We start from the raw sequence: 56,624 nt of genomic DNA on the forward strand, positions 1-56,624 counted from the left end.
AACACCTAGGTAGCGATCGGGCCCGGGCCCGCGGGTCGCTCCGCCAACCCGCCGTCGCCGCGCGCCGGAGCCCTCCGCCCCCCCCCCCCCCCCCCCCCCCCCCCCCGGGTCCGCGTACCGCTGTGAACCAGTGGGTCAGTGGGTCAGTGGTCGTGGACCGTGTTCGTCGCCGCGATCTTCTTCCAGGACTTGGGCTCCGCGGCCGGCTTGGCCGGGGACTGGAGGGTGCGGGCGCCGGACTTGGCGGCCGGCGGGGCGAAGGCGGGCTTGCCCGGGGTGTAGAGCCAGGTCTCGAAGAGCTGGGCGAGGGGCTTGTTCGAGATCTTCTCGGCGTACCGGACGAAGTCGCCGACCTTGGCGTTGCCGTAGGCCCGCTCGGTCGGCCAGCCCTTGAGGATCTTGAAGAACTTCTCGTCGCCGATCTCGTTGCGCAGCGCCTGGATCGCGATCGCGCCGCGGTCGTACACGGCGCCGTGGAACTGGTTGTCCGGGCCCGGGTCGCCGGGCTTGACCTGCCAGAACGGGTCCTCGGCCGGGCGGGAGGAGTACGCCCAGTCGGCGAGCTCCTGGGCGGTGCCCTCGCCCTCCTTCTCCGACCAGAGCCACTGGCTGTAGCGGGCGAAGCCCTCGTTGACCCAGATGTCCTTCCAGTTGTCGACGGACACGCTGTCCCCGTACCACTGGTGGGCCAGTTCGTGGACGACGACGGAGACGTTGGCGCCGTTCGCGAACTGGCGCGGGCTGTAGAACGGGCGGGTCTGCGTCTCCAGCGCGAAGCCGCTGGGCACGTTCGGGACGTAGCCGCCGAGCGCGTTGAAGGGGTACGGGCCGAAGACCCCCTCCAGCCACTCCGCGACCTCACCGGTCCGCTCGACGCTCGCGCGCGCCGCGCCGGCGTTGTCGCCGAGGTCCTTGCTGTACGCGTTCAGGATCGGCAGGCCGCCCGCCGTCTTGTCGGTGGTGATGTCGAACTTGCCGACCGCGAGGGTCGCCAGGTAGGTGGCCTGCGGCTTGTTGGAGCGCCAGTTGTAGCGGGTCCAGCCGAGCTTCGAACTCTGCGACTGGAGTACGCCGTTGCTGATGGCCTGGGTGCCGTCCGGGACGTTGACGGACACGTCGAAGGTGGCCTTGTCGAGGGGGTGGTCGTTGCTGGGGAACCACCAGGCCGCCGCGTCCGGCTCCTGCGCCGCCACGCCGCCGTCCGGGGTGCGCTGCCAGGCCGACCAGCCGTCGACCTTGAACTCGGAGGGCTTGCCCGCGTACTTGACGACGACCGTGGCCTGACGGTCCTTCTGGAGCGGCTGGGCCGGGGTCACTTCGAGCTCGTGCGCGCCCGAGGTCGCGAACTTCGCCTTGGCCCCGTTGACCCGGACCTCGCTGACCTTGAGGCCGAAGTCGAGGTTGAAGCGGGACAGGTCCTGCTTGGCGGTGGCCAGCAGGGTGGCCGTGCCCTCCAGCAGGTCCGTCTTCGGCTGGTACTGGAGGCGCAGGTCGTAGTGGGAGACGTCATAGCCGCCGTTCCCGCTGGCCGGGTAGTAGGTGTCGCCGATACCAGGGGCGCCGGGACCCGCGCTGGCCGCCGACGCCGGGATCACCAGCAGGAGGGAGGCGGCCAGGACGCTCGGGGCGATGACTTTGCGGTGCACGAAGAGCTCCAAGGGGTAGGGGAGACAGATCGGTCAAGGTCTCGTCGTTCGACCGTATTCACCCGTGGCGCCTCAGGTCATGTCCATGGCTCCTGCTGTCACACGATCGCCATTCGGCCGTCATGATCCGGTGGTGGGGCGCGGGCCGGGAGGGTATGGCTGACCTGCGGATTCGCCCCCGGACGGGGCGCGGGGTGAAGCGGATCCCCGGTTCGGCCGGGTGGGAGTGCGTGTTGACCATGCGTCAGATGAGCGGCGATATTCGGACACGCGTACGCCGCCCGCTCCCGTGGGACGGGCGGTCCGCGCACCGCGGCAGGGCGATTTCCGGCCGCTCCGGCGCTGCCGGGACGCCGGAGGAGCGCAGGACGCAGAGTGGCCCGATCGGCGCTCTTGCGCCGTGCCGCTAAGGGCCCGACCCCTCGTCGGCGGAACGGGCCTTGTCCAGGAGTCCTTGGTAGGGGGTCTGGTCCATGGAGCCGCGCACCTTGGAGAGGCCGTACCGCTCGATGACCGGTTTGTTGTAGAGGGGGTTGTCGGGATCGAAGACGATGGTGTCCCCGGGCGGCGACACGGCCACGTCTGCGTACCCGGCTTCCCGGCTTCGTCGCCGCCCTGGTCCTGGCCGCGCTCGGGGTCGCGGCCCCCGCCGCGCAGGCCGCCGTACCCGCTGTCGACGGGCCGACGTGCGTGGCCCACGGCGGAACGGTGGAGTACGACTCCGTCTCCGGCCTGTGGATCTGCGTGGACGGCCGCTACGACGGGGAGTCCATCAACTGACGGCCGCGCCGGCACCCCGCATACCGGGCGGCCGGCCATCCCGCGGCGCGACCTCGTCGGAAAGGGCCCAGGGGCTCCCGCGGTCCACCGGCGGCACCTGCCACAATTGACAGCCTTCCACGCAAACGCACGAAGGCAGGCGGGACCGCACAGTGACCATGTCCATCGAAGGCAGGATCGCCGAGGAGCTCGGCGTACGGGAACGGCAGGTCAAGGCCGCCGTCGAGCTGCTCGACGGCGGCTCCACCGTGCCGTTCATCGCGCGCTACCGCAAGGAAGCGACCGAGATGCTCGACGACGCCCAGCTGCGCACCCTGGAGGAGCGGCTGCGGTACCTGCGCGAGCTGGAGGACCGCCGCTCCGCGATCCTCGACTCCGTACGCGAGCAGGGCAAGCTCGACGCGGAGCTGGAGGCCCGGATCGCCGCGGCCGACACCAAGGCCCGGCTGGAGGACATCTACCTCCCCTTCAAGCCCAAGCGCCGCACCAAGGCCCAGATCGCCCGCGAGGCCGGCCTGGAGCCCCTCGCCGAAGGCCTGCTCGCCGACCCCTCCGTCGAACCCGCGGCCGCCGCGGCCGCGTTCGTCGACGCCGGCAAGGGCGTCGCCGACCCGGCCGGGGCCCTGGAGGGCGCCCGCGCCATCCTCACCGAGAAGTTCGCCGAGGACGCCGACCTGATCGGCGACCTCCGCGAGCGCATGTGGGGCCGCGGCCGGCTCGCCGCGAAGGTCCGCGAGGGCAAGGAGGAGGCGGGCGCCAAGTTCTCCGACTACTTCGACTTCGCCGAGCCCTTCACGGCCCTCCCCTCGCACCGCGTCCTCGCCATGCTGCGCGGCGAGAAGGAGGAGGTCCTCTCCCTGGACCTGGAGCCCGAGGAGCCTTCGGACACCCCCGGCCCCTCCACGTACGAGGGCGTCATCGCCCGCCGCTTCGGCATCGCCGACCGCGGCCGCCCCGGCGACAAGTGGCTCGCCGACACCGTCCGCTGGGCCTGGCGCACCAAGGTCCAGGTCCACCTCGGCATCGACCTGCGGAGCCGGCTGCGCGCCGCCGCCGAGGACGAGGCCGTACGGGTCTTCGCCGCCAACCTGCGCGACCTGCTGCTCGCCGCCCCCGCCGGCACCCGTGCCACGCTCGGCCTGGACCCGGGCTTCCGCACCGGCGTCAAGGTGGCCGTCGTCGACGCGACCGGCAAGGTCGTCGCCACCGACGTGATCCACCCGCACGTCCCGGCCAACAAGTGGGACGAGTCCATCGCCAAGCTGGCCCGTCTCGCCGGGCAGCACTCCGTCGAGCTGGTCGCCATCGGCAACGGCACCGCCTCCCGCGAGACCGACAAGCTCGCCGGGGACCTCATCGCCCGCCACCCCGAGCTGAAGCTCACCAAGGTGATGGTCTCGGAGGCCGGCGCCTCCGTGTACTCCGCCTCGGCCTTCGCCTCGCAGGAACTCCCGGACATGGACGTGTCCCTGCGCGGCGCGGTCTCCATCGCCCGCCGCCTCCAGGACCCCCTCGCCGAACTGGTGAAGATCGACCCGAAGTCCATCGGCGTCGGCCAGTACCAGCACGACCTGTCCGAGGTGAAGCTGTCCCGCTCGCTCGACGCGGTCGTCGAGGACTGTGTGAACGGCGTCGGCGTGGACGTCAACACCGCTTCCGCCCCGCTGCTCTCCCGGGTGTCGGGCATCAGCGGCACCCTCGCCGAGAACATCGTCGCCCACCGCGACGCCAACGGCCCCTTCCGCAGCCGCAAGGGCCTCAAGGACGTGGCCCGCCTGGGCCCCAAGGCGTACGAGCAGTGCGCGGGCTTCCTGCGGATCCGCGGCGGGGACGACCCGCTGGACTTCTCCAGCGTGCACCCCGAGGCCTATCCCGTGGTCCGGGCCATGGGCAAGGCGGCGGGCACCGAGGTGGCCGCGCTGATCGGCAACACCTCCGTGCTCTCCTCGCTGCGGCCCGACCAGTTCGTCACCGAGGCCTTCGGCCTGCCCACCGTCACCGACATCCTGCGCGAGCTGGAGAAGCCGGGCCGCGACCCGCGCCCCGCCTTCAAGACGGCCACCTTCAAGGAAGGCGTCGAGAAGATCGGCGACCTGGCGCCCGGCATGATCCTGGAAGGCGTGGTCACCAACGTCGCCGCCTTCGGCGCCTTCATCGACATCGGCGTCCACCAGGACGGACTCGCGCACGTGTCGGCCCTGTCGAAGACCTTCGTCAAGGACCCCCGCGACGTGGTGAAGCCGGGCGACATCGTCCGGGTCAAGGTCATGGACGTGGACATCCCGCGCAAGCGGATCTCCCTCACCCTGCGCCTGGAGGACGAGGCGGGCGCCGAGCGCGGCGCCGGCGCCCCCCGGCAGCGGGACGAGCGGCAGGGCGACCGCCGGGGCGGCGGCGGGCGGCCCCCGCAGCAGCGCGGCGGCCAGGGCCAGGGCCAAGGCCAGGGCCAGGGCCAGGGGCAGGGGCAGGGCCAAGGCCGGCGCGGCGGCGACGGTCGGCGTCAGGGCGCGGGCGGCCAGGGCGGCGGAGGGCAGCGCTCCGGCGCCCCGGCTCCCGCCAACAGCGCCATGGCCGACGCCCTGCGCCGGGCCGGCCTGACCGGCCCCGAGGAGGGCCGGGGCCGCCGTTAGCGGCACCCCGGGCCGCGGCCCGGAAGGGCCTCCGGCAGGAGTGGCCGAATAGCCACCCCGCCAGGGGAAATTCCTTGCCAACTCCCCGGGAAGATCGGTAGGGATGGTGGAACGCCCGTTCGCACGCGCGGACGGGCGTTCCCCTTTTCCCCCGGGTCCGCACCCCGGGGCCGCCCAAGGCACAGGACGCCATGCCGATGCCCACCCCCCACGCCTACCGACGCTGCCCGAGAAAGGGTCCGAAGAGGGAACGCATGCCCTACCGGGACCTCAGCCTGCGCAAACGCTGCGAGACGATTCTCGGTCACCTGGACCTGGCCACCCCGTTCTCCCTGGCGGGCCTCTGCGCACACATGGCAGACCGGCGCGGCCGCCCCATCCGGCTCCACCCGCTGCCCCCGGAAGCCGCCGAAACCGGCGTCTGCGGGCTGTGGGTCGGCACCGACACCGTGGACTACGTGTTCTACGAGGCCCACACCACCCCCCTGCACCGGGAGCACATCGTGCTCCACGAGCTCGGGCACATCCTCTTCGGCCACCACTCCCTGGAGGGCGAGGAGACCGACGGCCGGGCCCCCGTCGTCCGCGGCCGCACCGACTACACCACCCGCCAGGAGCAGGAGGCGGAGATGCTCGCGAGCATGATCCGCATCAGCACCTCCACCGCCGGCCACCCCCGCCGCGGCGCGACCCCCCGGGGAGCCCTGGCCCGGCTGGAGTCCGCCATGGGCTGCGCACGGGGCCACCGCGATGGCAGCTGAACTCGCCGCCGCCGGAGACTGGCTCGCCGTCCCCGGCGTGGTCTGCCTGTGGATAGCCGTCCTGATCCGCGCCCCCGCCGCCCTGCGCTCCCCGGAACAACGCGGACTGTGGCTGGCCGTCGCCACCGCGGCCGCCGCGATGACCCTCAACCTGCCCGCCGTCGTCACGTACGCCATGAGCCGCGAGCCCTCGTACGCCCACACGGTCGGCCTCGTCCGCAACCTCATCGGTGTCCTGTCGGCCGGCGCCGTGCTCTACTTCGTCGCCGCCGCCACCCGCGGACGCAGGCTCCAACTCGCCTCCTGGGCGGGCACGGTGCTCTGGTTCGCCGTCCTCATCACCCTGGACTCCACCGCCCCCGAGCACGGCACCCACACCATCCCGCCCGCCGGGGGGCCCGTGCCCTCCCTCGCGTACTGGCTCGTGCTCATCTCCGCCCACCTGATCGCCAACACCGTCTGCGTCTTCGTCTGCTGGCGCTACGGCCGCCGCTCGGAAAGCCGCGCACTCGCCCTGGGCCTGCGGCTGTTCGGCCTGGGCACGGCGCTGGCCTGGGCGTTCTGGTTCGCCTACCTGCTCAAGGCCCTCTTCGGCAGCACCTGGGCCCTGCCCGCCCTGCCGCTGCTGATGAACCTGCACGGCCTGCTGCGCGCCGCCGCGATCCTCGTGCCCACCGTCTTCGCGCTGCGCCGCACCCTCGCCGACGCCGCCACCGCCTGGCGGCTGTGGCCGCTGTGGCGGGACCTGGTCCAGGCGGTCCCGTACGTGGTCCTCACCGAACCCCGCACCGGGCGGCTGCTGGAACTGCTCTGGCCGCCCGTGCCGCGCAACCTGCTCGTCTACCGCAAGGTCATCGAGACCCGCGACGCGATCCTGATCCTGGGGGAGTACGTCACCCCGGGCGTCCCGGAACTCGCCCGCGGCCATGTCGCCGGTACGGGCGTCCCCGAGCAGCGGCGCACCGCCGCCGCGCTGGCCTGCGTACTGAAGGAGGCCCGGCGGACGAAGCTCGCCGGGCTGCCCGGACAGCCGCCGCGGGGCCCCGGGCTGGACCTCCCGGCCGTGATGCGGGCCTCGGCCGAGGACGGGGACCTGGAGGACGAGGCCAGGTTCCTGGTGGACGTCGCCCAGGCCTACGCCTCGCCCACGGCCGCCGCCTTCGCCCCCGCCACCCGAACCGCCTGAACCGCCTGAACGACCGAGAGCGAGTCCACGTGCCCACCACCGTACTGATCACCGGGGCCAGCGCCGGCCTCGGCGCCGCCTTCGCACGGGCCTTCGCGGCCAAGGGCTGCGACCTGGTCCTCGTGGCCCGGGACAAGGCCCGCCTGGAGGCCCTGGCCGCCGAACTCGCCCGGGAGAACGGCAGCACCTGCGAGGTGCTGCCCGCCGACCTGCTCGACCCCGCGGCCCTCGCCACCGTCGCCGACCGGCTCGCCGACACCGCGCGGCCCGTCGACGTCCTCGTCAACAACGCCGGATTCGGCCTGCCCGCGCCCTACCCGTACAACCCGGTGGAGGACGAGGAGCGGATGCTCGACCTCCTCGTGAAGGTCCCGCTCCGGCTCACCCACGCGCTCCTGCCGGGACTGCGCGAACGCCGCCGGGGCGCCGTCCTCAACGTCTCCTCCGTCGCCGGCCTGCTCCCCACCGGCACGTACGGGGCGGCGAAGGCCTGGATCACCGCCTTCAGCGAATCCCTCCGGGTCGACATGGAGCCCTACGGCGTCCGCGTGCTCGCGGTCGTGCCCGGCTTCACCCGCACCGAGTTCCAGGAACGCGCCGGCATGGACGTCAGCGCCCTGCGCGACGCGGTGTGGCTGGAGCCCGAGGCCGTGGTGGCCAAGGCCCTGCGCGACCTCGCCCGCCGCCGCCCCATCAGCGTCACGGGCCGCCACTACCAGGCGTACGCCCTCGCCGTCCGGCACCTGCCGCGTGCCTTCGTGGCCCGCAGGATGGCCCGCGACCGGCGCCCCCCGGCCGGCCGGACCGCCTGAGCAGGCCGGTTTGCGGGACGGCGGTCCGGGCAGCAGCCTGGCGAGGGGGACGTCGAACCCGGGGGCGAGGAGGATCCGTCATGGACGAGCAAGGCGGCGCCGGAGGCGTCCCGCTCCACCACGGGGACGCAGGACGGCAGCACCGCAAGCCACGCGCCGAGCGGCACCGCTCCGCACCGGGAACCGGGCCGGAGCCGGAACTCGCGCCCGTCCGGCGCGAGGACACGGACGAGGCGAGCCGCCTCGACCGACCCGGAGCCCAGGACCAGGACCCGGCCGAGCCCCGCAAGCACCGCACCCACGGCAAGGGCCCGGACGAGTTCTAGACGCCGGGCCGGGCCGGGCCGGGCTCCGGCTCCGCGCGGAACGCGCAGGCCGGAGCCCCCGTGGTGCCCGGAGCCGTCAGAGCTCGGTGACCTTGCCGCCGGCGACCTCCAGGCGCCGCGTCACGCGCACCGCGTCCAGCATCCGCCGGTCGTGCGTGACCAGCAGCAGCGTGCCCTCGTAGGCCTCCAGGGCCGACTCCAGCTGCTCGATCGCCGGCAGGTCCAGGTGGTTCGTCGGCTCGTCCAGCACCAGCAGGTTCACCCCGCGCCCCTGGAGCAGCGCAAGGGCCGCCCGGGTGCGCTCGCCGGGGGACAGGGTCGCCGCCGGGCGCAGCACGTGCGCCGCCTTCAGGCCGAACTTGGCCAGCAGCGTGCGCACCTCCGCCGGCTCGGTGTCCGGGACGGCCGCGCAGAACGCCTCCAGCAGGGACTCCTCCCCGAGGAACAGGCCGCGCGCCTGGTCGACCTCCCCGACCAGTACGCCCGAGCCGAGGACGGCCGAGCCGGAGTCCGGGGCCAGCCGGCCCAGCAGGACCGCGAGCAGGGTGGACTTGCCCGCGCCGTTCGCCCCGGTGATCGCCACCCGGTCCGCCCAGTCGATCTGGAGGCTGGCCGGGCCGAAGGAGAAGTCGCCGCGCTTGACCGCCGCCTCGCGCAGGGTGGCGACCACCGAGCCGGAGCGCGGGGCCGCCGCGATCTCCATGCGCAGCTCCCACTCCTTGCGGGGCTCCTCCACGACCTCCAGGCGCTCGATCGCCCGCTGCGTCTGGCGGGCCTTCGCGGCCTGCTTCTCGCTGGACTCGCCGCGCAGCGCCTTGCCGATCTTGTCGTTGTCGGTGGACTTGCGGCGGGCGTTGCGCACGCCCTTGTCCATCCAGTTGCGCTGCATCTGCGCCCGGCCTTCGAGCGCGGCCTTCTTGTCCGCGTACTCCTCGAACTCCTCGCGGGCGTGGGAGCGGGCCCGCGCGCGCTCCTCCAGGTACGACTCGTAGCCGCCGCCGTAGAGGTTGATCTGCTGCTGGGCCAGGTCCAGTTCGAGGACCTTGGTGACGGTCCGGGTCAGGAACTCGCGGTCGTGGCTGATGACCACCGTGCCGGCGCGCAGCCCCGTCACGAAGCGCTCCAGCCGCTCCAGACCCGCCAGGTCCAGGTCGTTGGTGGGCTCGTCGAGGAGGAACACGTCGTAGCGGGACAGGAGCAGCGACGCCAGGCCGGCGCGGGCGGCCTGCCCGCCGGACAGGGCCGACATCGGCAGGTCCAGGCCCACCGCCAGACCCAGCTCGTCCGCGACCTCCTGGGCGCGTTCGTCGAGGTCGGCGCCGCCGAGGTTCAGCCAGCGGTCGAGGGTGTCCGCGTACGCGTCGTCGGCGCCCGGGGTGCCGTCCACCAGCCCCTGCGTGGCCTCGTCCAGCGCCGCCTGCGCGGCGGCCACGCCGGTCCGGCGGGCCAGGAACTCGCGCACCGACTCGCCCTCGCGGCGCTCCGGCTCCTGTGGGAGGTGGCCGACGGCAGCCCCGGGCGGGGAGAGCCGCAGCTCCCCGGTCTCGGGGGTGTCCAGCCCGGCGAGCAGGCGCAGCAGGGTCGACTTCCCGGCGCCGTTGACGCCGACGAGTCCGATGACGTCGCCGGGCGCGACGACGAGGTCGAGACCGGCGAAGAGCGTGCGCTCACCGTGCGCGGCGGTGAGGTTCTTGGCGACGAGGGTTGCAGTCATGATGCCCCGATCCTATCGGCGCGCCGCCGCCCTACCCGCCGATCAGCCGCAGGCCCGCCCACAGGGCCGTCACCGCCGCCGCGAGGGACACCGGCGTGGTCAGCAGCCCGAGCCGGGTGAAGTCGCCCAGCCGGACGTCCTCGCCGTGCGCGTGCAGGAGCCGCCGCCACAGCAGGGTGGCCAGGGAGCCGACGTAGGTGAGGTTCGGCCCGATGTTCACGCCGATCAGCACGGCCAGCACCACCCCCGGCCCGCCGGGGGCGGCCAGCGGCAGCAGCGCGAGCACCGCGGGCAGGTTGTTGATCAGGTTGGCGAGTACGGCGGCCACCCCGGCCACCGCCAGCAGCGCGGGCAGCGCGTCCCCGTCGGGCAGCAGCCACTCCAGCCCGTCGCCGAGCCCGTGGCCCACCACGGCCCGTACGACCACCCCCAGCGCCAGCACGAACAGGCAGAACGCCGGCGCGGTGGAGGCCGCCAGCCGCCGCGGGGTGGTCTCGCGGCGCCGCAGCGCCCGTACGCCCAGCACCACCGCGCCGGCCAGCGCGGCCCAGGCGGGACTGGCCTCCGCGAAGGAGGCCACGGCGAAGCCCGCCAGGGTCAGCACCAGTACGACGAGGGCGAACCGCGGCACGGGCGCCGGCTCCGCCGCCCCGGGCACGTGCTCGGGCGGGGCGGCCAGGTCCGCCCGGAAGAAGCGGCGGAACACCGCGTACTCCACGGCGACGGCGACCGCCCAGGGCGCCGCCATCAGCGCCGCGAACCGGGTGAAGGTGAGCCCGCTCGCGGCGAAGGCCAGCAGGTTCGTCAGGTTGGACACCGGCAGCAGCAGCGAGGCCGAGTTCGCCAGGTGCGCCGTGGCGAACACGTGCGGGCGGGGCCGGGCGCCCAGCCGGGCCGACGTCGCCAGCACCACCGGCGTCAGCAGCACCACCGTGGCGTCCAGGCTCAGCGCGGCGGTGATCGCAGAGGCCACCAGGAACACCCCGCCGAGCAGCCCCGCCGCCCCCCGCCCGGCCGCGCGCCGGGCCACGGCCGCCCCGGCGGCCCGGAACAGCCCCTCGTCGGCGCACAGCTGGGCGAGGGCCAGGATCACGGCCAGGAACCCCACCACCGGCAGCAACTCGCGCGTCTGCGCCCAGGAGTCGGCCGGAGACACCACCCCCAGGGCGACGAGCAGCCCGGCGGCCGGCACGGCGGCCGCCGCCTCGGGGAGCCCGCGCGGCCGCAGCACGGCGAAGGCCAGCACGGCGAGCAGCAGGACGACGGAGAGGGACTCGGCGAGGACGGTGTTCAGGACGGCACTCCGGACGGCGCGGCGGGGGACCGGCCAAGGATCGCACCCTCGCCCTCCGCGTGTCCGAATAGGTGGGACACCCGTCATTGCGGCCATCCGTCGGCGGTCACAGGATGGAGGCATGTCACCGCGAAACGTGCTCGTCGTCCTCTACGACGGGGTGCAGAGCCTGGACGTCACCGGCCCCGTCGAGGTCTTCGACGGAGCCGGCCGCATCCCGGCGGAGGAGGGGTACGAGATCCGTACCGTCTCCCCCGGGGGCGCGCCGGTGCGCACCAGCAGCGGGCTGACCCTGGTGCCGGACGGCGACCTGGAAGGCGCCCGCCCCGGCCCGGGGACCACCCTCCTGGTGCCGGGCGGCCGCTACACGGCGGACTTCGAACCGAGGCTCACCGACTGGCTGCGCGCGTACGGGGGTCGCGCGGGCCGGCTGGTGTCGGTCTGCACCGGGGGACTGCTGCTGGCCGAGGCCGGGCTGCTGGACGGGCGGCGGGCCACTTCGCACTGGTCGGTGTGCGAACGGATGGCCCGGGACTACCCGCGGGTGTCGGTGGAACCGGACCCCATCTACGTCCGCGACGGCCCGGTCGCCACCTCGGCCGGGGTCACCGCCGGGATCGACCTCGCGCTGGCGCTGGTGGAGGAGGACCTGGGGCGGGACGCGGCGCTGGTGATCGCCCGGCACCTGGTGGTGTTCCTGCGCCGCCCCGGGAACCAGGCGCAGTTCAGCGCGCAGCTGGCGGCGCAGACGGCCCGGCGGGAGCCGCTGCGGGACGTCCAGCAGTGGATCGCGGAGCACCCGGACGGTGACCTGAGCGTGGAGGCCCTGGCGGGCCGGGCGGCGCTGTCGCCGCGGCACTTCGCGCGGGCCTTCCAGGCGGAGACGGGGGTGACGCCGGGGCGGTACGTGGAGCGGGTGCGGGTGGAACACGCGCGGCGGCTGCTGGAGGAGGGCGGTGAGGGGGTCGCGCAGATCGCCCGCTCGTGCGGCTACGGCACCCCGGAGGCCCTCCGCCGGGCCTTCGTCAGAACCCTGGGCCAGCCCCCGGCCGAATACCGCCGCCGCTTCGGCCGCCGGGCCACTCCTTCTTGACGCGCCGCTCGCGCGGCTCGGCGCCGGGGCGCCTCCCCGGCTTCGCGCCGCTGCGCCGGCCTCCGGCCGTCGGACCCGGGGCGGCGCCACGGGCCCGGGCGGGGGCCGGTGGCTCGTCTGCGGGTGGGTGGGCCGCTGCGCGGGGCGAGGTCCCCTACCCGCCCTTCCACCGTTCCCTGGGGGCTCCGCCCCCAGACCCCCGCGCCTCAAACGCCGGCGAGGCTGGAATCTGCCGGCCGGAGCCCGAGGCCGCCTGGCGGGCTCCTCCCAGCCTCGCCGGCGTTTGAGGCGCGGGCGCGGTGGCGCCGTGGGGTGACCCGCACCCCCAGCCTCGCCGGCGCTTGAGGTGAGAACGGGTGAAGGGCGGGTAGGGGACCCAGCCCCGCGCAGCGGCCCACCCGCCCGCAGACAAGCCACCGGCCCCAGCCAAGGGCACCGGCCCCGCCCCGGACCCGACGGCCGGAGGCCGGCGCAGCGGGCCGAAGCACGGGAGGCCGCTTGCGGCCGAGCGGTGCGAGGACCGCGTCAAGAAGGAGAAGGCGGGCGTGCCGCCGGGCACGTTGCGGGCGTTGTACCGGCGCCCGGCACACACACATGCTTCCGCCCCCGCAAGCAGGGGCGGCTTACCGCTCCGGAGGAGCCATGCAGATCGCCGTACTGCTCTATGACCGCTTCACCGCGCTCGACGCCGTCGGGCCCTACGAGACCCTCAGCCGCATCCCCGACGCCGAGACCGTGTTCGTCGCGGAGCGCCCCGGTCCGGTCCGGACGGACAACGGGGTGCTGGGGCTCGTCGCCGACAAGGGGCTCGACGAGGTGACCCGGCCGGACATCGTCATCGTGCCCGGCGGGCCGCACCCCGAGGTGGAGATGAAGAACCCCGCCGTGCTCGACTGGCTGCGGGCCGTGGACGCCACGACCACCTGGACCACCTCCGTCTGCACCGGCTCGCTGCTCCTCGCCGCCGCCGGCCTGCTCGACGGGCGGCGGGCCACCAGCCACTGGCTCTACCTCGACAGGCTGGTCCCCTTCGGCGCCGAGCCGACCGGCGAGCGGGTGGTCTTCGACGGCAAGTACGTCACCGCCGCCGGGGTGTCCTCCGGCATCGACATGGGGCTCGGCCTGCTCGGGCGGATCTCCGGGGACGAGTACGCCCAGGCCGTGCAGCTGCTGTGCGAGTACGACCCCCAGCCGCCTTACGACGCCGGCTCCCCGGAGAAGGCCCCGGCCGAGCTCGTCGCCCGGATGCGCGCCGCCAACCCGCTCAGCTAGGACGCCAGCCGAAGGCGGGAGCCCGCCGTTCCAGGAACGCGGCGACACCCTCCGCGGTGTCGCCGCTCGCGGCGGCCTGGGCCGCCCAGTACGCGTCCCGGTCGGTGCGGCCGTCCGCGAACTCCTTGGCGGCGGCCTGCGTGAGGCGGGAGCGGGTGGTCAGGGTCCGGGCGAAGTCGGCCACCCGCTCCTCCAGTCCGCCCGCCGGCAGCAGCTCGTTCAGGAACCCGGCCCGCAGGGCCGCCTCCGCCCCGATCAACTCGGCGGAGAACAGCAGGTACTTGGCCCACGCGGGGCCGACCACCGAGGCCAGCCGGCGGGTGGAGGACGCCGGGTAGACGATGCCCAGCTTCGCCGGGGTCACCCCGAACGACGCGCCCTCCTCCGCGAAGCGCAGGTCGCACGCCGCCGCCAGCTGGCTGCCGCCGCCGACGCAGAACCCGCGGATCGCGGCCAGCGTCGGCTTCGGGAAGGCCGCGAGGGCCTCCTCCGCCGCCACGGACAGGGCCTGCGGGTCGTCCTTGCCGGTGAGCGAGGAGATGTCGGCCCCCGCGCAGAAGGTCGGACCGGCCCCGGTCAGCACCAGCACCCGTACGGCGTCGTCCTCGGCGAGCAGTTCCAGCAGCTCCGGCAGCGCCCGCCACATCGAGGCGGTCATGGCGTTCCGCTTGGCGGGGTGCGAGATGACGACGGTGGCGACCCCGTCGGCAAGCGTGTGGTGGAGGGCTGCGTCCATGCGCCGGATGCTATCCCGGGCAGCCGATCCTATGATCAAGGGGAGTCCGACCCCCGGGGGGTGCCGAGGAGGTGGCACGTCCATGGGCGCCGACCGCAGTGACCCGGACCCGCGGCAGCGGGAGAAGCAGCAGCAGCAGAAGCAGCTGAAGCGCGGCTTCGGGCTGCTGGCCCTGCTCGGGGTGATCCTCGTCCTGGCCGGGCTGGTGGGCCTGGTCTACACGGGCGTGGCCACCCTGACCTCGATGTTCCTCTTCGGCTGGCTGCTGCTCGTCGGCGGCGTCGTCGGTCTCGCGCAGGCCGTGCAGTCGCGGGGGACCAACTACTTCTGGCTCGCCGTCATCGTCGCGGCGATCAACCTCGCCGCGGGCTTCGTGATCCTGCGCCGCCCGGAGGCGAGCGCAGAGGCCCTCACCATGTTCGCGGCCCTGCTCTTCCTCACCGGCGGGGTGTTCCGCCTCGTCGGCGCCCTGGTGGTGCGCGGTGCGAACTTCGGGATCTCCCTGGTCCAGGGCGCCTTCGGGCTGCTGCTGGGCATCCTGATCCTGTCCAGCTGGCCCGGCAACAGCCTGTACGTGATCGGAACGTTCTTCTCGCTCGCCCTGCTGTTCGACGGACTGAGCCTGGTGGGGCTCGGCATGGGCGCCCGCCGGATCCTCGGTCTGGTCAGGGACGATGACGCGGCGGCCGCGCCGGGCGCGGCGGGCGGGACCCGGGAGGCGGCCGGGAACCGGCCCGCACCGGATCAGGAACAGCCCAACAACTGACTCCGTCATAAACCAGTGGTCAGAAAGCGTCCGATTGACGCTGACTTCTGGTCAGCGGCGCGGTCCGGACCAGGGTCTTCCCCACTCTTGACACGTGGAGACGATCGAGCGCGAAGACGGGGGCCGGAAGATGGACGACAGCGGGAGCATCCCGCCGGCCCGGGGAGGTGAGGTGTCGGCTCCGGCCGACCCCCTCGCTTACGAGGGAGTGTGGCGCTTCACCGCGCCCGCGGTTGAAGAATCCGTTCCGCAGGCCCGCCGTGCGGTCCGCGACCTGCTCGGGCGTCAGGGGGTGCCGGCCCAGCAGGACCTCGTGTACTCCCTGCTGCTGATCGTCTCCGAACTGGTGACGAACTCGGTCCGGCACGCGGCCCTGCTCTCCCCGGAGGTCGCCGTCGAGGTGGCGGTGGGCCGGGAGTGGGTACGGGTGGCCGTCGAGGACAACCACCCGTACCGGCCCAAGGCACTGGAGGCCGACTTCGGCCAGACCGGCGGCCGGGGCCTGCTGCTGGTCCGGGAGATCACCCTGGAGGCCGGCGGGGTGTGCGACGTCGAGCACACCGCGACGGGCGGCAAGGTGATCTGGGCGGCACTGCCGCTCGCGGCCCCGGCCCCGGTCCCGGCCCCCGGGATCTGACCCCCGGGACGGCCGTCCCGGACGTCCGCACCTGAACGGCGTAGCGGCTACCAGCCGGCCGCGTCGCCGGTCAGCTCGCGGATTGCGGGGCGCGCCGCGTCCAGCACGGTCATGAACCAGGCGGAGAACGGCTGCTCCGCGTGCCGCTTCGCCAGCTCGTCGGCCGTGACGAAGGCGGTGTCGCCGACCTCCTCCGGATCCGGGTTCAGCACCGGACGGGCCAGTCCCACGAACAGGTGGTTGTACTCCTGCTCCACCAGCCCGGAATCCGGGTCCGGGTGGTTGTAGCGGACTGTACCCGCCTCCGCGAGCAGCGAGGGCGAGAGCCCGAGCTCCTCGTGGGTGCGCCGGGCCGCGGCCGCGAACGGCGACTCCCCGGGGTAGGGGTGGCCGCAGCAGGTGTTCGACCAGACGCCGGGGGAGTGGTACTTCCCGAGGGCGCGCTGCTGGAGCAGCAGCCGGCCCTGCTGGTCGAAGAGGAACACGGAGAACGCCCGGTGCAACAGGCCCGGTGCCTGGTGCGCGGAGAGCTTCTCCGCCGTGCCGATGGTGTTGCCGGACTCGTCGACCAGTTCGAGCATGATCGGTTCTTGAGCTCCGGTGCCGGCGGACGCGCTGCTGGTGGCGTCGGTGGCTGGTGTGGTCGGCATACCCATCCTTCGCTTCGGACTTCGGCCTTCAGTCTGCCGTACAAAAGAGGCTTGTCCCCACTTCGGCGATCCGCGCATGTCCGCCCCCCGCCGCGTGGTAAGCGGCGGGGGGCGGACATGCGGCTGCGGATCAGACCCCGAAGGGGGCCGGATAGGAGATCGTGCCCGCCGGCACCGGAACGGAATCGTCCAGGACCAGGGCCATCATCGCCCCGTCGGGCACCTCGAAGGGCGCCCTGATCCCGAACCGCGAGGCCGGCGTGAAACCGAACCGCGGATAGTACGAGGGGTGCCCGAGGACCAGCACCAGCGCCTCCCCGGCCTCCCGCGCGGCCGCGAGCAGCGCCCGTACGACGGCGCTCCCGGCGCCCGAGCCCTGGACGGCGGGATCGGCGGCCACCGGCGCGAGGGCCAGCGCGGGCACCCCGTCCACCCGGCAGCGGGTCAGCAGCGCGTGCGCGGCCACCTCGCCGTCCGGGCCCTCGGCCACGTACGAGAGCCCCGGCAGCCAGGCCCCGGCGTCGGCGCGCAGCGCGTCCACGAGATCAGCCTCCAGCGGGGTCCCGAAGGCGGCCAGGTTGACGGCCCGTACGGCAGCCGCGTCGGCCGGCGCCTCCGGGCGGGTCCGCCAGCGGCCCCCGTCCCCGGCGGTCACCGGGGCCAGCACGAAGCCCGTGTACCCGTACTCGTGCCCGTGCCGTTCCCGTACGGCGAGCTCCTCGCGCACGTATCCCAGCGCGGCCTCCTCCGCGGGGGAGGCGGGCACGGCCGCCCGGACCCGCTCGCCGAGAGGGCCGTAGTACTCGGCCCAGTCGGAGTCGGGCTGGAGCCGGGTGCCGAGCACCCGGTACCCGGCGGCCTGGACGGCCGCGGTGTTGCGGGCGGTGGAGCGCAGCGGGTACTGCGGGTCCCAGAAGGCCCGGGCCCCGGCCGAAGGCTCCTCGACGGTCCACTCGCACTCGGTGAGCACGAGCCGCCCGCCCGGTGCCAGCAGGCGCTTCCACTCGGCGAGCGCCCGGTCGAAGCCGAGGATGTAGGCGGAGCCTTCCGCCCAGACGAGGTCGAAGGAGCCGTCCTCGAAGTCCTCGGGGGCGAGCGCGCCCATGTCGGCGCGCACCGTGCGGACGCGCCCGTCCAGGCCCCGCGCGGCCGCGGCCGCGCGGAGCTCGTCGAGGAAGGGCCCGTGGAGGTCGACGGCCGTCACCTCGGCGAGGCCCGCCCCGCCCGCCTCGGCGGCGAGCAGCAGGGCGCTGCGGCCCGGACCGCAGCCCAGGTCGAGGACGCGGGGCCGCTCGGGCAGCGGTCCGCACAGGGAGAGCAGGTGCCGGGTGGAGCCGTCGGAACCGGGGGACTGCCGGGGCAGCCCGCGGTGCAGCTCCATGAAGGCGGCGAAGACGCCGTCGTCGGAGCCGGAGGCATCAGAAGCAGCAGAAGAGGAAGAAGCGGTGTTGTCGGTCAACGTGAACCCTTGAACGGGGGCTCCGGCCGACGAGGTCTTACCGGTGTGGGATCAGACCCGGCCGGACGCCCGGAAGGAAACGGGGATGTACCGGAGTTCGCTGCGCACGGCAGCGACCACTGCGACGGTCATCAACCCACCTCGTTTCCCGTTCGAGCCGCTTGGACACCCCTTCGGCCCGCCTTCGCGCACCACGTGACCCGTGTGCGCCGCCGTCCACCCTAACATCCGGGTCCGAACGGCCCCGTTTCGGGCTGAACAGCTGATGAATGAGGCCTTCCATTCATCCGATAGCCTCTGCCGACAGCCCTGCCGACGTGCTGCCACCGCCCCCACCCGGGCGCCCGGCCGTCGGGAATGTCCGTCGCAAGGAGTGAGTTCGTCTGCCGACCGTCATCCTCACCGGCCCGCCGGTACCCGGATCACCGCTCCAGGACGAGCTCCGGTCGCTCGGGTTCGACGTCCGCCCGGCCGCCGGTCCCGAAGACACCGCCACCGCCCTCGCCGGGGTCCCGGCCCAGGAGCGGGTGGCCGTCGTCGACAGCGCCTTCGTCGGGCACCCGCACGCGCTGCGCCTCGCCCTGACCGACCCGCGCTTCGACGCCTGTGCCGTGACCGGCGCCTTCGCCGTCCAGGCGGGGGCCCGCGCGGCCCTGGACGAGGCCGCCGCGCTGGCGCCGGCGGGCACCGGACCGTACGCGGACCGGCTCGCCGCCGCGGTGGAGGCCGCCGGGACCACCGTCCAGCGGCCCGACCTGGGCAGCCTGGTCGCGGCCGTGCCGGACGGGGAGGCCGAGCGTTCCGAGGCCCTCGCGGCCGTGGCCGCCGTGGACGACGAGGCCGTACGCCTGCGCACCGCGGTGAAGTCCCGCGACGGCTTCTTCACCACCTTCTTCATCAGCCCGTACTCGCGCTACATCGCCCGCTGGTGCGCGCGCCGCGGCCTGACCCCGAACCAGGTCACCACCGCCTCGCTCATCACCGCGCTGGTCGCGGCGGGCTGCGCGGCCACGGGGGAGCGCTGGGGCTACGTCACCGCCGGCGTGCTGCTGCTCGTCTCCTTCGTACTGGACTGCACCGACGGGCAGCTCGCCCGCTACTCGCTCCAGTACTCGACGATGGGCGCCTGGCTCGACGCGACCTTCGACCGTGCGAAGGAGTACTCCTTCTACGCGGGCCTCGCGCTCGGCGCGGCCAGGAACGGCGACGACGTCTGGGCCCTCGCCCTCGGCTCGATGATCCTCATGACCTGCCGGCACGTGGTCGACTTCTCGTTCAACGAGGCCAACCACGACGCCACCGCCAACACGAGTCCGACGGCGGCCCTGTCGGGCCGGCTCGACAGCGTCGGCTGGACCGTGTGGGTCCGGCGGATGATCATCCTGCCGATCGGCGAGCGCTGGGCCATGATCGCGGTCCTGACCGCCGTCACCAGCCCCCGGGTCGTCTTCTACGCCCTGCTCGCCGGCTGTGCCTTCGGCGCGCTGTACACCACCGCCGGCCGCGTCCTGCGTTCGGTGACCCGCAAGGCGAAGAGGACGGATCGGGCCGCCCGGGCCCTCGCGGACCTCGCCGACTCGGGGGTCCTGGCCTGGACCGGCTACCCCCGGCCCACGAAGCGGCCCGACCGGGCCGCGCCCTGGCTGGCCCTGGGCGCCGCACTGCTGATGACCGGGGCGGCGGTCACCCGGGACTTCGGGACCCCCTGGCTGATCGGGACCGCCGCCGCGTACGTGTTCTTCGCCGGTGCGGCGGTGTCCGCCCCGCTCAAGGGCCCCCTCGACTGGCTGATCCCGCCGTTCTTCCGGTTCGGCGAGTACGTGACGGTCCTCGTGCTCGCGGCCAAGGCCGACGTCCCCGGGGCCCTTCCGGCCGCATTCGGACTGGTCGCGGCGGTCGCCTACCATCACTACGACACCGTCTACCGCATCCGCGGTGGCTCGGGCGCTCCCCCGCACTGGCTGGTGCGGACGACCGGCGGTCACGAGGGCAGGGTCCTGCTGACCGTGGTCCTCGCCACCGTCCTCGCCCGTGACGCGTTCCCCGTCGCGCTCACGGCCATGGCCGTGTTCGTGGCAATCGTGGTGCTCGCGGAGAGCATCCGCTTCTGGGTCTCCTCCGGGGCACCCGCCGTACATGACGAAGGAGAACCAGCATGATCGGCCTTGTCCTCGCTGCCGGTGCCGGACGCCGCCTGCGTCCCTACACCGACACCCTGCCCAAGGCCCTCGTGCCCGTCGGCCCCGAGGGGCAGGAGGACAGCCTCACCGTCCTCGACCTGACCCTGGGCAACTTCGCCGAGGTCGGCCTGACCGAGGTCGCGATCGTCGTCGGCTACCGCAAGGAGGCCGTCTACGAGCGCCGGGAGGCCCTGGAGGCCAAGTACGGCGTCAAGATCACGCTGATCGACAACGACAAGGCCGAGGAGTGGAACAACGCCTACTCCCTGTGGTGCGCGCGTGACGTCCTCAAGCGGGGCGTGATCCTCGCCAACGGCGACACCGTCCACCCCGTCTCCGTCGAGAAGACCCTGCTCGCCGCCCGCGGCAACGGGCAGAAGATCATCCTCGCCCTCGACACGGTCAAGAACCTGGCCGACGAGGAGATGAAGGTCGTCGTGGACGGCGACAAGGGTGTGCGGAAGATCACCAAGCTGATGGAGCCCGCCGACGCGACCGGCGAGTACATCGGCGTCACCCTCATCGAGCCCGAGGCCGCCGAGCAGCTCGCCGAGGCCCTGAAGACCACCTTCGAGCGCGACCCCGACCTCTACTACGAGGACGGCTACCAGCAGCTCGTCAACGACGGCTTCACCGTCGACGTCGCCCCCATCGGTGACGTCAAGTGGGTCGAGATCGACAACCACGACGACCTCGCCAAGGGCCGGACGATCGCATGCCAGTACTGACGCGGCTGATCCCCTCGCCGGTCGTCGTCGACATCAGCTGCGGGGCGATGGACAAGCTGGACGGCATCCTCGCCGATCAGCGGATCTCCGCGTCCGGCCGGCTCGCGATCGCGATCAGCGGGGGCTCCGGACAGGCGCTGCGCGCCCGTCTGGAGCCGGCCCTGCCGCTCGCCGACTGGTACCCGGTCGTCGACGGCACCATCGACTCGGCGGTCAAGCTCGCCGACGACATAAAGGGCCGCCGCTACGACGCCGTCGTGGGCCTGGGCGGCGGGAAGATCATCGACGTGGCGAAGTACGCCGCGGCGCGGGTCGGCCTGCCCATGGTGGCCATCGCCACCAACCTCTCCCACGACGGCATCTGCTCCCCGGTGTCCATCCTGGACAACGACAACGGCCGGGGCTCCTACGGCGTGCCCACGCCGATCGCCATGGTGATCGACCTCGACGTGATCCGCGAGGCCCCCACCCGCTTCATCCGGGCGGGCGTCGGCGACGCGATCTCCAACATCTCGGCCATCGCCGACTGGGAGCTCTCGCACAAGATCACCGGCGAGGCCGTGGACGGCCTGGCCGCCGCCATGGCCCGTACCGCCGGCGAGTCGGTGCTGCGCCACCCCGGCGGATGCGGCGACGACGAGTTCCTCACCGTGCTCTCCGAGGCCCTCGTGCTCTCCGGCATCGCCATGTCGATCAGCGGGGACAGCCGCCCCTCCTCCGGGGCCTGCCACGAGATCAGCCACGCCTTCGACCTGCTCTACCCCGGACGCTCCGCGCTCCACGGCGAGCAGGTCGGCATCGGTGCCGCCTTCGCCATGCACCTGCGGGGGGCCGCCGACCAGGCCGGCCTGTTCACGGAGGTGCTGCGCCGCCACGCCCTGCCCGTGCTGCCCGAGGAGATCGGGTTCAGCGTGGACGAGTTCGTCGCGGCCGTCGAGTACGCCCCCCAGACCCGCCCGGGACGCTTCACGATCCTGGAGCACCTCAACCTGTCCGCAGCCGACATCAGGGACGCGTACGCCGACTATGCCCAGACCATCCGTAGCTGAACTCCGGCCCGTCGTTCACCCGCCGGGCGTCAAGGACCGGCGCAGTGGCGAGCACTGGGGCGGTCGCCTGTACATGCGCGAGGTCTCCCTGCGCATCACCCGGCTGCTGGTCACCACCAAGGTCACGCCCAACCAGCTGACGTACGTGATGACCCTCGCCGGTGTCCTCGCCGCCCCGGCCCTGCTGGTGCCGGGCGTGCTCGGCGCCGCCCTCGGCGTGGTCGCGGTCCAGCTGTACCTGCTGCTCGACTGCGTCGACGGCGAGGTCGCCCGCTGGAAGAAGCAGTACTCGCTCTCCGGGGTCTACCTGGACCGGGTGGGCGCCTACCTGTGCGACGCGGCCGTCCTCGTCGGCTTCGGCCTGCGCGCCGCCGACCTGTGGGGCAGCGGGCGCATCGACTGGCTGTGGGCCTTCCTGGGCACCCTCGCCGCCCTCGGCGCCATCCTGATCAAGGCCGAGACCGACCTGGTCGGCGTGGCCCGGCACCAGGCCGGCAAGCCCGTGGTGCAGGAGTCCGCCGCCGAGCCCCGCTCCTCCGGCATGGCGCTCGCCCGCCGGGCCGCCGCCGCGCTCAAGTTCCACCGGCTGATCCTCGGCATCGAGGCCTCCCTGCTGATCCTGGTCCTGGCCATCGCCGACCAGGTCCGGGGCGACCTGTTCTTCTCCCGCCTCGGCGTCGCCGTGCTCGCCGGCATCGCGCTGCTCCAGACCCTGCTGCACCTGGTGTCGGTCCTGGCCTCCAGCAGGCTCAAGTGACGGCCCCGATGCGGCTGGGCGCCGTGATCATCACCATGGGCAACCGCCCCGACGAGCTCAAGGCGCTCCTCGACTCGGTCGCCCGGCAGGAGGGCGACCCCGTCGAGGTGGTCGTCGTAGGCCAGGGCGTCGAGGTCACCGGGCTCCCCGAGGGCGTGCGCACCGTCGCCCTCCCGGAGAACCTGGGCATCCCCGGCGGCCGCAACGTCGGCATCGAGGCATTCGGGCCCGGCGGCTCCGACGTCGACGCCCTGCTCTTCCTCGACGACGACGGGCTGCTGGAGCGCACCGACACCGCAGAGCTGTGCCGGCAGGCCTTCACCGAGGACCCGGAGCTCGGGATCGTCAGCTTCCGCATCGCCGACCCCGAGACCGGCACCACCCAGCGCCGCCACGTGCCCCGGCTGCGCGCCTCGGACCCGATGCGCTCCTCCCGCGTGACCACGTTCCTGGGCGGCGCCAACGCCGTCCGCACGAAGGTGTTCGAGCAGGTCGGCACGCTCCCCGGGGAGTTCTTCTACGCCCACGAGGAGACCGACCTGGCCTGGCGGGCGCTCGACGCGGGGTGGCTGATCGACTACCGGGCGGACATGGTGCTGCTGCACCCGGCGACCGCTCCCTCCCGGCACGCGGTGTACCACCGTATGGTGGCCCGTAACCGGGTGTGGCTCGCCCGCCGCAACCTGCCCGCCCCGCTGGTCCCGGTCTACCTGGGCGTCTGGCTCGCGCTGACGCTCGTACGCAGGCCCTCGGCGCCCGCGCTCAAGGCCTGGTTCGGCGGGTTCAAGGAGGGCTGGACCACTCCCTGCGGCCCCCGGCGCCCCATGCGGTGGCGCACGGTCTGGCGGCTGACGCGGCTGGGCCGCCCGCCGGTCATCTGACAAGCTCGGGTCTGGGACCATGGGCCCATCACGGGTCCGGCGTCCCAGCCCCCGATGCCCCTCCTGCCGCATCCAGAAGACGGAAAGTTCCAACTTGTGAGTGACACAACCCACGACGGTGCCCTCGCCACGAGCAAGCCGCCGTCCGACGACGCAGGGCTCAGCCCCGCGGAGCTCGCCCGGAAGTACGGCCTGTCCGTCAGTGGCGCGCGGCCCAGCCTGGGCGGATACGTGCGGCAGCTCTGGGGCAGGCGCCACTTCATCATGGCCTTCTCGCGGGCCAAGCTGGTGGCGCAGTACAGCCAGGCCAAGCTCGGCCAGGTCTGGCAGGTGGCGACCCCCCTGCTCAACGCGCTGGTCTACTACCTGATCTTCGGCCTCATCCTGAACGCGGGCCGGGGCATGGAGAAGGGGGTCTACATCCCCTTCCTGGTGATGGGCATCTTCGTCTTCACCTTCACCCAGAGCTCGCTGATGGCGGGCGTCCGGGCGATCCCGGGCAACCTCGGCCTGGTGCGGGCGCTGCACTTCCCGCGCGCCTCCCTGCCGATCTCGTTCTCCATGCAGCAGCTCCAGCAGCTCCTGTACTCGATGATCGTCGTGGTCGTCGTCGCCGTGGCCTTCGGGAACTACCCGCGGCTGTCGTGGCTGCTGGTGATCCCGACGCTGGTGCTCCAGTTCGTCTTCAACACCGGGCTCGCGCTGGTCTTCGCGCGCATGGGGTCCAAGACCCCCGACCTGGCGCAGCTGATGCCGTTCCTCACCCGTACCTGGATGTACGCCTCGGGGGTCATGTTCTCCATCAGCGAGATGCTGAAGGACCGGCCGGCGTGGATCGCGGACGTGCTCCAGTGGAACCCCGCCGCGATCTACATGGACCTGGTCCGCTTCGCGATGATCGACGGCTACGGCCGGGAGAACCTCCCGCCGCACGTCTGGGCCTTCGCGGTGGGCTGGGCCGTGGTGATCGGCCTCGGCGGCTTCGTGTACTTCTGGAAGGCTGAGGAGCGTTACGGCCGTGGCTGACAACACCCAGGGGCGCGTCCCCACCGTCATCGCGGACGAGGTGCACATCGTGTACCGCGTCAACACGGGCAGCTCCGGCAAGGGCAGCGCCACCGCCGCGCTGAGCAAGATCCTGCGCCGGGGCAAGGGCGACGCCCCGGGCGTCCGCCGGGTCCACGCCGTACGGGGCGTCTCCTTCACCGCGTACCGCGGCGAGGCCATCGGCCTCATCGGCTCCAACGGCTCCGGCAAGTCGACCCTGCTGCGCGCCATCGCCGGCCTGCTGCCCTGCGAGTCCGGCAAGGTCTACACCGACGGCCAGCCCTCGCTGCTCGGCGTGAATGCCGCCCTGATGAACGACCTCACCGGTGAGCGCAACGTCGTCCTCGGCGGTCTCGCGATGGGCATGAGCCGCGAGCAGATCAAGGAGCGCTACCAGGACATCGTCGACTTCTCGGGGATCAACGAGAAGGGCGACTTCATCTCCCTGCCGATGCGCACCTACTCCTCCGGCATGGCCGCGCGCCTGCGCTTCTCGATCGCCGCCGCCAAGGACCACGACGTCCTGATGATCGACGAGGCGCTCGCCACCGGTGACCGCAGCTTCCAGGTGCGCTCCGAGAACCGCATCCGCGAGCTGCGGGAGAAGGCCGGCACGGTCTTCCTGGTGAGCCACAACAACAAGTCCATCCGCGACACCTGCGACCGGGTGCTGTGGCTGGAGAAGGGCGAGCTCCTGATGGACGGGCCCACCGAGGAAGTGGTCTCTGCGTACGAGAAGGCCAGCGGCCACTGACCCGAGGGTCCGCCGCCGCTCCCGGCCCGCAGGCCCCCGCCGCTCCCCGCGGCGGGGGCCTCGCCGTGCGGGGAGGGCGCCGGCCGGCGGGCGGGCGGAGCGGGAGATCCGGGGCGGCGGCCGACATTCCGGGGCGCGGGGACACCCGATAGGCCCCCGCGGCGTTGTACAGCGTAAGCTGGACCAGTTCTCAATCGCGCCAAGAGTGGACGATTCCCCGCAGCCGGCTCCGTGGGGATACCCCCGGGTAAGGTCCGGCGGCGTGTCCGAAATAGGATGACTTGGGTCGGCAGTGTAGAACGGGAGACGTGACGGCAATGGCTACGGGAATTCTCCGGCCCCCAGGCACAGCGGCCGTCCCGGGCGGCGGGCGGTGACCCCCGGGCACGGCATCCGTCCCGCGCCGGCGGCCGGCGAAGCCGCCCCCGACCTGCTCCACACGCGGGCCACCCTCGGCAAGGCCGCGGCGGAGAACTTCCCCGTCGCCCCCGCCTTCCTCCCGCGCGCCTGGCGCGACGGCCTCATGGCCGTCTACGGGTACGCCCGCCTGGTCGACGACATCGGCGACGGCGACCTCGCCCCCGGCGGGCGCGACGCCGTCCTCCTCGGCCTCGACGCCGCCGCGGCCGACGACCGGCCCGCGATGCTCGACGCCCTCGAAGCCGACCTGCTGCGCGTCTTCGGCGGCACCGACGGCCCCCCGCGCCACCCCCTGCTGCTCGCCCTCCAGCCCGTCGTACGCGACCACGGGCTGAGCGCCGGGCACTTCCTCGGGCTCATCGAGGCCAACCGCCAGGACCAGCGGGTGGCCCGCTACGAGACGTACGGGGACCTCCTCGGCTACTGCGAGCTCTCCGCCAACACCGTCGGCCGCCTCGTGCTGGAGCTCACCGGCACCAGCACCCCCGAGCGGGTCCGCCGCTCCGACGCCGTCTGCACCGCCCTGCAGATCGTCGAGCACCTCCAGGACGTCGCCGAGGACCTCCGCCGCGACCGGATCTACCTCCCGGCCGAGGACATGCGCCGCTTCCACGTCTCCGAGGCCGACCTCGGGGCCCCGTCCGCCGGGGCGTCCCTGCGGTCCCTGATCGCCTTCGAGGCCGAACGCGCGCGCGACCTGCTGGATGAGGGCACCCCGCTCGTGGGCAGCGTGCACGGCAGGCTGCGGCTGTTGCTCGCGGGGTTCACGGGAGGGGGGCGAGCCGCCCTGCGAGCGGTCTCCGCCGCCGGCTTCGACGTGCTGCCCGGCCCGCCCAAGCCCACCCGGAGCCTCCTGCTCCGCGAGGTGGCCGCCGTCCTGCGCACAGCGCCGAGAAAGGGGTGAGCCCGAACGTGGAGGGCACCGCACACGCGTCAGCACCGTCCGCCCAGGTCCTCGCGGCCTACAGCTACTGCGAGGCCGTCACCGGCACCCAGGCGCGCAACTTCGCGTACGGCATCCGGCTGCTGCCCACCGACAAGCGGCAGGCGATGTCCGCGCTCTACGCCTTCTCCCGGCGCGTCGACGACATCGGCGACGGCACCCTCGCGCCCGACGCCAAGCTGGCCCGGCTGGAGGACACCCGCGCCCTGCTCGGCCGGGTCCGCGCAGGGGAGATCGAGGAGGACGACACCGACCCGGTCGCCGTCGCCCTCGCGCACGCCGCGCGCCGCTTCCCGATCCCCCTCGGCGGCCTCGACGAACTCATCGACGGCGTCCTGATGGACGTCCGCGGCGAGGAGTACGAGACCTGGGACGACCTCAAGGCCTACTGCCGCTGCGTCGCCGGGGCCATCGGACGGCTCTCGCTCGGCGTGTTCGGCACCGTCGGCCCGGCCGGCCGCGCCGACGAGTACGCCGACACCCTGGGGCTGGCCCTCCAGCTCACCAACATCCTGCGCGACGTCCGCGAGGACGCCGGCAACGGGCGCACCTACCTGCCGGCCGAGGACCTCGCCAAGTTCGGCTGCTCCGAGGGCTTCCAGGACGGCCGGGCCCCCGCCGGCTCCGACTTTGCCGGGCTCGTGCACCACGAGGTCCGGCGCGCCCGGGCCCTGTTCACCGAGGGCTACCGGCTGCTGCCGATGCTCGACCGGCGCAGCGGCGCCTGCGTGGCCGCCATGGCCGGCATCTACCGCCGCCTCCTGGACCGCATCGAGCGCGAACCCGAGGCGGTGCTGCGCGGCCGCGTCTCGCTGCCGACCCACGAGAAGGCGTACGTGGCCGTACGCGGCCTGTCCGGCCTCGACGCCCGCACCGTCTCCCGCCGGACCACCCGGCGGCGGCCCTGATGCCGGCCACCCCGGGCACCCCGGCCCGGGACGGCGCCACCTGCCCGCCGGCTCCGTCCGCTGCGGACCGGGGCCGCGCGGCGCAGCGCCCCGGCCCCGGCGGCACCCGCCCGCAGCACGCGGCACCCGCCGCCGGCGGGTTCCCCGGCCCGGCACCGGCCGCACCGGCCCGGGGCGCCGCCGCCCTGGGACGCGCCGCGGCGGGCCCCGGCCACGCCACGGGCGGCACCCGCCCGCAGGGCTGCCCCGGCCCGGGGCCGGCCGTGCCGGCCGGGGGCGCCGTGGGCCGGCGGGCAACCGCGCGGCGCTCCGGTGCGTCCGTAGGGGCGGGCTCCGCCCGCAGCGCAGTACACCCCGGCCCGCAGGGCCACCGCACCACCCGGGAGGCCTCATGAGCGGCAGCGGAAACGGCGGGAGCGACGACCGCGCCGTCGTCATCGGCGGCGGCCTCGCCGGCGTCACGGCCGCGCTGGAACTCGCCGACGCCGGACTGCGGGTCACCCTCCTCGAAGGGCGGCCCCGGCTCGGCGGCCTCGCCTTCTCCTTCAAGCGCGGCGACCTGACCGTCGACAACGGCCAGCACGTCTACCTGCGCTGCTGCACCGCCTACCGGTGGTTCCTGGACCGCGTCGACGGCGCGGCCCTCGCCCCGCTCCAGGACCGGCTCGACGTACCCGTCCTCGACGTGGCCCACCCCCGCGGACCCCGCCTCGGACGGCTGCGCCGCAGCGCGCTGCCCGTACCCCTGCACCTGGCCGCCTCCCTGGCCACGTACCCGCACCTCTCGCTCGCCGAGCGCGCGAGCGTCGGCCGCGCCGCCCTCGCGCTGCGCCGCCTCGACCCCGCCGACCCGGCCCTCGACGGCCTCGACTTCGGCACCTGGCTCGCCCGCTACGGCCAGTCCCCGCGCACCGTCGACGCCCTCTGGGACCTCGTCGGCATCGCCACCCTCAACGCCGTCGCCGCCGACTCCTCGCTCGGCCTGGCCGCCATGGTCTTCAAGACCGGCCTGCTCTCCGAGAACGGCGCCGCCGACATCGGCTGGGCCAAGGTCCCGCTCGGCGACCTCCACGACACCCTCGCCCGCAAGGCCCTCGACGCCGCCGGCGTGCGCACCGAACTGCGCACCCGGGTCACCGCGGTCACCCGCACCGGGGACGGCGGCTGGCGGGTCGACACCGAGGGCGAGTCCCTCGACGCGGGCACCGTCGTCCTCGCCGTCCCCCAGCGCGAGGCGCACGCCCTGCTGCCCGCCGGGGCGCTGGCCGACCCGGACAAGCTCCTCGACATCGGCACCGCCCCCATCCTCAACGTCCACGTCGTCTACGACCGCAAGGTGCTCAAGCAGCCCTTCTTCGCCGCACTGGGCACCCCCGTCCAGTGGGTCTTCGACCGCACCGACGCCTCCGGACTCACCGACGGCGGCCAGTACCTGGCCCTGTCCCAGTCCGTCGCCCAGGACGACATCGACGAGCCCGTCTCCGTCCTGCGCGCCAAGTACCTGCCCGAGCTGGAACGGCTGCTGCCGGCCGCGCGCGGCGCGAAGGTACGGGACTTCTTCGTCACCCGCGAGCGGACCGCCACCTTCGCCCCCAGCCCCGGCGTCGGCCGGCTGCGCCCGGGCCCCCGAACCGACACGCCGGGGCTCTACCTCGCCGGTGCGTGGACCGCCACCGGCTGGCCCGCGACCATGGAGAGCGCCGTCCGCAGCGGCCTCGGCGCGGCGCACGCCGCGCTGGCCGCTCTCGGCCGCCCCCGCGAACACCCCCTGCAGGAGGCGGTATGAGCATCACCACCAGCACCACCGGCACAGCACGTACAGGAACCAGAGGAGAGCCAGTGAACCCGGGGAACCCGGCTGTCGAGAACACGGATGCCGGCACGGGCGCGGCCGGAGGGGGAGCGGGGAACGCCGACACCCTCGCCCTCCTCGAACGCGGCCGCGACCTGTCGACCCCCGTGCTCCGCGCGGCGGTGAGCCGGCTCGCGGCGCCCATGGACACCGTCGCCGCCTACCACTTCGGCTGGATCGACGCCCAGGGCAACCCGGCGGACGGCGACGGCGGCAAGGCCGTGCGCCCCGCCCTCGCGCTGCTCTCCGCCGAGGCGGCGGGCGCCGCCGCCGAGGTCGGCATCCCCGGCGCCGTCGCCGTCGAACTCGTCCACAACTTCTCGCTGCTGCACGACGACCTGATGGACGGCGACGAGCAGCGCCGCCACCGCGACACGGTGTGGAAGGTGCACGGCCCCGCCCTCGCGATCCTCGTCGGCGACGCCCTGTTCGCCCTCGCCAACGAGGTGCTGCTGGAGCTCGGCACCGTCGAGGCCGGCCGGGCGACCCGCCGCCTGACCACCGCCAGCCGCAAGCTCATCGACGGCCAGGCCCAGGACATCTCGTACGAGCACCGCGAGCGCGTCAGCGTCCAGGAGTGCCTGGAGATGGAGGGGAACAAGACCGGAGCCCTGCTCGCGTGCTCGGTGTCGATCGGCGCCGTGCTCGGCGGCGCCGACGACCGCACCGCCGACAAGCTGGAGGAGTACGGCTACCACCTCGGCCTCGCCTTCCAGGCCGTCGACGACCTCCTCGGCATCTGGGGCGACCCCGAGTCCACGGGCAAGCAGACCTGGAGCGACCTGCGCCAGCGCAAGAAGTCCCTGCCCGTCGTCGCGGCCCTCGCCGCGGGCGGACCCGCGTGCGAGGAGCTCGCGCGGCTGCTCGCGGCCGACGCCAAGAGCAACGACTTCGAGAACTTCTCCGAGGAGGAGTTCGCCCACCGCGCCGCCCTCATCGAGGCCGCCGGCGGCCGCCAGTGGACCGCCGACGAGGCGCGCCGCCAGCACGCCATCGCCATTCGGGCGCTCGACGACGTGGACATGCCGCAGCGGGTGCGGGAGCAGCTCGTGGCCCTCGCCGACTTCGTCGTCGTGCGCAAGAGGTGATCTCCGCCGGAAAGTGGATATGAATCGCGAGTCGCCGGCCGGGGACCCCTAGGGACCCCCCGGCCGACGGCAGACCCGGGCACAGCCGAAGCTCTGTTCGAAGGGGAAGCCATGACAGCGACGACCGACGGCGGCGGTGCGATCACCGGCGGCGCGGATCCGCGACACGACAGCACGGCGGCCCCGGCCGCCGCTCCCGCCGGCCCGCCCGGCGGCGGCACCGGCCTGCCGAAGGGCGTACGGGAGGCCGTCGACCGGGCGACCGGCGAGCTGCTGGCCCGCCAGGACCCGGCGGGCTGGTGGAAGGGCGACCTGCAGACCAACGTCACCATGGACGCCGAGGACCTGCTGCTGCGCCAGTTCCTCGGCATCCGCGACGAGGCCGTCACCCGCGCCGCCGCCCTCTTCGTCCGCGGCGAGCAGCGCGAGGACGGCACCTGGGCCACCTTCCACGGCGGACCGCCCGAACTCTCCGCCACCGTCGAGGCGTACGTCGCCCTGCGCCTGGCCGGGGACCCGCCCGACGCCCCGCACATGGCCCGCGCCTCGGCCTGGATCCGGGCCCACGGCGGGATCGCCGCCGCCCGGGTGTTCACCCGGATCTGGCTGGCCCTGTTCGGCTGGTGGAGCTGGGACCACCTGCCGGAACTGCCGCCCGAGCTGGTGTTCCTGCCGCCCTGGGTGCCGCTGAACATCTACGACTTCGGCTGCTGGGCCCGCCAGACCATCGTCCCGCTCACCGTGGTCTCCGCGCTGCGGCCGGTCCGCCCGGCCCCCTTCGCGCTCGACGAGCTGCACACCGACGCCCGCGACCCCGTCCCCGCCGCAACCCTCGCACCGCTGGCCAGCTGGGACGGGGCCTTCCAGCGGATGGACAAGGCCCTGCACCTCTACCGGCGGGTCGCCCCGCGCCGGCTGCGGAAGGCGGCCATGGCCGCCGCAGGCCGCTGGATCGTCGAACGCCAGGAGAACGACGGCTGCTGGGGCGGGATCCAGCCCCCCGCCGTCTACTCCGTGATCGCCCTGCACCTGCTCGGCTACGACCTGGGGCACCCGGTGATGCGGGCCGGGCTGGAGTCCCTGGACCGCTTCGCCGTGTGGCGCGAGGACGGCGCCCGGATGGTCGAGGCCTGCCAGTCCCCGGTCTGGGACACCTGCCTCGCCGCGATCGCCCTGGCCGACGCGGGCCTGGCCCCCGACCACCCCGCCCTGGTCAAGGCCGCCGACTGGATGCTGGGCGAGGAGATCCGCCGCCCGGGCGACTGGGCGGTGCGCCGGCCCGGACTCGCCCCCGGCGGCTGGGCCTTCGAGTTCCACAACGACAACTACCCCGACATCGACGACACCGCCGAGGTGGTCCTGGCACTGCGCCGGATCCGCCACCCGCAGCCGGGCAAGGTCGAGGCGGCCATCGCCCGCGGGGTGTCCTGGAACCTCGGCATGCAGTCGAAGAACGGCGCCTGGGGCGCCTTCGACGCCGACAACACCAGCCCCTTCCCCAACCGGCTCCCCTTCTGCGACTTCGGCGAGGTCATCGACCCGCCCTCGGCGGACGTCACCGCCCACGTGGTGGAGATGCTCGCCGTCGAGGGCAGGGCCGCCGACCCGCGCGCCCGGCGCGGCATCGCCTGGCTGCTCGCCGAACAGGAGCCGGACGGCGGCTGGTTCGGCCGCTGGGGCACCAACTACGTGTACGGGACGGGCTCGGTGGTCCCCGCCCTCACCGCCGCCGGGATCGCCCCCTCGCACCCCGCCGTCCGGCGGGCCGTGGGCTGGCTGGAGTCCGTACAGAACGAGGACGGCGGCTGGGGCGAGGACCAGCGCTCCTACCGGGACCGCTCCTGGGCCGGGAAGGGCGCCTCGACCGCCTCCCAGACCGCGTGGGCCCTGATGGCCCTGCTGTCGGCGGGGGAGCGGGACGGCGACGCCGTCGGACGCGGCCTCGCGTACCTGGTGGAGACCCAGCGCCCCGACGGCACCTGGGACGAGCCGTACTTCACCGGCACCGGCTTCCCCTGGGACTTCTCCATCAACTACCACCTGTACCGGCAGGTGTTCCCGCTCACCGCCCTCGGCCGGTACCTCCACGGAGAGCCGTTCGGCCCGCAGCGCCGCAGCGCCCCGGCGGCGGGGGAGTCCTGATGCCCGCCGGGCCCGCCGGGGCCGGCCCCCCGCCGCCGCTGCTGGTCGCCTGCGCCCTGCGCATCGAGGAGGCGGCCCTGCGCAGCGCGGGCCGCGCGGCCGGAGGCGGCGGCACGGTCCTGCGTACCGGCATGGGACCGCGCGCCGCCGACCGGTCCGTCGCCCGCGCCCTGGCGCGGCCGGGGATGCAGCGGGCGGCCGTCCTCGCGACCGGGTTCTGCGCCGGCCTGGTGCCCGGCATGCACCCCGGCGACCTGGTCGTCGCCGAGGAGACCCGGGACCCCCGCGGGGCGGTCGGCTGCACCGGCACCGCCCTGCTCGCCGAGGCACTGGCCCGCGCCGCACCCGGCCGGACCGTGCACACCGGCGCACTGACCGGATCCGACCACGTCGTCCGCGGCCAGGAGCGCGCGCAGCTGCGCGCCACCGGCGCCGTCGCGGTCGACATGGAGTCCGCGGCCACCCTGTGGACCGCCGCGGCACCGGGACGCCCCGTTGCGGCCGTCCGGGTGATCGTGGACGCTCCGGAGCACGAGCTCGTCCGTATCGGCACGGTCCGCGGTGGAATATCTGCCTTCCGTGTACTACGTGCCGTACTGCCCGTGTTTTACGAATGGCACCGTTCGTTGCTGCTTCCCAGGAGGTGAATCCAGATGGCCATGCCCCTGCGACAGTCCATCAGGGTCGGGACCTATCTTCTCGAACAGAAGCTCCGCAAGCGCGAGAAGTTCCCGCTGATCGTCGAGCTGGAGCCGCTCTACGCCTGCAACCTCGCCTGTGAGGGCTGCGGGAAGATCCAGCACCCGGCCGGAGTGCTCAAGCAGCGCATGCCCGTCGCCCAGGCGGTCGGCGCGGTCCTGGAGTCCGGCGCGCCCATGGTCTCCATCGCCGGCGGCGAACCCCTGATGCACCCGCAGATCCACGAGATCGTGCGCCAGCTGGTGGCCCGCCGGAAATACGTGTTCCTCTGCACCAACGCACTGCTGCTCCGCAAGAAGATCGAGAAGTTCACCCCGTCCCCCTACTTCGCCTTCGCCGTCCACATCGACGGACTGCGCGAACGCCACGACGAATCCGTCGCCAAGGAAGGCGTCTTCGACGAGGCCGTCGCCGCCATCAAGGAGGCGAAGCGCCGCGGATTCCGGGTGACCACCAACTCCACCTTCTTCAACACCGACACCCCGCAGACGATCATCGAGGTGCTGAACTTCCTCAATGACGACCTCCAGGTCGACGAAATGATGATCTCGCCCGCCTACGCCTACGAAAAGGCACCCGACCAGGAACACTTCCTCGGCGTCGAACAGACCCGCGAACTCTTCAAGAAGGCCTTCGCGGGCGGCAACCGGCGCCGCTGGCGGCTCAACCACTCCCCGCTCTTCCTCGACTTCCTCGAAGGCAAGGCCGATTTCCCCTGCACTGCCTGGGCCATTCCCAATTACTCGCTCTTCGGCTGGCAGCGCCCCTGCTACCTGATGAGCGACGGCTACGTGCCCACGTACCGGGAGCTCGTCGAGGAGACCGACTGGAACAAGTACGGCCGCGGCAAGGACCCGCGCTGCGCCAACTGCATGGCGCACTGCGGCTACGAGCCCACCGCCGTCCTCGCCACCATGGGCTCCCTCAAGGAGTCCCTGCGCGCCGCCCGGGAGACCGTGGCGGGCAACCGGGACGCGTCGGCATGACCGGCGGCCAGGGAGCGCGGCGGGGCTTCGACCTCGCCGCGCTGCTCGCCGAGCGCGGCGCGGAGCGCTACGAGCTGCACGCCCGCCACCTCAACCACCAGCTGCCCCGCATGCTGCACACCATCGGCTTCGACAAGGTCTACGAGCGGGCCGAGGGCGCCCACTTCTGGGACGCCGAGGGCAACGACTACCTCGACATGCTGGCCGGCTTCGGGGTGATGGGCCTGGGCCGGCACCACCCGGTGGTCCGCCAGGCCCTGCACGACGTCCTGGACGCCCAGCTCGCCGACCTCACCCGCTTCGACTGCCAGCCGCTGCCCGGTCTGCTCGCCGAGAAGCTGCTGTCGTACAGCCCGCACCTCGACCGGGTCTTCTTCGGCAACAGCGGCACCGAGGCGGTGGAGACCGCCCTGAAGTTCGCCCGGTACGCCACCGGGCGCCCCAGGATCCTCTACTGCGACCACGCCTTCCACGGGCTGACCACCGGCTCCCTGTCGGTCAACGGCGAAGGCGGCTTCCGCGACGGGTTCGCCCCGCTGCTCCCCGACACGAAGATCGCCCTCGGGGACCTGGCGGCCCTGGAACGCGAACTCGCGCGCGGGGACGTGGCCGCCTTCGTGGTCGAGCCGGTCCAGGGCAAAGGGGTGCACGCCGCCCCGCCCGGGTTCCTGCGCGCCGCGCAGGAGCTGCTGCACCGGCACAAGGCCCTGCTCATCGCCGACGAGGTGCAGACCGGCCTCGGACGGACCGGGGACTTCTACGCGTACCAGCACGAGCCGGGCGTGGAACCGGACCTGGTATGCGTGGCCAAGGCCCTCTCCGGCGGGTACGTGCCCGTCGGCGCGACCCTGGGCAAGGACTGGATCTTCCAGAAGGTCTACTCGTCCATGGACCGGGTGCTGGTGCACTCCGCCAGCTTCGGCTCCAACGCCCAGGCGATGGCGGCGGGCCTCGCGGTCCTGTCCGTCATGGAGGACGAGCAGCTGGTGGCCAACGCCCGGGCCATGGGCGACCTGCTGCGCGGACGCCTGGCGGCGCTCGTGGACCGGTACGAGCTGCTGCACGAGGTGCGCGGGCGCGGACTGATGATCGGCATCGAGTTCGGCAAGCCCTCCTCCCTGGGGCTGCGCAGCCGGTGGGCGGTGCTCCAGGCGGCCCGCAAGGGCCTGTTCGCGCAGATGGTCGTGGTGCCGCTGCTGCGCAGGCACCGGATCCTCACGCAGGTCTCCGGGGACCACCTGGAGGTCATCAAGCTGATCCCGCCGCTCATCGTGGACGAGGCGGACGTGGAGCGGTTCGTCGGGGCCTTCGAGGAGGTCATGGAAGAGGCGCACGGCGGGGGCGCCCTGATGTGGGACTTCGGCCGGACCCTGGTGAAGCAGGCGGTCGGCAACCGCTGAGGCGCGGCGGCGCCGGAGGGGGCCCGGGCGGGCCCCCTCCGGCCGTCCGGGGTCAGCCCTCCAGGAGCCGGTCCCGCAGCCGGTCCAGGGACCCGGGCGCGAGCGAGAGGCCCTCGGCGAGGTAGCGCTCCACCCCGCCCCACTGCTCCTCGATGACCGCGAAGGCCGCGAGCAGGTACTCCGCGCGGGCGTCGAACAGCGGCGCCAGCAGCTCCATCACCTCGGGGGAGCGGGCCTCGGGCGCGTCGCTGCCCCGGCGCACCCGGTAGCGGTTGTGCGGGACGTTGGACTCCAGGTAGTCCGCCACGATCGCCTCGCGCTCCACGCCCAGCGCGAGCAGGGTCACCGCGACCGACAGCCCGGCCCGGTCCTTGCCGGCGGCACAGTGCATCAGCGCCGGCACGCTGTCCAGCGCGAGCGCGTGCACGACACGGCTGTGTTCGGCGGTGCGGGTGCGGATGATCGTGCGGTACGAGTCCGTCATGCGGGCGGCGGCCCGGCCCTCGCCCAGGAGGCCGCGGAGCTGGTCGAGCTCGCCGTCGCGGACCATCTTCCAGAACTCCCGGCCGTCGGCCGGATCCGTCAGCGGGATGTTCACGTTGCGCACGCCCGGCAGTTCGACGTCCGGGCCCTCCAGGGCGTGGTCCGCTCCGTTGCGGAAGTCGAAGACGGTGTGCAGCCCCAGCGAGGCGAGGAACTCTGTATCGGTTTCGGTGGCATGCGCCAGATGTCCGCTTCGAAACAGTCGTCCCGTCCTGACCCTCCGTCCGTCCGTGGTCGGCAACCCGCCCACGTCACGGAAGTTGCGCACTCCGGTCATCTCCGCGCCGCGTTCGGGTCCGGCCGGAAGGGGCCGGGGTATCTGCTGGGTCACGTGTACTCCTCCGTGTGGGTCCGCGGTGTCCGAATTGGTCCGGTTGGGAACAACTTGCCATATGTGGAGGCGAGATCGGGCCCGGCCCCGTGAGCCAGATCATACGGTGACCGTGCGTGCCTGATCGCCGGAACCGAATTGCCTTGTGAGAGCGGTTGTTGATGGTGCGGAATGGACGCAGGGTGACCGGAATTCCATTGATCCCCCATATCTGCGAATCCGTCAGGGAATTCGCGGCTTGTTGCCCGGCGCCCCGCTCGATTACCTTCGCGATCGATCCGGGTGGACCGCCTAATCCTGCCGCCGCCCGGGAACCGCACCCGACCATCGCGCGCGGCAGGAGCGGGGGAACCAGGTAGGCCGCTGTTCCGGATCATTTCCGGCGCAGCTAGGGGTGAAGCCGAACCCGTGCTCCGCACGTACGGCCGGACATCTCCAGTCCGAACCCGACAGCTCACCTCGCAGGCGCCGGAGAGGAATTCGCCATGCCCGGAAAGGGTAAGCACCGCCGTCCGAAGTCCCGTTCGATATCCCGCGGCTTCGCCGTCGCCGGAACCGGCGGAGCCGCCCTCGCGCTCCCGCTGATGGGTGCCGCCGCCGCCAACGCCGCCCCGGCCGCCGCCCCGGCGACGTCCGCGCCGGCGCAGAGCGCGCAGGCGCCGCAGGCCCCGCTCGCCGCCGCCCCCACCGCCGCGCCCACCGTGTACACGGTCGTGCCGGGCGACCACCTCTCCAAGATCGCCGCCGAGCGCCACATCGAGGGCGGCTGGCAGCAGCTGTACGCCGACAACCGCGAGGCCGTCGGCACCGACCCCTCCCTCATCCACCCGGGCCTGAAGCTGAACCTCGTCGGCGGCCAGGACGCGGCCCCCGCCCCGAAGGCCCCTGCGGCCCCGGTCGAGGGATCCTCCAGCGAGGCTCCGGCCGCGCCCGAGGGGCTGGGCGGCAAGGCCCCCGCCCCGAAGGCCGCGGGCAAGACCACCGCCGGCAAGCCCAGCCGCACCTCCGGCGGCGCGGCCGCCCAGGGCTCCGGCGCCGCCGCCAAGAGCGAGAAGGCCTCCGTGCCCGCCGCGCCCGCCGCCGCGTCCGGCTTCACCGCCCCCGTCACCGGCGGCGTCTCCACCCAGTACCGCATGAGCGGCGCCATGTGGTCCTCCGGCTACCACACCGGCGTCGACTTCATCGCGAGCACCGGCACCACCGTCCGGGCCGTCGGCGCGGGCACCGTGGTTTCCGCAGGCTGGGGCGGCGCGTACGGCAACGAGGTCGTCATCAAGCACGCCGACGGCAAGTACTCCCAGTACGCCCACCTCTCCTCGCTCTCCGTCTCCGTGGGCCAGAGCGTCACCGGCGGCCAGACCGTCGGCCTCTCCGGCGCGACCGGCAACGTGACCGGCCCGCACCTCCACTTCGAGATCCGCACCGGCCCGTCCTACGGCTCGGACGTCGACCCGCTCGCCTACCTCCGCTCGAAGGGCGTGAGCATCTGACGGCACCCGCCGTCGGCACGAGAACGCGCGCGGAGCCGGGACCCGAGGGGGGTCCCGGCCCCGCGTGTACTTATTCCTTATCCCCCGCGTGGTATAGATCACGGCCCGTCAACCCCTCATTACGTTGGCGTAGGTTGGTTGCCAAGGTGAAGGATGCTGTCCTGTGGCAGCGACGACGACGACACTGAAGACCATCGGCTCGTACGCGGCGATCGGGGACAGCTTCACCGAAGGCGTAGGGGACCCGGGACCCGGGGATTCCTACCTCGGCTGGGCGGACCGCCTCGCCGTGCTCCTGGCCGATCAGCGCGACGAGCACGACTTCCGGTACGCGAATCTGGCCGTGCGGGGCAAAGTACTCGACCAGATCGTGGCCGACCAGGTCCCGAGAGCCAAGGAACTCGCACCCGACCTCGTCACCTTCTGCGCGGGCGGCAACGACATCATCCGCCCCGGCAGCGACCCGGACGACGTCGCGGAGCGGTTCGAGGCGGCCCTCGCCGACCTCAAGGCCTCCGTGGGCCTCGTGATGATCACCACCGGCTTCGACACGCGGGGCGTGCCGGTCCTCAAGCACCTGCGCGGCAAGATCGCGACGTACAACGTCCACGTCCGCGCCATCGCCGACCGCTACGACTGCCCCGTGCTCGACCTGTGGTCCCTCAAGACCGTCCAGGACCGCCGGGCCTGGGACGGCGACCGGCTCCACCTCTCGCCCGAGGGCCACACCCGCGTCGCGCTGCGCGCCGCACAGGTCCTCGGCTACGAGGTGCCCGCCGACCCGGACCAGCCCTGGCCGCCCGTCCCGCCGCGCGGCTCGGTGGACGTGACCCGCGACAACATCCAGTGGGCGCGCGAGCACCTCGTCCCGTGGATCGGCCGCCGGCTGCGCGGCGAGTCCTCCGGTGACCACGTCGAGGCCAAGCGCCCGGACCTGCTGCCGCTGTAGCGGAAGCGCGGGGGAGGGGGAGCGGCGGACGGGCAGCGGCGGCCCGGCAGCGGGGTGACGGCCGCGGCGGCGGCCCGGACACCGCGCGGCGGAATCCTCCGGGGCCGGTGTGCGTTGGGATGGTCGTAGCACTCGACCGTCCCGTCCTGCACCTTCCCAGGAGGCGCCTTGACCGGCTCCCTTCCCCTGCGTCCCCGGCTGCGCGCCCTGCGGCCCGAAGCCTTCGGCGCGGACCCGTCCGGCGCACGGCTGGAGCGGATCCTGCGCTCGCCGAACTTCGCCGACGGCGTCTTCCAGAACCCGGTGGGGGCCCGGACCAGGCCTTCCGGATCCATGGCGGAGTTCGCCAAGATCTACTTCCACAAGGAGCAGCGGGCCCGCCGCAGCCCCGAAGCGCCGATCCCCGTCCACCCGACCACCCTCGCCGACCTGGCCAAGCCGCCGGCGAGCGGGCTCCGGCTGACCTGGATGGGCCACTCCAGCATCCTCGCGGAGATCGACGGCCGCCGCGTCCTCTTCGACCCCGTCTGGGGCGACCGGTGCTCCCCCTTCCCCTTCGCCGGGCCCAAGCGGCTCCACCCCGTCCCGGTGCCGCTGGCCTCGCTGGGCTCCGTCGACGTCGTCGTGATCTCCCACGACCACTACGACCACCTCGACCTCCCCACGATCAAGGCCCTGGCCCGCACGGACACGGTCTTCGCCGTCCCGCTCGGCGTCGGCGCGCACCTGGAGCGGTGGGGCGTCTCCCCGGACCGGCTGCGCGAGCTCGACTGGAACGAGTCGACCGAGGTCGCGGGCCTCACCCTCACCGCCACCCCCGCCCGGCACTTCTGCGGGCGCGGCCTGCGCAACCAGCAGTTCACCCTGTGGGCCTCCTGGGTCGTCAGCAGCGGAGAGCACCGGATCTTCCACAGCGGGGACACCGGCTACTTCCCGGGCTTCAAGGAGATCGGCGCCCAGCACGGCCCGTTCGACGCGACGATGATCCAGATCGGCGCCTACTCGGAGTACTGGCCCGACATCCACATGACCCCCGAGGAGGGCCTCCGGGCCCACCTCGACCTCCAGGGCGGCGCCCCGGCGGGCACGCTGCTGCCGATCCACTGGGGCACCTTCAACCTGGCCTTCCACGCCTGGGCCGAGCCCGCCGAGTGGACGCTCGACGCCGCCGAGGGCGCGGGCCAGCGCGTCGCCGCCCCGCGTCCCGGCGAGCCCTTCGAGCCCGCCGGCACGCTGCCCGTCGAGCCCTGGTGGCGCCCGGTCTCCACGCCCATCGCCCACCCCTGGCGCACCCCGGCGCCGGAGGGCCCGCCGCACAGCGGCACCCGGGCCGCGGACCTGGACCTCGCCGGGGAGCGGTGACGGGGGAGACGGGAACGGCCGTCGTGCGCACGGGGAACGTGCGCGCGACGGCCGTCGGCCTTCTACCGGGGCCGGAGGCGGGAGGCTGGGCCGGCCGGCAGCCGGCGTGAGAGCCGGTCCCGCCATCGCGGGACGTACGCGTCGACGCCCCGGGAGGCCGCGCACACCACCGCCCCGACCCTGACGAACCCGAAGGCCAGGATCCCGATCTGACGGACGATCAGGACGTGCAGGGCCGCCTGATCGCCGCGCTCGTCCACCCCGTCCTGACCCGCGACCGGGACGCCATGGCCGACCTCGTACGCCACACCCCGGCCCGCTCCGAGACGCCCGCGGCGGAGCCGTCCCCCTGCTCGACACGCTCACCGCGTACTTCGGTGCGGGCTGCAACGCCGCCGCGGCCGCGAGGCGGCTCAGGCTGGGCGTGCGCACCCTCACCTACCGCCTCGAACGCATCCACCGGCTCACCGGCGCCGACCCCGCCGGCCCGGAACACCGCTACGTGCTGCCGGGCGCCGTCATCGGCGCCCGGTGCCCGGCTCCTGGACCGGCCGCGCCAGGAGCTGTGAGCCCGGCAACCGCCCGGCGGCGCACGCCCCCGGACATGCGGGAGTACGCGCTCCCGGCGCATTCGGGCTGCCGTACGAGCGCTCCATCGGGAGCGGGAAGCACCCCGGTGAAGTTCCCCAACTGGGCAACAGCTGCGGGATCGTGCGGTCTAGCGTGGGTATCCGGTGATCAACACCGGGCCCCGCGACTCGCTGGGTGCCGGGCCCCACGTACCGAGGACGCCGATGTCCGGACTCCGCGCCGCCCGCCACTCCCCGTCGAGACACGCCGTCACGGGACCGGGCCGGCAGATACGCCCCCAGCTGATCCGCGCCGCCGTGCTGCCCACGCTCGCCGCCGGGCTCAGCGGCGCCGCCGCCGTCATGTTCACCCTCCACCTCGGCGGAGGCTCCGGAGCGCGCGACGACCGGCTCTGGCCGGTGCTCGCGGGCTGCGCCCTGCTCGCCGTCGGAGCGCTCGCGGCCGCCCTGCTCGGGGCCCAGCGCGCCGCCAAGGCCGTCCGGGACCGCTGCGAGGCACTGCGCCGCTCCAGCGTGCGCGGGCGCGAGGAACTGCGTACCGCCGCCGAGCGGCTCGAACGCGGGGAGGGCGCGGTCCGCCCCCTCCGCGGGGACCGGGGCGGCGCCCCGCCGGAGGGCGAGCAGCCCGGGGTGGACGAGTTCTGGCTGCTCGCACAGGAGCTGCGCGGAGCCCGGGACCAGGCACAGACCACCCTCGTACGGCTGGCCCTGCCGGCCGCGCCGACCGACAGCGACCGCAAGGTGGAGGTCTTCGTCAACCTCGCGCGCCGGCTTCAGTCGCTCGTGCACCGCGAGATCTCACTGCTCGACGGGCTGGAGGACACCGTCGAGGACCCCGACCTGCTGAAGGAGCTCTTCCACGTCGACCACCTCGCCACCCGGATCCGCCGGCACGCCGAGAACCTCGCGGTGCTGGGCGGTGCCGCCTCCCGGCGCCAGTGGACCCGGCCCATCGACCTGAGCGAAGTGCTGCGGTCCTCGGTGGCCGAGGTCGAGCAGTACACCCGGGTCAAGGTGGTGCCCCCGGCGGGCGGCACCGTCCGGGGCCACGCCGTCGCCGACGTGGTGCACCTGCTGGCCGAACTCGTCGAGAACGCCACGGTGTTCTCCGCCCCCGACACGGACGTGGTGGTGCGGGCCGAGCGGGTCACCGCCGGGATCGCCGTCGAGGTCGAGGACCGCGGGCTGGGCATGCCGGCGGAGGAGCAGCACCGGATGAACACCCTGCTGGCCGACCCCGACCAGGTGAGCGTCCGGCACCTGCTGGCCGACGGGCGGATCGGTCTGTTCGTCGTCTCGGCGCTGGCCCGGCGGCACGGCATCGCGGTCGAGCTGAAGTCCAACATCTACGGCGGGGTGCTGGCGGTCCTGGTGCTGCCCCAGGGCCTGCTGGGCGCGGAGGCCCCGGGCGCGGCCGACGCGGCGGGCGGCTCGCGGGCCACCTCGTGGGGCACCGTCTCCTGGCCGGACACCCTCCGCCCCGCGCCCCGCGAGCCCCTGGCCCCGGCGGCCCGGGCCCCGCGGCCGGGCCCGCCCGCGGAACCGGTGCCGATGCCGTACGCGGCCGCGGGCCGGCCCACGGATCCGGACCCGGATCCGGTGCCGTACCGCCCCGCAGGTGATGTCGGCGCCCCGGCCCCGGAGCCGGCCGCCCACCCGGGCCCGGAGCCGGCCCAGGCGCCGCTGCCGTACGCGTCGCAGGGCCGCCCCGCGGGCGATGCCGGCGCCCTGGCCCCGGCGCAGGCCGCCCACCCGGGCCCGGTCCAGGCGCCGGTGCCGTACGTGTCCGACGGCCGCCCCGCGGGTGGCGCCGGTGCCCCGGACGCGGCGCATGCCGCCGGGGCGGGCCGGGGTTTCTGGCAGGCGCCCGCAGGGGGCCCGGCATCCGCCCCGGCAGGGGGAGCGGCCCCGGCCGCCCTCCCGGAGCCGGCCGGGGGACTGGACGGCGTCCTCACCCCGGCCCTGCCACCGGCCCCGGCGCCGGGCTCCGAACCGGCCGGCGGCCCGCCGGCGGCGTGGGACGCGGACCCCGGACCCGGAACGGCCGTCGTGGCCCCGGGATCCCGCGGGTCGGTCTGGGCCTGGGGCCCCGCGGCCGAGGAGGCCCCCGACCCCGAGCCGGACCCGGCCTGGCCCCTGGACACCGGCACCGGCGTGGCGCCCGGCCTGGAGCCGGCCTGGCCCCGGCACCCCGGAGCCCCGGAACCGGCCCCGGCCGCACGGCCCGGCCCCGCCGCGGCCTGGGCGGCGGAGCCGCAGCCGCGCCGCGTCCCGCCGCAGAACCCCGCCCCCGAGGCGGCGCGACCGCCCCTGCCCCGGCGCCGCGCCCAGCAGCACCTCGCGCCCCAGCTGCGCGAGACCCCCGCCCCCCGGCGGACCGACGAAACCGAACAACCCGTGCACGACCCCGGCCTGATGGCCGCCTTCCAGCGGGGCTTCGGCCTCGCCCAGTCGGACGAACAGGCATGAACCCCAGCAAGGAGCACACCCCCATGGCCGGCGAACTGGCGACGAAGACAGGCAGCCTCTCCGATCTCGACTGGCTGCTCAGCGGTCTGGTCCAACGGGTCCCGTACACCCGCAGCGCGGTACTGCTCACCGCCGACGGACTCGTCACCTGCGTACACGGCATGGACTCCGACAGCGCCGACCACATGGCCGCCCTCGCCTCCGGCCTCTACTCCCTCGGCCGCAGCGCCGGCGCACGCTTCGGGGACGGGGCCGAGGTCCGGCAGGTGGTCGTGGAACTCGACACCGCGCTCGTCTTCGTCTCGGCGGCCGGCTCCGGCACCTGCCTGGCGGTGCTCGCTGACCGGGAGGCCGACGCAGGCGTGCTCGGCTACGAGATGGCGATGCTGGTCAAGAGCGTACGGCCGTACCTGGCGGCCCCGCCGCGCCGGCCCGTCGCCGACGCGGAGCGATGAGGGCCTGGGCGAGGGGGGTCCACGGTTTCCCGCCGGCCGGCTTCGCCACGGCCCGGGACACGCCCTGGCTGGACGACTCCGCCGGCCGGGTCATGCGCCCGTACACCGCCTGCGGCGGCCGGACCCGTCCCGCCGTCGCGCTCGACCTGCTGTCCCGCATGACCGCCACTGGTGTCCGCCCGGGCATCCCGCTCGGGGCCGAGCACACCCTCGCCCTGCGCGCGTGCGCCGGCGCGGCGACGGTGACGGTCGCCGAGGTGGCAGGGCAGCTGCGGCTCCCGGCCGTGGTGGTGAAGGTGCTGCTGTCCGACCTGATGGAGTACGGGGCCGTCATGGCACAGGCGCCCCGCTTCCCGACCGGCGGCGGCTCCTTCGCCGCCGACGACCTGTGCCTGCTGCGGGCGGTGCTCGATGGCCTTCGCCGACGGCTGTGAGACGGCCGCCCCGGCCCTGCCCGCGACCTTGAAGATCCTGGTCGCGGGCGGCTTCGGGGCGGGGAAGACCACCTTCGTGGGCGCGGTCAGCGAGATCGAGCCGCTGTGCACGGAGGAACTCCTGAGCGGGCTCGGCGAGGGCTCCGACCGGCTCGACGGGGTCACGTCCAAGACGGCCACGACCGTCGCCCTGGACTTCGGCCGCCTCACCCTGGACGACCGGCACGTCCTGTACCTCTTCGGCACGCCCGGACAGGAGCGCTTCTGGTTCCTGTGGGAGGAACTGTGCGCGGGAGCGCTCGGGGCGGTCGTCCTCGCCGACACCCGCCGGCTCGCCGACTGCTTCCCCGCCGTGGACTTCTTCGAACGGCGCGGGATCGGCTTCGTCGTCGCCGTCAACGAGTTCGACGGCGGCCACCGCTACACCTCCCAGGAGGTCCGCGACGCCGTCGGCCTGGACCCGGACGTACCCGTCGTCCGGTGCGACGCGCGCCTCACCCGCTCCGGTACGGGGACCCTGGCCGCCCTCGTCCACCACCTGCTGTCCACGGCCCGCCAGGGCCGCCCACCACACTCGGATCCGGGGGAACCGCCATGACCCACTACGAATCGACCGGCCACCTGCTGCTCACCCCCGTGGACCGGGAGGCGCCCGCGCGGGCCGTCCGGCTGCGCGAGATGGACCTCGGCGAGCGGGCCGACCCGGAACTCGACGACTTCGCGCGCCGGGTGGCCCGCACGCTGGAAGCCCCCTACGCGGGCGTCAACTTCGTCGGCGAGGAACGGCAGTTCTTCGCCGGCCTGCACCACGGCCCGGACGCCGCCGCCAGCGGCTACCCGGCCCGCGTACTGCCCCGGGACCACGGCTACTGCCCCCACGTCGTGGTGCGGCGGCGGGCCCTGGTCCTGGAGGACGTACGCGACTTCGCGCGCTTCGCGGGGAACGCGGTCGTCGACGAGAGCGGGGTGCGCTCCTACCTCGGCGCGCCCCTCACCGACCGGCGCGGCTTCGTCCTCGGCACCGTCTGCGCGGTGGACGTGGTGCCGAGGCGGTGGGGGACCCAGGGCCTGGCGACGGTCAAGGCCCTGGCCGCCGAGCTGGCGGAGCTGCTGTACGCCAGGCCCGGCCACCGGGGGTGATCAGCGCAGGAAGCCGGTGATCCGCTCCCGCAGGGAGCCGGCGTCCAGGCCGTGGGCGGCGGTGTGCTCGTCGATCGTGCCGTAGCGGCGCAGCTCGGCGCGCCCCACGCCCAGCGGCAGCACCCGGTGCGGGACGTCCACGAGGGACTGCGCGGCGGCCGCCGCCGAGGTGCCGGCGAGGTACGGCTCCACCAGCACCACGTCCGCCGCGGCCCGCCCGGCGGCGGCGCGCAGGGCCGCGTCGTCGAAGGGGCGCACGGTGGCCGCGTACAGGACGGTGACGTCGAGGCCCTCGGTCGCCGCGAGGACGTTGTCCAGCAGCGGCCCGACGGCCAGCACCACGCCCGCCCGCCCCTCCCGTACGGTCTGGAAGCGCAGGTCGCCCAGGGGGCGCGGGGCGGCGTTCGACTGCTGGGAGAGCCGGACGTACACCCGGTCGTCCCCGGCGGCGTAGGCGTGCCGCAGCAGCGCCTCCGCCTCGTCGGGGTGGCCGGGCACGTGGACGGTCCAGCCGTCGAGGGTGTCGAGCAGTGCCACGTCGCCGGGTGCCATGTGGGTGAAGCCGCCGGCGGGCCAGTCGTAGCTGGCGCTGGCGCTGACCAGCACCCCGCCCGTGCCCTGGTGTCCGAAGTCCAGCTTGACCTGCTCGAACGGCCGCTCGACGAGGAAGCTGGCGAAGGTGTGCAGCACGGGCCGCAGCCCGGTGAGGGCCAGCCCGCCGCCCACCCCGACGAGCAGCTGCTCCCGGATCCCGACGTTGATCACCCGGTCCGGGTGCCGCTCCTGGGCGGGCCGGAAGCCGTCCATGGAGATCTCGGCGAGCACGACTGCCAGCCGGGGGTCCTCGTCGAGCAGCCTCGACGTGACCGCGATGAACCTCTCCCGCATGGTGTCCATGACGTCCATGCCCCTTCCCCTCAGAACTTCTTCTCGACGCGGGCGACGACGGCGTGCGGCCGGCCCGGATGCGGTGTGGTGAAGGCGGCGTGCAGCGCCGCGTGGTCCCGCCCGTCCACGGTGACCGTGCTCCAGCCGGCCGCCTCGAAGCGGGAGGCGATCCCGCCGGGCCAGCCGTGGGTGGCGGAGTCGTTGTCGATCACCACGGTGTGCAGCGCCTCCAGCCCGGCCGAGCCGGCGTGGGCGATGGCCTCGTGGTTGCTGCCCTCGTCGAGCTCCGCGTCCCCGATCAGCACCCACACGGCGGCCTCGTCCAGCCCCTGGGCCCGCAGCCCGAGCGCGGTGCCGACGCCGAGCGGCAGCCCGTGCCCGAGCGAGCCGCTGGCGATCTCCACGCCGGGGATCAGGGTGCGGTCGGGGTGGTGGCCGAGCGGGGAGTCGTACGCCCCGAAGCCGGGCAGCCAGTCGACGGGGAAGAACCCCTTGGCGGCGAGCACGGCGTAGTAGGCCATCGGCCCGTGCCCCTTGGACAGCAGGAACCGGTCCCGCCCGGCGTCCCGCGCGTTCCCGGGCCCGACGCGCAGCACCCGGTCGTAGAGCACCCACAGCACGTCGAGGGTGGAAGTGGCGGCGGGCCCGTGCTTCTCGGCCCCTGTCATGAGCGCGATCAGCCGGTCCAGATCCTCGTAGCGGAGCCCGGTGTCCGCGGATGCCTGTGTCATGCACCAACCGTGCAACCTCAATCGCACTTGAGGTCAACTCCCGCCCGCGCCGAAAAGGTGCGCGCGACCACCCTCGGAAGTGCGGTATTGTTCTCGTGCCGGTCAGGCCAAGGGGAAACCCCAGGTCAGCAGGCATCGGGACGTGGCGCAGCTTGGTAGCGCACTTGACTGGGGGTCAAGGGGTCGCAGGTTCAAATCCTGTCGTCCCGACCATGCGGAAACGCAGGTCGGAGGCCGTTCTCTCATCCGTGGGAGGGCGGCCTTTCGTGCGTCCGGGGCCATGGCGGTCGCAATGTGGTCGCACGTCCAGCCCGTGGACGGCGCTGGTACGCATGGGGATCGCCTCCGGGAGGCGGAGCGGAGTGGGTGCTTCCAGCGTGCGGCCACAGGCGGCCACCTTGGAGTGTGGAGATGCGTGACCAGCACATTTCCCTTGTCGGGGTGCCAAGCCCCCGGCTCCGGAGACCAGCCGCAGATCCTTCGTGCAGGCACCGCGCCCATGCTGAGCAGGGGCTTGTCGGGCAGGAGTGATTGGTGGGGTGGTTTCGCTCGTGCGTGCGCTGGTGCGCCGGGGCGTGTGCTCTGGCGCGGTCGGGGTGGAGCCGCATCTGCTTGTGGCGAGGAAGCGGCTGGGGTTCAGGGCGGATGTGCCGGGGCCCGCCCGAACCGGATGCCGCGGTGGCAGACCGGGCGGCATGAATCGCGCACGACTGGCAAGGAGGTCAGATGGCCATTGAGGTCACGATTCCGAGGATCGACATCCCTTTCGCCCCCTCGCAGTCCAACCCCGTGGAAAACCAGCTCTACCCCGCCACGCTGGAGTGGGCCCGCAGCTTCGGCCTGGTGACGTCCGAAGCCGCTGCGGAACGGCTCCGGAGGTATCGCGTCGATCTGATCACTTCCTACTACGCTCCCACCGTCGATGACTTGCCGGACCTCCAGCTGTTCACCGACTGGATGACCTGGGCGGCCCTGTTCGAGGACCAGATCGACGAAGCCACCGCGGGTCTGCGTCCCGGCCTCCTGGCCCCGGTTTTGGACGAATGCCGCGCCGTCCTCCTCGACGACACCAGCGTTCGGATCCGGCCGAACCCGGCCACGACGGCATTGGCGGACCTCTGGCGGCGTGCTGGACGTGATACTTCGCCTCAGTGGCGCCGGCGCTTCTACGACCACATGTCGGAGGCGTTCCGCTGCCAGCTGCGCGCCTCGCTCCACCGTGCCGCTCAGACACCGATGGACGTGGCCACCTGCTTCGAGCTCCGCGGGAAGCTTGGCTGGGTCGCGTACGCGCACGACCTCCAGCACCACATCCACCGGGTCCGGCTCCCCGACACCGTGTTCTGCAGCACCACCTATCAGACCCTGCTGTGGAGCGCGGCCGACGTCATCATGTGGACCAACGACCTCGTCTCCTACCCCAAGGAGGCGGCTTCCGGGGAGATGAGCAATCTGGCGCTCGCCCTCCAGGCCGAGCGCGGCCTGGCTCCCCAGCAGGCGGTGGACCACGTCCACGGCCTGATCTCCCACAGGATCCAGGACTTCCTCAAAGCCGACCGGGAACTGCCCGACCTGGTCCGTGCACTGCGGCTTTCCGACGAAGCCCGGATCGCCGCCGAGCACTGCCTCGTCCACATGCGCACGCTGGTCCGCGGAACTCATGACTGGCACGTGAACTGCGAGCGGTACCGCCCCGGGGCCGACGCCACGGCGGACCAGCACGCTTTCGACGACCTCTTCGGTGTCTCCCCTGACGATGCGCACGGCCCAGCGGCACCGTGATCGGGTCAGGTCACGTCACGTCCTGCCCGGCTGGCGCTCCGGGTCTCGTGACCGTTTCCGGTCGCGTGTCCGGCGTGCACGACGGCGGTGTGCTGCAGTACGGGTACCAGGGGGCGCAGGCAGTACAGCGTCTTGCCGAGCCAGAGGGCCGCTTCCTGCGGCTGGTGGGTGGTGAGATAGGTGTGGGCGACCCCGAGCGCGTCGGTGACCCGGGCGGCGTACGTGTGGGCGTGGCTGTGCGCTGCGGTTGCGAGGCCGTGGACGGCGTATGCGGTTTCCTCGGCCGTGGAGCCGTGCGGCCCCCACCCGCCGTCCGGGTTCTGCGTGGCCAGCAGGCTCTCCACGGCCCGTGAGCACAGGGGAGCCGCCAGCGGGTGGTCCATCGCCGCCGTGACGCGGGCCAGTTCACCGTGTGCGTAGGCCGGGGACAGGTGCCACTTGCACAGGGTCCGGCCCTCGCCGACGGCCCGGGTCAGCCAGCGCAGAAGCTGTGCCAGACGGTCGGCGCGCCCGTCAAGGGCGAGCACGGCTGCGACGTGGATGTTGGTGGTGACCGAGGCGTCGTGCTCGAACAGGAAGGTGCGGTAGTACCCCTGGGACGGATCGAACAACGGGTCGAGGCACGAGGAGTCGGGAGCCTGGCGGCCCGTGATGCTCGCGGCCAGCATGGCGCAGGCCGTGCTGTCGGCGTCGCCGGGGATGGTGAGCCCGCCGCCCAGGGTGCTGACGGTGCAGAGCAGGCCGGACGGGTGGTGCAGATCCTTGACCAGCGCGTCCAGCGCTGCCGGACCGGGGCTGGGCACGGTTCCTGCGGCGTGCTCGAAGATCACCGTCCACGCGGTGGTGAAGTGGGGAACCCAGTCCAGGTAGCCGACCGGGACGGGGCAGGTGTGAAGGTAGTGCCTCAGCCGTTTGACGCGCTCGGATTCCAGGCTCTTGCCACGGCGTTCCACTTCGAGGAGGAAGAGCGCCGAGGCGGCAGGCGCGTTGGATAGGGAGCCGTTGGGGACCTGAAAGGCCTCCAGGAACGTTTCGGCGTCGATGGCTTCGTCGCCGAAGACGCGTTCGGCGCAGTAGCCGGCGATGGACCGGTCCGGGTCGAGGAAGCGGTCCCAGGATCTCATCCGGCTCCACTTGGCGCGCTCGCGGTCGATGACGGCCCGTACGGGTCCGGGGTGCCGGGGTAACGGCCAGCCGCGGTTGGCGCAGAACCGGTCCAGGGCGTCCACCAGACCGCCGAAGGTCAGGGTTTCCAGTACGCCGGTGGGAGCCGGGGGAACGAGTCCGGCCAGTGCCGACAGAGCGGGCTCGGACAGGGAGTACCGGCCGGCGTTGTGCAGCGCGAGCGCGGCGGCGTAGGTCGACAGGTACGCGTCGTACCAGTTGGCCTCGGGGGAAGCCCCCCAGGTGAAGGGGGTCGTGCGGTGATCGGTGAGCCACTGCAGGCAGGCGGGCTGCTGCGGGCCGTCGACGAAGGACACCACGGCGACGTCGTACACCGAGGCCGACAACTGGTCCGGCTGAAGCAACGTATCTGCCATGAGTCCTCCAGGGTCGGTTCGGGGGATGTACTGGGCGCACGGGCGCGGAATCAGCCTGCCTTCGGTCCGTCGATGCCGCTGCCGCCGGCCGGCCGGGCACCGGTGCCGGCAGCCGATCGGGCGATGGCGCGCATCCGCAGCCCGCCGGGGGCGAGGACGGCGCCGATGGTGGGGCGCACGCGCGCACCGGGTAGGGGCTGCAGGCGCCACCGGGCGGCGATGGTGGCCAGGGCGATCACGGTCAGGTTCATGGAGAAGCGGTCGCCGATGCACTTGCGGGCGCCTCCCGTGAAGGGGATGAACGCCTCGCGTCGGGGCGGGTTGGGGTGGTCGGGGGCCCATCGGTCGGGGTCGAAGCGGTCGGGGCCGGGATACAGGTCGGCCCGGTGGTGGAGGAGGTAGGGGCTGTAGACGATGGGGGTCCCGGCGGGGACCGGGTGCTGTCCGAGGTGGGTGTCGACGGTGCAGGCACGGGTGAGGATCCAGCCCGGAGGCCACATGCGGAGTGTCTCGGTGAGGATGCGGCTGGTCAGCTCCAGCTGGGGCAGGTCTGCGTGGGTGGCCGGGCGGCCGTCGAGGACAGCGTCGACCTCGGCGTGCAGGCGCTTCTCGATCTCGGGGTGCTGTCCCAGCATGTGCAGTGCCCACGACAGGGTGGCCGCGGCCGTGTCCGTCCCACCGATGAAGAACGTGACGACCTGATCAGTGATTTCGGCGTCGGTCAGTTGCTGCTCGGCCGGCCCGGATTCGCTGTCGTGGGCCGTCACGAACATGGACAGCAGGTCGCCGTGGTCGACACGGGTGGCCCGGCGTTCGGTGACGATGGGGCGCAGGGCATGGGTCAGGCGGTCCAGCGCCTGGTGGAAGCGGCGGTTGCTGGGGATGGGCAGCCGGTCCAGCGGCGGCGGTGTCGCCATCCGTACCACGATGTTCTTGGCGACGGTGTTGAGGTCGTCGATCGCCTGCGTGAGTACTCCGGGCGGCGCCGTGGTGGAGAACATCGTGTCGATCGTGATGCGTGCCGTGAGCTGCTGCATGACCGCGAACACGTCGAGGGCCTGCCCGTGTTGCCAGGATCCGGCTGCCTCGGCTGCCCGGTCGGTTACGGCCCGGGCGTAGCCGGGGAGCCGGGCGGGGTGGAAGGCGGGCTGGAGCAGGCGCCGTTGACGGCGGTGCTCGCTGTGGGGGCAGGACACGACCCCGTTGCCGGTGACCTCCCGGACGCGGTCGGCGAAGGGTCCGCCCTTGTCGAAGGTCCGGTCGTCGCGCAGGACCTCGCTGGTGAGGACCGGGTCGCAGACCACGAGCGTCTCCACCGGGCCGAGACGGACCCGTACGAGGTCTCCCTCCTCGGGCAGCCGGGTGAGGAACCGGAGGGGGTCGCGGACCAAGGGCAGGAGGTGGCCCAGCAGCGGCAGTCCCCCGGCCGCGGCGGGGATCGGATTGTTCTTCACGTTGGCTCCCTGTTGACCGCCCTGTCGGTCCCGTCATCACAAGGCGAAAGTTTGGTGACGGCGATTGTGTGGTGCAGGACGCCCTCCGCTCCGAGGCAAAGAGCTCAGACGGCGCGCTCAGATGGCGGGCTCCGATGGCGGAGCCGGGTTCATGAGTTCCTTGCCGTGGCGGTGTCGACGAGTTGACGCAGCTCAGCGATGGCGTGGGTCGGGAAGGGCGCGGTCTCCAACGCGTGGAGAGCCCGCGTCCGCAGAGTGCCGATCATGCTTTCCACTGCGCTCCGGGCGCCGGTGGCCGTGAGTACCTGGCGGATGCGCTCGGCTCCGGTCTCGTCGAGGCAGGGGCTTCCCAGCAGGGCGTGCAGGATGCGTCGCTGAGGGGGATCGGCGCGGCGGAGTGCCAGGGCGACCAGCACGGTGTGCTTGCCGTCGCGTAGATCGTCCAGGGACGGCTTGCCGGTCACCTGCGGGGTGCCGAAAACGCCGAGGAGGTCATCGCGCAGCTGGAAGGCCTCGCCGACGGGCAGAGCGTAGGCACTCAGCGTCTCAAGGACCGCGAGCGGTGCACCGGCGAGCGCGGCGCCGATGTGCAGGGGGCGCTCCACGGTGTATTTGGCGGTCTTGTACCGGGCGATGCGCAGCGCCGGCTCCACGTCCCTGGTGGGGCGGCCGGCGGCGGTGACGTCCAGGTACTGGCCGTACATCACCTCGCTGCGCATGTCGTCGATGAGCGGTAACACCGCGTTGAGCTGAGAGGGCGTGAGGCCGGCGGTGTGCAGGAGTTCGTTCGAGTAGGCCAGCGCCAGGTCGCCGACGAGGATGGCGCCGCTGGCCCCGACGCGCTGGGCAGCCACAGCACTACGACCGTGTTCGTGGCGCTGTGCGAGGCGGCGGTGGACGGTGGGGGCACCGCGGCGGCTGCCGCTGTCGTCCATGACGTCGTCGTGGATGAGGCAGAAGGTGTGGAACATCTCCAGCGATGCTGCAGTCCTCATCACCGGGACTGGGGCGCCGTGACCTCCAGCGGCCTGCCAGCCGGTCACACACAGCAGGGGACGCAGATGTTTCCCTCCGGCGGCGACGAAGTCGCGCAGGCACTCGGTCACCTCGGCCGGCATGCACAGGCTCGTGGCCGTACGAGCCTTGCGCTCCAGGAACGTGTCGAGCACGCCGGCGACCTGTCTTCGCAGCACAGCCGCCTCCGGCAGCACGGTCGTCACCGAGCGCTGCTGTTGGATACCGCGCGCGTGGTACGTCACGTGACGAGCCCCTTCCGTGAACGGGAGCCGGCCCCAGGCGACGCCGCTGGTCTGCGACGCATAAGGATTTCTGCACGCTCACAGCAAAAACGAGCACCCATGCGGCGAACAGGCGACACAAGGGGCGCATGAGCGCACTCCTGGGGCGGTCTGCAAGAGCGGCGCGGCGCGGCCAGGCGGCAGGACGTCGCGCTGATGCGGAAGCCCCGACGGCCGGTGATGGCGGTTGGCCAGTGTTCGACAACGGCGGGGTGCAGAGTCCGGCCATGCGCGTCCTGCGCCTGGTCGGTTCGCTGCTGCCTTCCGACGCTGCGGAGCGCGACGGCAACGGCGTAGGCTGACAGGTGGGCGTCGAACCAGCGCAAGCGTGCAAGCGGGCCCCGTACGTGCGTCGTGTGCGTCAGCAGCCAGTCCACGCAGGCTGTTTGCCAGGGCCCGGGGACCAGGGACACCGTGGCGGTGTCGTACAGCGACGGGGACAGGTCGACGGCTTGTGCGAGCTCGTTCCGGTTGCGGCCCGACGCAGCCATCTGGGGGTCAAGGGGTCGCAGGTTCGAATCCTGTCGTCCCGACCATGCGGAAACGCAGGTCGGAGGCCGTTCTCTCATCCGTGGGAGGGCGGCCTTTCGTGCGTCCGGGGCCGGCTGACTGTGTGGGATATCCGGAATGCAATGGTGTGCGCCCTATGGTGCTCGGGTGAGACGTCGCGCATTCCTGCTGCTGGCAGCGGCCACCGGTGTCCAGGGGTGCGGATCCGCGTCGGGCCGTTCCGGCCGCACCGACGGGCCGACGACCGGACCGCCGACGGAAGGCGGCACCCGCGTCCCGGCCAACCCGCTGCGGATCCCGCCCCTGCTGGAGCCCGTGGTCGACGGGGCCGGGGTGAAGGCCTTCACCCTGACGGCGCAGCGCGGCAAGACCGAGTTCCTGCCCGGCGAACCGGCCCCGACCTGGGGGTTCAACGGTTCCTACCTGGGGCCGACGCTGAGGGCCTCGCGCGGGGACCGCGTCCGGGTGAACATCGTCAACCGCATCGGTGAGGACACCACCGTCCACTGGCACGGCATGCGGGTGCCGGCCCTGATGGACGGCGGACCCCAGCAGATCATCGCCCCGGACGCCACCTGGTCCCCGCACTGGACCGTCGACCAGCCCGCGGCCACCACCTGGTACCACCCCCACCCCCACGGCTACACCGTCCAGCACGTGTACCGGGGCCTGGCCGGGATGTTCCTGCTCGACGACCCCCAGGCGCAGGCCCTGGACCTGCCCGGGACCTACGGCGTCGACGACTTCCCCCTGATCGTCCAGGACAAGGTCGTCAACGACGACGGCACCCTGTCGGAGAAGAGGCTCGACGACTCGGTGTTCTTCCTCGGCGACCGGATCCTCGTCAACGGCACCCTCGACCCCCACCTGGAAGTCGGCTCCCAGCGGGTGCGGCTGAGGATCCTCAACGCCTCCAACTCCCGGCTCTTCCACATCGGTTTCGCCGACGGCCGCGCGTTCCAGGTCGTCGGCGCCGACGCCGGCCTGCTCCCGGTGCCGGCCCGGGTGGACCGGATCTCGCTGAGCCCGGCCGAACGCGCCGAGATCGTCGTCGCCTTCTCCCCGGGCGAGAGCGTCGTCCTGCGCAGCTCCGGCGGCCGGGACCCCATCGACAAGGGGGACTTCGACCTGCTGAGGATCACCGCCGCCGAGCGGCTGCGCCCGTCACCCGAGGTGCCGGACCGCCTGGCGGCGACGCCGCCGATCGATGTGCCCCCCGGGGCCCGGGTCCGCGTCTTCCGCCTCGACGGGGACGACGAGATCAACGGCCGCGACTACGACATGGCCCGTATCGACGAGGTCGTACCGGCCGGGGCCAGGGAGATCTGGGAGGTCGAAGCCCGGGACCACGCGCACAACTTCCACATCCACGAAGTCGCCCTCCGGGTCCTCGACATCGACGGCAGGCCGCCTCCGCAGTGGTACCAGTCGCAGAAGGACACCGTCTTCCTGCCCGCGAAGTCCAGGGCCAGGCTCGCCGTGGAGTTCGGGCACTTCGCCGATCCGGAGACGCCCTACATGTTCCACTGCCACATCCTGCGCCACGAGGACCGCGGCATGATGGGCCAGTTCGTGATCGTCGAACCCGGCACGGAAGACCGGGTCCCCCGCACCCTTCCGACGGCGCACGACGGCACGCACGGCAGCACGCGCGGCTGACGGCGCAAGGCCTTCGTCCGCCGTACGGGCGCGGGGCCGGCCCGGGTCACCCGCCGGCGGTGTCCGCCGGGTCCGCCCGGGTGAGGGTGCAGGTGCCGTTCGCGCACGCGCGTCGGAGGCGGCCGCGGGAGACGGTCTGGGCCAGGCCGACCATCCAGCAGGTCGGGCAGCCGCGGAAGGCGATCAGGGACAGCGGGGCCGCCAGCAGCGCGGCCGGGCCGGCCGTGGGGACCAGGGCGATCGAGCCGATGATCAGGCCGAAGCCGAGGGCGCCCCGCGCCAGGTGGCGCGGGACGGAACTGCTGGCGAAGTCCGGCCGTGCGGGCTTGGTGGTCGTGGTCGTCATGGCCGTGGGTCTCCTGCCCCTGGGTGGGTGGTCTGTGCCAGCGAGAGCCGCAGCGTCGCGCGGGCCCTGTGCAGGCGGGACTTCATCGCGGCGGTGCTCAGGCCCAGCGCGTCCGCCACGGCCTTGCCGGGCAGGCCCTGCACGTCCCGCATGATCAGGACCTGCCGCTGGTCCCGGGGGAGGGCGCTCACCGCCGCCGCGATCCGCTCCGCCTCCAGCCCGCGCAGCACCGCCTCCTCGGCGGACGGTTGCGCCGAGGTGTCCGGGGCGTCCGGGCCGTCGTCGTTCCGCGGGACGAGCAGCCGTACCTGGCGCAGGCACTCGTTGCGCACGATGCGGAACATCCACGAGGCGAGCGCGCCCGTGGCCCGCAGGGTGCCGATCTTCCGGTAGAGGATGATCAGCGCCTCCTGCGCGGCGTCCTCCGCGTCCTGCGGCGAGGAGCACAGCGAGAGGGCGAACTTGCGTACGTGGGGCTGCGATTCCAGGACGACGGCGGTGAGGGAGGTGACGTCACCGTCCTGGGCGGCCTTGATCAGCCGGTCGTCCGGCCAGGCGAAGCGTTGTCTCATGTGCTGCTCGTCTCCGACGGGTGCGGGTGCCTCGGGGTGCGTTCGGTGCTCAGCCGCGGCTCTTGAAGCGCCGCAGCAGGTGCCAGGAGCAGGCGCCGACGAGCAGGGCTCCGACGACTGCGAGGGCGGTGATCAGCATGGGGGTTCCTCCGTGGCGCGTGGTGTGTCTGTCCGGTGGGTTCGTACGCGGATAAGAGGCGGAGAGGTGCCCAGAGGATTCGCCTCCGGCCGAAGTTTCTTCCGCGGGTCCCGGTTCTGCGCGGTACGGAGGGCGCAGGGGCGCAGGGCCCTCGCGTACCGAACACCGCGATCGGTACGCGAGGGCCTCCTGCCGGACCTCCCGTGGCGGCGAGAGCCGCTCGACCGCACGGGAGCGGCGGCGCGGGCGGCTGTGGCCCGCGCGGGCCACAGTCTCTCATTCAAGAGGGGAATGCGCCACCATGGCCAGTATCTGCCAGGCTTGATGCGCTCTTGCTCGCGCTTC

51 protein-coding genes, 1 tRNA gene, 1 pseudogene and 1 riboswitch are annotated in these 56,624 nt (G+C 73.3%); of the genes and pseudogenes, 37 read left to right on the plus strand and 16 right to left on the minus strand.

Features of this window, described 5'->3' with window-relative positions:
• Positions 1–143 precede the first annotated feature (143 nt).
• Positions 144–1,646, minus strand: coding sequence for a M1 family metallopeptidase (locus AC07A6_RS22295; RefSeq protein WP_478778231.1), 1,503 nt, complete (start codon positions 1,644–1,646; stop codon positions 144–146).
• A gap of 406 nt (positions 1,647–2,052) precedes the next feature.
• Positions 2,053–2,226, minus strand: coding sequence for a hypothetical protein (locus AC07A6_RS22300; RefSeq protein ID WP_362469915.1), 174 nt, complete (start codon positions 2,224–2,226; stop codon positions 2,053–2,055).
• Positions 2,227–2,578: 352 nt separating this feature from the next.
• Between AC07A6_RS22300 and AC07A6_RS22305 the strand changes: the two genes are divergently transcribed.
• The 5 genes from AC07A6_RS22305 (at position 2,579) to AC07A6_RS22325 (ending at position 8,141) form a co-directional block, all read left to right on the plus strand.
• Positions 2,579–5,056 carry a Tex family protein gene (locus tag AC07A6_RS22305; protein ID WP_478778232.1) on the plus strand — a complete coding sequence of 826 codons (2,478 nt, stop codon included), beginning with the start codon at positions 2,579–2,581 and terminating at the stop codon, positions 5,054–5,056.
• Positions 5,057–5,310: 254 nt separating this feature from the next.
• On the plus strand, positions 5,311–5,817 hold the full coding sequence (locus tag AC07A6_RS22310) for a M78 family metallopeptidase domain-containing protein (RefSeq protein WP_362469909.1): 507 nt from the start codon (positions 5,311–5,313) through the stop codon (positions 5,815–5,817).
• Positions 5,807–7,003: an MAB_1171c family putative transporter gene (locus AC07A6_RS22315; protein ID WP_478778233.1), complete on the plus strand. Its 1,197-nt coding sequence runs from the start codon at positions 5,807–5,809 to the stop codon at positions 7,001–7,003. Before AC07A6_RS22310 ends, AC07A6_RS22315 begins: the two co-directional genes overlap by 11 nt.
• A gap of 29 nt (positions 7,004–7,032) precedes the next feature.
• Complete coding sequence (locus AC07A6_RS22320; RefSeq protein WP_478778234.1) at positions 7,033–7,815, plus strand: SDR family NAD(P)-dependent oxidoreductase; 783 nt, start codon at positions 7,033–7,035, stop codon at positions 7,813–7,815.
• An 80-nt stretch (positions 7,816–7,895) separates the two neighbouring features.
• On the plus strand, positions 7,896–8,141 hold the full coding sequence (locus tag AC07A6_RS22325; protein WP_478778235.1) for a hypothetical protein: 246 nt from the start codon (positions 7,896–7,898) through the stop codon (positions 8,139–8,141).
• 76 nt (positions 8,142–8,217) lie between these two features.
• Here AC07A6_RS22325 and AC07A6_RS22330 read toward each other — a convergent pair whose 3' ends face one another.
• Positions 8,218–9,855, minus strand: coding sequence for an ABC-F family ATP-binding cassette domain-containing protein (locus AC07A6_RS22330; RefSeq protein WP_362469897.1), 1,638 nt, complete (start codon positions 9,853–9,855; stop codon positions 8,218–8,220).
• 31 nt (positions 9,856–9,886) lie between these two features.
• Complete coding sequence (locus AC07A6_RS22335; protein WP_478778236.1) at positions 9,887–11,245, minus strand: SLC13 family permease; 1,359 nt, start codon at positions 11,243–11,245, stop codon at positions 9,887–9,889.
• Between the two features lie 25 nt (positions 11,246–11,270).
• On the opposite strand from AC07A6_RS22335, the gene AC07A6_RS22340 reads away from it, so the two are divergent.
• Entirely contained in the window at positions 11,271–12,242 is a 972-nt protein-coding gene (locus AC07A6_RS22340; RefSeq protein WP_478778237.1) for a GlxA family transcriptional regulator, read from the plus strand.
• 642 nt (positions 12,243–12,884) lie between these two features.
• Entirely contained in the window at positions 12,885–13,514 is a 630-nt protein-coding gene (locus AC07A6_RS22345; protein ID WP_386274746.1) for a DJ-1/PfpI family protein, read from the plus strand.
• Here the strand turns inward: AC07A6_RS22345 and AC07A6_RS22350 are convergent.
• Positions 13,507–14,250: an enoyl-CoA hydratase/isomerase family protein gene (locus tag AC07A6_RS22350; RefSeq protein ID WP_362467094.1), complete on the minus strand. Its 744-nt coding sequence runs from the start codon at positions 14,248–14,250 to the stop codon at positions 13,507–13,509. The genes AC07A6_RS22345 and AC07A6_RS22350 overlap by 8 nt on opposite strands.
• Positions 14,251–14,332: 82 nt before the next feature.
• Here AC07A6_RS22350 and AC07A6_RS22355 point away from each other — a divergent pair, with 82 nt between their 5' ends.
• Positions 14,333–15,016 carry an HdeD family acid-resistance protein gene (locus tag AC07A6_RS22355; RefSeq protein WP_478778238.1) on the plus strand — a complete coding sequence of 228 codons (684 nt, stop codon included), beginning with the start codon at positions 14,333–14,335 and terminating at the stop codon, positions 15,014–15,016.
• 130 nt (positions 15,017–15,146) lie between these two features.
• A complete protein-coding gene (locus tag AC07A6_RS22360) occupies positions 15,147–15,653 on the plus strand; it encodes an ATP-binding protein (protein ID WP_478778268.1) in 507 nt (168 codons plus the stop codon).
• Between the two features lie 47 nt (positions 15,654–15,700).
• On the opposite strand, the gene idi is transcribed toward AC07A6_RS22360, so the two are convergent.
• Both idi and AC07A6_RS22370 read right to left on the minus strand, forming a co-directional pair.
• Positions 15,701–16,303: an isopentenyl-diphosphate Delta-isomerase gene (idi, locus tag AC07A6_RS22365; protein WP_362467093.1), complete on the minus strand. Its 603-nt coding sequence runs from the start codon at positions 16,301–16,303 to the stop codon at positions 15,701–15,703.
• A 130-nt stretch (positions 16,304–16,433) separates the two neighbouring features.
• The gene (locus AC07A6_RS22370) at positions 16,434–17,762 is read right to left on the minus strand and encodes a GNAT family N-acetyltransferase (RefSeq protein ID WP_478778239.1); all 1,329 of its coding nucleotides are present in this window, start codon (positions 17,760–17,762) and stop codon (positions 16,434–16,436) included.
• 383 nt (positions 17,763–18,145) lie between these two features.
• Between AC07A6_RS22370 and AC07A6_RS22375 the strand changes: the two genes are divergently transcribed.
• From AC07A6_RS22375 to AC07A6_RS22450, 16 genes are all read left to right on the plus strand, one after another.
• Positions 18,146–19,921, plus strand: coding sequence for a DUF5941 domain-containing protein (locus AC07A6_RS22375; protein ID WP_478778269.1), 1,776 nt, complete (start codon positions 18,146–18,148; stop codon positions 19,919–19,921).
• On the plus strand, positions 19,918–20,670 hold the full coding sequence (locus tag AC07A6_RS22380; protein WP_125818569.1) for a phosphocholine cytidylyltransferase family protein: 753 nt from the start codon (positions 19,918–19,920) through the stop codon (positions 20,668–20,670). Before AC07A6_RS22375 ends, AC07A6_RS22380 begins: the two co-directional genes overlap by 4 nt.
• Positions 20,658–21,719: an iron-containing alcohol dehydrogenase family protein gene (locus AC07A6_RS22385; protein WP_362467091.1), complete on the plus strand. Its 1,062-nt coding sequence runs from the start codon at positions 20,658–20,660 to the stop codon at positions 21,717–21,719. The genes AC07A6_RS22380 and AC07A6_RS22385 overlap by 13 nt, the downstream gene beginning before the upstream one ends.
• Complete coding sequence (locus AC07A6_RS22390; protein WP_386274742.1) at positions 21,697–22,476, plus strand: CDP-alcohol phosphatidyltransferase family protein; 780 nt, start codon at positions 21,697–21,699, stop codon at positions 22,474–22,476. The genes AC07A6_RS22385 and AC07A6_RS22390 overlap by 23 nt, the downstream gene beginning before the upstream one ends.
• An 8-nt stretch (positions 22,477–22,484) precedes the next feature.
• A complete protein-coding gene (locus AC07A6_RS22395; protein ID WP_362467102.1) occupies positions 22,485–23,357 on the plus strand; it encodes a glycosyltransferase family 2 protein in 873 nt (290 codons plus the stop codon).
• 96 nt (positions 23,358–23,453) lie between these two features.
• Positions 23,454–24,383 carry an ABC transporter permease gene (locus AC07A6_RS22400; protein WP_362467089.1) on the plus strand — a complete coding sequence of 310 codons (930 nt, stop codon included), beginning with the start codon at positions 23,454–23,456 and terminating at the stop codon, positions 24,381–24,383.
• Positions 24,376–25,158: an ABC transporter ATP-binding protein gene (locus AC07A6_RS22405; protein WP_007267598.1), complete on the plus strand. Its 783-nt coding sequence runs from the start codon at positions 24,376–24,378 to the stop codon at positions 25,156–25,158. Before AC07A6_RS22400 ends, AC07A6_RS22405 begins: the two co-directional genes overlap by 8 nt.
• Before the next feature lie 391 nt (positions 25,159–25,549).
• Positions 25,550–26,482, plus strand: a complete 933-nt coding sequence (hpnC, locus tag AC07A6_RS22410; RefSeq protein ID WP_478778270.1) for a squalene synthase HpnC — start codon at positions 25,550–25,552, stop codon at positions 26,480–26,482.
• 8 nt (positions 26,483–26,490) lie between these two features.
• The gene (gene hpnD / locus AC07A6_RS22415; RefSeq protein ID WP_478778240.1) at positions 26,491–27,429 is read left to right on the plus strand and encodes a presqualene diphosphate synthase HpnD; all 939 of its coding nucleotides are present in this window, start codon (positions 26,491–26,493) and stop codon (positions 27,427–27,429) included.
• Complete coding sequence (locus tag AC07A6_RS22420) at positions 27,429–27,824, plus strand: hypothetical protein (RefSeq protein WP_478778241.1); 396 nt, start codon at positions 27,429–27,431, stop codon at positions 27,822–27,824. Before hpnD ends, AC07A6_RS22420 begins: the two co-directional genes overlap by 1 nt.
• Positions 27,821–29,215, plus strand: coding sequence for a hydroxysqualene dehydroxylase HpnE (gene hpnE / locus AC07A6_RS22425; RefSeq protein ID WP_478778242.1), 1,395 nt, complete (start codon positions 27,821–27,823; stop codon positions 29,213–29,215). Before AC07A6_RS22420 ends, hpnE begins: the two co-directional genes overlap by 4 nt.
• Positions 29,216–29,268: 53 nt before the next feature.
• A complete protein-coding gene (locus AC07A6_RS22430) occupies positions 29,269–30,369 on the plus strand; it encodes a polyprenyl synthetase family protein (RefSeq protein ID WP_386272812.1) in 1,101 nt (366 codons plus the stop codon).
• Between the two features lie 111 nt (positions 30,370–30,480).
• Positions 30,481–32,511 carry a squalene--hopene cyclase gene (gene shc, locus AC07A6_RS22435; protein WP_478778243.1) on the plus strand — a complete coding sequence of 677 codons (2,031 nt, stop codon included), beginning with the start codon at positions 30,481–30,483 and terminating at the stop codon, positions 32,509–32,511.
• Positions 32,511–33,158: a phosphorylase family protein gene (locus AC07A6_RS22440; protein WP_478778244.1), complete on the plus strand. Its 648-nt coding sequence runs from the start codon at positions 32,511–32,513 to the stop codon at positions 33,156–33,158. Before shc ends, AC07A6_RS22440 begins: the two co-directional genes overlap by 1 nt.
• Before the next feature lie 6 nt (positions 33,159–33,164).
• Positions 33,165–34,196 carry an adenosyl-hopene transferase HpnH gene (gene hpnH, locus AC07A6_RS22445; RefSeq protein WP_362467083.1) on the plus strand — a complete coding sequence of 344 codons (1,032 nt, stop codon included), beginning with the start codon at positions 33,165–33,167 and terminating at the stop codon, positions 34,194–34,196.
• The gene (locus AC07A6_RS22450) at positions 34,193–35,596 is read left to right on the plus strand and encodes an aspartate aminotransferase family protein (protein WP_478778245.1); all 1,404 of its coding nucleotides are present in this window, start codon (positions 34,193–34,195) and stop codon (positions 35,594–35,596) included. Before hpnH ends, AC07A6_RS22450 begins: the two co-directional genes overlap by 4 nt.
• 52 nt (positions 35,597–35,648) lie before the next feature.
• Here AC07A6_RS22450 and AC07A6_RS22455 read toward each other — a convergent pair whose 3' ends face one another.
• Positions 35,649–36,470, minus strand: coding sequence for a tyrosine-protein phosphatase (locus tag AC07A6_RS22455; RefSeq protein WP_478778246.1), 822 nt, complete (start codon positions 36,468–36,470; stop codon positions 35,649–35,651).
• Between the two features lie 318 nt (positions 36,471–36,788).
• A riboswitch (cyclic di-AMP (ydaO/yuaA leader) is annotated at positions 36,789–36,951 on the plus strand.
• A 4-nt stretch (positions 36,952–36,955) separates the two neighbouring features.
• Between AC07A6_RS22455 and AC07A6_RS22460 the strand changes: the two genes are divergently transcribed.
• From AC07A6_RS22460 to AC07A6_RS22470, 3 genes are all read left to right on the plus strand, one after another.
• Positions 36,956–37,960 (plus strand): LysM peptidoglycan-binding domain-containing M23 family metallopeptidase, encoded by a 1,005-nt coding sequence (locus AC07A6_RS22460; RefSeq protein WP_478778247.1) that lies wholly within the window; start codon positions 36,956–36,958, stop codon positions 37,958–37,960.
• Between the two features lie 163 nt (positions 37,961–38,123).
• Positions 38,124–38,909: an SGNH/GDSL hydrolase family protein gene (locus AC07A6_RS22465; protein WP_362467080.1), complete on the plus strand. Its 786-nt coding sequence runs from the start codon at positions 38,124–38,126 to the stop codon at positions 38,907–38,909.
• A 168-nt stretch (positions 38,910–39,077) separates the two neighbouring features.
• Positions 39,078–40,271, plus strand: a complete 1,194-nt coding sequence (locus AC07A6_RS22470; protein WP_478778248.1) for an MBL fold metallo-hydrolase — start codon at positions 39,078–39,080, stop codon at positions 40,269–40,271.
• 62 nt (positions 40,272–40,333) lie between these two features.
• On the opposite strand, the gene AC07A6_RS22475 is transcribed toward AC07A6_RS22470, so the two are convergent.
• Entirely contained in the window at positions 40,334–40,579 is a 246-nt protein-coding gene (locus tag AC07A6_RS22475) for a hypothetical protein (protein ID WP_478778249.1), read from the minus strand.
• Between AC07A6_RS22475 and AC07A6_RS22480 the strand changes: the two are divergent.
• From AC07A6_RS22480 to AC07A6_RS22505, 6 genes and pseudogenes are all read left to right on the plus strand, one after another.
• Positions 40,523–40,803 (plus strand): annotated as a pseudogene (locus AC07A6_RS22480) (helix-turn-helix domain-containing protein); the annotation flags it as partial. The gene AC07A6_RS22475 and the pseudogene AC07A6_RS22480 overlap by 57 nt on opposite strands.
• Positions 40,804–41,065: 262 nt before the next feature.
• Positions 41,066–43,330 (plus strand): sensor histidine kinase, encoded by a 2,265-nt coding sequence (locus tag AC07A6_RS22485; RefSeq protein ID WP_478778250.1) that lies wholly within the window; start codon positions 41,066–41,068, stop codon positions 43,328–43,330.
• A 23-nt stretch (positions 43,331–43,353) separates the two neighbouring features.
• Positions 43,354–43,785, plus strand: a complete 432-nt coding sequence (locus AC07A6_RS22490) for a roadblock/LC7 domain-containing protein (RefSeq protein WP_362467099.1) — start codon at positions 43,354–43,356, stop codon at positions 43,783–43,785.
• Positions 43,782–44,219 carry a DUF742 domain-containing protein gene (locus AC07A6_RS22495; RefSeq protein ID WP_362467077.1) on the plus strand — a complete coding sequence of 146 codons (438 nt, stop codon included), beginning with the start codon at positions 43,782–43,784 and terminating at the stop codon, positions 44,217–44,219. Before AC07A6_RS22490 ends, AC07A6_RS22495 begins: the two co-directional genes overlap by 4 nt.
• Positions 44,197–44,817: a GTP-binding protein gene (locus AC07A6_RS22500; protein ID WP_362467076.1), complete on the plus strand. Its 621-nt coding sequence runs from the start codon at positions 44,197–44,199 to the stop codon at positions 44,815–44,817. Before AC07A6_RS22495 ends, AC07A6_RS22500 begins: the two co-directional genes overlap by 23 nt.
• Positions 44,814–45,359 carry a GAF domain-containing protein gene (locus AC07A6_RS22505; RefSeq protein ID WP_362467075.1) on the plus strand — a complete coding sequence of 182 codons (546 nt, stop codon included), beginning with the start codon at positions 44,814–44,816 and terminating at the stop codon, positions 45,357–45,359. Before AC07A6_RS22500 ends, AC07A6_RS22505 begins: the two co-directional genes overlap by 4 nt.
• Here the strand turns inward: AC07A6_RS22505 and AC07A6_RS22510 are convergent, their stop codons facing one another.
• Together AC07A6_RS22510 and AC07A6_RS22515 are read right to left on the minus strand one after the other, a co-directional pair.
• Positions 45,360–46,256, minus strand: a complete 897-nt coding sequence (locus AC07A6_RS22510; protein ID WP_478778271.1) for a transketolase family protein — start codon at positions 46,254–46,256, stop codon at positions 45,360–45,362.
• Positions 46,257–46,276: 20 nt separating this feature from the next.
• Positions 46,277–46,978, minus strand: a complete 702-nt coding sequence (locus AC07A6_RS22515) for a transketolase (protein ID WP_362467074.1) — start codon at positions 46,976–46,978, stop codon at positions 46,277–46,279.
• A 136-nt stretch (positions 46,979–47,114) separates the two neighbouring features.
• Here AC07A6_RS22515 and AC07A6_RS22520 point away from each other — a divergent pair.
• Positions 47,115–47,191: transfer RNA gene (locus AC07A6_RS22520), tRNA-Pro, on the plus strand.
• A 513-nt stretch (positions 47,192–47,704) separates the two neighbouring features.
• The gene (locus AC07A6_RS22525; protein WP_478778251.1) at positions 47,705–48,760 is read left to right on the plus strand and encodes a terpene synthase family protein; all 1,056 of its coding nucleotides are present in this window, start codon (positions 47,705–47,707) and stop codon (positions 48,758–48,760) included.
• Positions 48,761–48,765: 5 nt separating this feature from the next.
• On the opposite strand, the gene AC07A6_RS22530 is transcribed toward AC07A6_RS22525, so the two are convergent.
• The 3 genes from AC07A6_RS22530 to AC07A6_RS22540 form a co-directional block, all read right to left on the minus strand.
• Positions 48,766–50,301, minus strand: coding sequence for a prenyltransferase/squalene oxidase repeat-containing protein (locus tag AC07A6_RS22530; RefSeq protein WP_478778252.1), 1,536 nt, complete (start codon positions 50,299–50,301; stop codon positions 48,766–48,768).
• Between the two features lie 50 nt (positions 50,302–50,351).
• Positions 50,352–51,755: a cytochrome P450 gene (locus AC07A6_RS22535; RefSeq protein WP_478778253.1), complete on the minus strand. Its 1,404-nt coding sequence runs from the start codon at positions 51,753–51,755 to the stop codon at positions 50,352–50,354.
• 149 nt (positions 51,756–51,904) lie between these two features.
• On the minus strand, positions 51,905–53,014 hold the full coding sequence (locus AC07A6_RS22540; protein WP_478778254.1) for a polyprenyl synthetase family protein: 1,110 nt from the start codon (positions 53,012–53,014) through the stop codon (positions 51,905–51,907).
• Between the two features lie 696 nt (positions 53,015–53,710).
• Between AC07A6_RS22540 and AC07A6_RS22545 the strand changes: the two genes are divergently transcribed.
• Positions 53,711–55,222, plus strand: a complete 1,512-nt coding sequence (locus AC07A6_RS22545) for a multicopper oxidase family protein (protein WP_478778255.1) — start codon at positions 53,711–53,713, stop codon at positions 55,220–55,222.
• A 46-nt stretch (positions 55,223–55,268) separates the two neighbouring features.
• On the opposite strand, the gene AC07A6_RS22550 is transcribed toward AC07A6_RS22545, so the two are convergent.
• Entirely contained in the window at positions 55,269–55,568 is a 300-nt protein-coding gene (locus AC07A6_RS22550; RefSeq protein WP_478778256.1) for a hypothetical protein, read from the minus strand.
• A complete protein-coding gene (locus AC07A6_RS22555) occupies positions 55,565–56,140 on the minus strand; it encodes an RNA polymerase sigma factor (protein WP_386272802.1) in 576 nt (191 codons plus the stop codon). Before AC07A6_RS22555 ends, AC07A6_RS22550 begins: the two co-directional genes overlap by 4 nt.
• Positions 56,141–56,624: the final 484 nt, after the last annotated feature.

The organism is Streptomyces sp. NPDC044002 (assembly GCF_056434525.1).

Bases quoted from the DNA above. Each gene is read 5' to 3' on its own strand.
- AC07A6_RS22310 (WP_362469909.1), top strand. From the start codon at position 5,311: ATGCCCTACCGGGACCTCAGCCTGCGCAAACGCTGCGAGACGATTCTC.
- AC07A6_RS22315 (WP_478778233.1), top strand. From the start codon at position 5,807: ATGGCAGCTGAACTCGCCGCCGCCGGAGACTGGCTCGCCGTCCCCGGC.
- AC07A6_RS22325 (WP_478778235.1), top strand. From the start codon at position 7,896: ATGGACGAGCAAGGCGGCGCCGGAGGCGTCCCGCTCCACCACGGGGAC.
- AC07A6_RS22330 (WP_362469897.1), bottom strand. From the start codon at position 9,855: ATGACTGCAACCCTCGTCGCCAAGAACCTCACCGCCGCGCACGGTGAG.
- AC07A6_RS22335 (WP_478778236.1), bottom strand. From the start codon at position 11,245: ATGGCCGCAATGACGGGTGTCCCACCTATTCGGACACGCGGAGGGCGA.
- AC07A6_RS22340 (WP_478778237.1), top strand. From the start codon at position 11,271: ATGTCACCGCGAAACGTGCTCGTCGTCCTCTACGACGGGGTGCAGAGC.
- AC07A6_RS22345 (WP_386274746.1), top strand. From the start codon at position 12,885: ATGCAGATCGCCGTACTGCTCTATGACCGCTTCACCGCGCTCGACGCC.
- AC07A6_RS22350 (WP_362467094.1), bottom strand. From the start codon at position 14,250: ATGGACGCAGCCCTCCACCACACGCTTGCCGACGGGGTCGCCACCGTC.
- AC07A6_RS22355 (WP_478778238.1), top strand. From the start codon at position 14,333: ATGGGCGCCGACCGCAGTGACCCGGACCCGCGGCAGCGGGAGAAGCAG.
- AC07A6_RS22360 (WP_478778268.1), top strand. From the start codon at position 15,147: ATGGACGACAGCGGGAGCATCCCGCCGGCCCGGGGAGGTGAGGTGTCG.
- idi (WP_362467093.1), bottom strand. From the start codon at position 16,303: ATGCCGACCACACCAGCCACCGACGCCACCAGCAGCGCGTCCGCCGGC.
- AC07A6_RS22380 (WP_125818569.1), top strand. From the start codon at position 19,918: ATGATCGGCCTTGTCCTCGCTGCCGGTGCCGGACGCCGCCTGCGTCCC.
- AC07A6_RS22385 (WP_362467091.1), top strand. From the start codon at position 20,658: ATGCCAGTACTGACGCGGCTGATCCCCTCGCCGGTCGTCGTCGACATC.
- AC07A6_RS22390 (WP_386274742.1), top strand. From the start codon at position 21,697: ATGCCCAGACCATCCGTAGCTGAACTCCGGCCCGTCGTTCACCCGCCG.
- AC07A6_RS22395 (WP_362467102.1), top strand. From the start codon at position 22,485: ATGCGGCTGGGCGCCGTGATCATCACCATGGGCAACCGCCCCGACGAG.
- AC07A6_RS22420 (WP_478778241.1), top strand. From the start codon at position 27,429: ATGCCGGCCACCCCGGGCACCCCGGCCCGGGACGGCGCCACCTGCCCG.
- hpnE (WP_478778242.1), top strand. From the start codon at position 27,821: ATGAGCGGCAGCGGAAACGGCGGGAGCGACGACCGCGCCGTCGTCATC.
- shc (WP_478778243.1), top strand. From the start codon at position 30,481: ATGACAGCGACGACCGACGGCGGCGGTGCGATCACCGGCGGCGCGGAT.
- AC07A6_RS22440 (WP_478778244.1), top strand. From the start codon at position 32,511: ATGCCCGCCGGGCCCGCCGGGGCCGGCCCCCCGCCGCCGCTGCTGGTC.
- hpnH (WP_362467083.1), top strand. From the start codon at position 33,165: ATGGCCATGCCCCTGCGACAGTCCATCAGGGTCGGGACCTATCTTCTC.
- AC07A6_RS22450 (WP_478778245.1), top strand. From the start codon at position 34,193: ATGACCGGCGGCCAGGGAGCGCGGCGGGGCTTCGACCTCGCCGCGCTG.
- AC07A6_RS22460 (WP_478778247.1), top strand. From the start codon at position 36,956: ATGCCCGGAAAGGGTAAGCACCGCCGTCCGAAGTCCCGTTCGATATCC.
- AC07A6_RS22485 (WP_478778250.1), top strand. From the start codon at position 41,066: ATGTCCGGACTCCGCGCCGCCCGCCACTCCCCGTCGAGACACGCCGTC.
- AC07A6_RS22490 (WP_362467099.1), top strand. From the start codon at position 43,354: ATGGCCGGCGAACTGGCGACGAAGACAGGCAGCCTCTCCGATCTCGAC.
- AC07A6_RS22495 (WP_362467077.1), top strand. From the start codon at position 43,782: ATGAGGGCCTGGGCGAGGGGGGTCCACGGTTTCCCGCCGGCCGGCTTC.
- AC07A6_RS22500 (WP_362467076.1), top strand. From the start codon at position 44,197: ATGGCCTTCGCCGACGGCTGTGAGACGGCCGCCCCGGCCCTGCCCGCG.
- AC07A6_RS22505 (WP_362467075.1), top strand. From the start codon at position 44,814: ATGACCCACTACGAATCGACCGGCCACCTGCTGCTCACCCCCGTGGAC.
- AC07A6_RS22510 (WP_478778271.1), bottom strand. From the start codon at position 46,256: ATGGACACCATGCGGGAGAGGTTCATCGCGGTCACGTCGAGGCTGCTC.
- AC07A6_RS22515 (WP_362467074.1), bottom strand. From the start codon at position 46,978: ATGACACAGGCATCCGCGGACACCGGGCTCCGCTACGAGGATCTGGAC.
- AC07A6_RS22525 (WP_478778251.1), top strand. From the start codon at position 47,705: ATGGCCATTGAGGTCACGATTCCGAGGATCGACATCCCTTTCGCCCCC.
- AC07A6_RS22530 (WP_478778252.1), bottom strand. From the start codon at position 50,301: ATGGCAGATACGTTGCTTCAGCCGGACCAGTTGTCGGCCTCGGTGTAC.
- AC07A6_RS22550 (WP_478778256.1), bottom strand. From the start codon at position 55,568: ATGACGACCACGACCACCAAGCCCGCACGGCCGGACTTCGCCAGCAGT.
- AC07A6_RS22555 (WP_386272802.1), bottom strand. From the start codon at position 56,140: ATGAGACAACGCTTCGCCTGGCCGGACGACCGGCTGATCAAGGCCGCC.